The organism is Nocardioides nanhaiensis (assembly GCF_039542785.1).
GTDB classification, from domain to species: Bacteria; Actinomycetota; Actinomycetes; order Propionibacteriales; family Nocardioidaceae; genus Nocardioides; species Nocardioides nanhaiensis.
Genome location: NZ_BAABIM010000004.1, coordinates 453572 through 510679 on the forward strand (window position 1 = coordinate 453572; position 57108 = coordinate 510679).

At 74.3% G+C, this 57108-nt stretch carries 53 protein-coding genes and 2 tRNA genes (2 of these 55 only partly in view); 20 read left to right on the forward strand and 35 right to left on the reverse strand.

What is annotated here, in order from left to right; genetic code table 11:
* The 10 genes from ABD948_RS19145 to ABD948_RS19190 all read right to left on the reverse strand — a co-directional run.
* Nucleotides 1–869, reverse strand: the 5' portion of a protein-coding gene (locus ABD948_RS19145; RefSeq protein ID WP_345269383.1) for a serine/threonine-protein kinase. It extends 850 nt beyond the left edge of the window; 869 of the gene's 1719 nt are visible here — the first part of the coding sequence; the start codon lies at nt 867–869; the stop codon falls past the left edge of the window.
* Between the two features lie 119 nt (nt 870–988).
* Nucleotides 989–2434: a trigger factor gene (gene tig / locus ABD948_RS19150; protein ID WP_345269398.1), complete on the reverse strand. Its 1446-nt coding sequence runs from the start codon at nt 2432–2434 to the stop codon at nt 989–991.
* A 58-nt stretch (nt 2435–2492) separates the two neighbouring features.
* A tRNA-Pro gene (locus ABD948_RS19155) sits at nt 2493–2565 on the reverse strand.
* 34 nt (nt 2566–2599) lie between these two features.
* Nucleotides 2600–2673, reverse strand: a tRNA-Gly gene (locus ABD948_RS19160).
* 96 nt (nt 2674–2769) lie between these two features.
* Entirely contained in the window at nt 2770–3951 is a 1182-nt protein-coding gene (locus ABD948_RS19165) for a SpoIIE family protein phosphatase (protein ID WP_345269409.1), read from the reverse strand.
* A 107-nt stretch (nt 3952–4058) separates the two neighbouring features.
* On the reverse strand, nt 4059–4919 hold the full coding sequence (locus tag ABD948_RS19170) for an Fpg/Nei family DNA glycosylase (RefSeq protein ID WP_345269417.1): 861 nt from the start codon (nt 4917–4919) through the stop codon (nt 4059–4061).
* Complete coding sequence (locus tag ABD948_RS19175) at nt 4912–5415, reverse strand: ribose-5-phosphate isomerase (protein ID WP_345269423.1); 504 nt, start codon at nt 5413–5415, stop codon at nt 4912–4914. Before ABD948_RS19175 ends, ABD948_RS19170 begins: the two co-directional genes overlap by 8 nt.
* A gap of 59 nt (nt 5416–5474) precedes the next feature.
* Nucleotides 5475–6542 (reverse strand): App1 family protein phosphatidate phosphatase, encoded by a 1068-nt coding sequence (locus ABD948_RS19180; protein WP_345269434.1) that lies wholly within the window; start codon nt 6540–6542, stop codon nt 5475–5477.
* 23 nt (nt 6543–6565) lie between these two features.
* A complete protein-coding gene (locus ABD948_RS19185) occupies nt 6566–7468 on the reverse strand; it encodes an alpha/beta hydrolase (protein ID WP_345269445.1) in 903 nt (300 codons plus the stop codon).
* 11 nt (nt 7469–7479) lie between these two features.
* Complete coding sequence (locus ABD948_RS19190) at nt 7480–8049, reverse strand: LURP-one-related family protein (protein ID WP_345269453.1); 570 nt, start codon at nt 8047–8049, stop codon at nt 7480–7482.
* 94 nt (nt 8050–8143) lie between these two features.
* Between ABD948_RS19190 and ABD948_RS19195 the strand changes: the two genes are divergently transcribed.
* The 3 genes from ABD948_RS19195 to ABD948_RS19205 are packed head-to-tail and all read left to right on the forward strand — an operon-like array spanning nt 8144 to nt 10416.
* Nucleotides 8144–8335 carry a hypothetical protein gene (locus ABD948_RS19195; RefSeq protein WP_345269457.1) on the forward strand — a complete coding sequence of 64 codons (192 nt, stop codon included), beginning with the start codon at nt 8144–8146 and terminating at the stop codon, nt 8333–8335.
* Between the two features lie 24 nt (nt 8336–8359).
* Entirely contained in the window at nt 8360–8872 is a 513-nt protein-coding gene (locus ABD948_RS19200; protein WP_345269470.1) for a PH domain-containing protein, read from the forward strand.
* Nucleotides 8869–10416 (forward strand): PH domain-containing protein, encoded by a 1548-nt coding sequence (locus ABD948_RS19205; protein WP_345269505.1) that lies wholly within the window; start codon nt 8869–8871, stop codon nt 10414–10416. Before ABD948_RS19200 ends, ABD948_RS19205 begins: the two co-directional genes overlap by 4 nt.
* Here ABD948_RS19205 and ABD948_RS19210 read toward each other — a convergent pair.
* Nucleotides 10407–11876 (reverse strand): fused MFS/spermidine synthase, encoded by a 1470-nt coding sequence (locus ABD948_RS19210; protein ID WP_345269523.1) that lies wholly within the window; start codon nt 11874–11876, stop codon nt 10407–10409. The two genes, ABD948_RS19205 and ABD948_RS19210, sit on opposite strands and share 10 nt — an antisense overlap.
* A gap of 94 nt (nt 11877–11970) precedes the next feature.
* On the opposite strand from ABD948_RS19210, the gene ABD948_RS19215 reads away from it, so the two are divergent.
* Nucleotides 11971–15357: a pyruvate carboxylase gene (locus tag ABD948_RS19215; protein ID WP_345269535.1), complete on the forward strand. Its 3387-nt coding sequence runs from the start codon at nt 11971–11973 to the stop codon at nt 15355–15357.
* 13 nt (nt 15358–15370) lie between these two features.
* Here the strand turns inward: ABD948_RS19215 and ABD948_RS19220 are convergent, their stop codons facing one another.
* Complete coding sequence (locus ABD948_RS19220; RefSeq protein ID WP_345269550.1) at nt 15371–15904, reverse strand: helix-turn-helix domain-containing protein; 534 nt, start codon at nt 15902–15904, stop codon at nt 15371–15373.
* Nucleotides 15905–15967: 63 nt separating this feature from the next.
* Between ABD948_RS19220 and ABD948_RS19225 the strand changes: the two genes are divergently transcribed.
* Entirely contained in the window at nt 15968–17167 is a 1200-nt protein-coding gene (locus ABD948_RS19225; protein WP_345269560.1) for a benzoate/H(+) symporter BenE family transporter, read from the forward strand.
* On the opposite strand, the gene ABD948_RS19230 is transcribed toward ABD948_RS19225, so the two are convergent.
* Nucleotides 17149–18315 carry a SpoIID/LytB domain-containing protein gene (locus tag ABD948_RS19230; protein WP_345269578.1) on the reverse strand — a complete coding sequence of 389 codons (1167 nt, stop codon included), beginning with the start codon at nt 18313–18315 and terminating at the stop codon, nt 17149–17151. The two genes, ABD948_RS19225 and ABD948_RS19230, sit on opposite strands and share 19 nt — an antisense overlap.
* A 109-nt stretch (nt 18316–18424) precedes the next feature.
* Here ABD948_RS19230 and ABD948_RS19235 point away from each other — a divergent pair, with 109 nt between their 5' ends.
* Nucleotides 18425–20086, forward strand: a complete 1662-nt coding sequence (locus ABD948_RS19235) for a sensor histidine kinase (RefSeq protein WP_345269587.1) — start codon at nt 18425–18427, stop codon at nt 20084–20086.
* On the opposite strand, the gene ABD948_RS19240 is transcribed toward ABD948_RS19235, so the two are convergent.
* Nucleotides 20083–21465, reverse strand: a complete 1383-nt coding sequence (locus tag ABD948_RS19240; RefSeq protein ID WP_345269594.1) for an NAD(P)H-quinone dehydrogenase — start codon at nt 21463–21465, stop codon at nt 20083–20085. The two genes, ABD948_RS19235 and ABD948_RS19240, sit on opposite strands and share 4 nt — an antisense overlap.
* Nucleotides 21466–21587: 122 nt before the next feature.
* On the opposite strand from ABD948_RS19240, the gene ABD948_RS19245 reads away from it, so the two are divergent.
* Complete coding sequence (locus tag ABD948_RS19245; protein ID WP_345269606.1) at nt 21588–22175, forward strand: Uma2 family endonuclease; 588 nt, start codon at nt 21588–21590, stop codon at nt 22173–22175.
* A 1-nt stretch (nt 22176) separates the two neighbouring features.
* On the opposite strand, the gene ABD948_RS19250 is transcribed toward ABD948_RS19245, so the two are convergent.
* Nucleotides 22177–22770 (reverse strand): DJ-1/PfpI family protein, encoded by a 594-nt coding sequence (locus tag ABD948_RS19250; RefSeq protein WP_345269619.1) that lies wholly within the window; start codon nt 22768–22770, stop codon nt 22177–22179.
* A 94-nt stretch (nt 22771–22864) separates the two neighbouring features.
* Nucleotides 22865–24277, reverse strand: coding sequence for a dihydrolipoyl dehydrogenase (lpdA, locus tag ABD948_RS19255; RefSeq protein WP_345269628.1), 1413 nt, complete (start codon nt 24275–24277; stop codon nt 22865–22867).
* Nucleotides 24278–24371: 94 nt separating this feature from the next.
* Here lpdA and ABD948_RS19260 point away from each other — a divergent pair, with 94 nt between their 5' ends.
* From ABD948_RS19260 to ABD948_RS19275, 4 genes are read left to right on the forward strand one after another with little or no spacing between them, the layout of a single operon-like run.
* Entirely contained in the window at nt 24372–24824 is a 453-nt protein-coding gene (locus tag ABD948_RS19260; protein WP_345269634.1) for a gamma-glutamylcyclotransferase family protein, read from the forward strand.
* Nucleotides 24825–24870: 46 nt separating this feature from the next.
* Nucleotides 24871–25680 (forward strand): purine-nucleoside phosphorylase, encoded by an 810-nt coding sequence (locus tag ABD948_RS19265; RefSeq protein WP_345269641.1) that lies wholly within the window; start codon nt 24871–24873, stop codon nt 25678–25680.
* An 8-nt stretch (nt 25681–25688) separates the two neighbouring features.
* A complete protein-coding gene (locus ABD948_RS19270) occupies nt 25689–26357 on the forward strand; it encodes a TetR family transcriptional regulator (RefSeq protein WP_345269645.1) in 669 nt (222 codons plus the stop codon).
* 3 nt (nt 26358–26360) lie between these two features.
* Complete coding sequence (locus ABD948_RS19275; RefSeq protein WP_345269649.1) at nt 26361–26924, forward strand: TetR/AcrR family transcriptional regulator; 564 nt, start codon at nt 26361–26363, stop codon at nt 26922–26924.
* Nucleotides 26925–26947: 23 nt separating this feature from the next.
* Here the strand turns inward: ABD948_RS19275 and ABD948_RS19280 are convergent, their stop codons facing one another.
* The 6 genes from ABD948_RS19280 to ABD948_RS19305 are packed head-to-tail and all read right to left on the reverse strand — an operon-like array spanning nt 26948 to nt 33838.
* Complete coding sequence (locus tag ABD948_RS19280; protein WP_345269655.1) at nt 26948–28336, reverse strand: hypothetical protein; 1389 nt, start codon at nt 28334–28336, stop codon at nt 26948–26950.
* A 20-nt stretch (nt 28337–28356) separates the two neighbouring features.
* Nucleotides 28357–29637, reverse strand: a complete 1281-nt coding sequence (locus ABD948_RS19285) for a hypothetical protein (protein ID WP_345269659.1) — start codon at nt 29635–29637, stop codon at nt 28357–28359.
* A 25-nt stretch (nt 29638–29662) separates the two neighbouring features.
* Nucleotides 29663–30814, reverse strand: coding sequence for a hypothetical protein (locus ABD948_RS19290; RefSeq protein ID WP_345269664.1), 1152 nt, complete (start codon nt 30812–30814; stop codon nt 29663–29665).
* On the reverse strand, nt 30802–31608 hold the full coding sequence (locus ABD948_RS19295) for a heme ABC transporter ATP-binding protein (protein WP_345269669.1): 807 nt from the start codon (nt 31606–31608) through the stop codon (nt 30802–30804). The genes ABD948_RS19290 and ABD948_RS19295 overlap by 13 nt, the downstream gene beginning before the upstream one ends.
* Complete coding sequence (locus tag ABD948_RS19300) at nt 31605–32708, reverse strand: FecCD family ABC transporter permease (RefSeq protein WP_345269679.1); 1104 nt, start codon at nt 32706–32708, stop codon at nt 31605–31607. Before ABD948_RS19300 ends, ABD948_RS19295 begins: the two co-directional genes overlap by 4 nt.
* Entirely contained in the window at nt 32705–33838 is a 1134-nt protein-coding gene (locus ABD948_RS19305) for a heme/hemin ABC transporter substrate-binding protein (RefSeq protein ID WP_345269696.1), read from the reverse strand. Before ABD948_RS19305 ends, ABD948_RS19300 begins: the two co-directional genes overlap by 4 nt.
* A gap of 184 nt (nt 33839–34022) precedes the next feature.
* On the opposite strand from ABD948_RS19305, the gene ABD948_RS19310 reads away from it, so the two are divergent.
* Complete coding sequence (locus tag ABD948_RS19310) at nt 34023–34694, forward strand: biliverdin-producing heme oxygenase (RefSeq protein ID WP_345269710.1); 672 nt, start codon at nt 34023–34025, stop codon at nt 34692–34694.
* Between the two features lie 125 nt (nt 34695–34819).
* Nucleotides 34820–34966, forward strand: coding sequence for a hypothetical protein (locus ABD948_RS19315; RefSeq protein ID WP_345269714.1), 147 nt, complete (start codon nt 34820–34822; stop codon nt 34964–34966).
* Here ABD948_RS19315 and ABD948_RS19320 read toward each other — a convergent pair.
* From ABD948_RS19320 to ABD948_RS19335, 4 genes are all read right to left on the reverse strand, one after another.
* Complete coding sequence (locus tag ABD948_RS19320; RefSeq protein ID WP_345269726.1) at nt 34956–36272, reverse strand: cation:proton antiporter; 1317 nt, start codon at nt 36270–36272, stop codon at nt 34956–34958. The genes ABD948_RS19315 and ABD948_RS19320 overlap by 11 nt on opposite strands.
* Before the next feature lie 105 nt (nt 36273–36377).
* Complete coding sequence (locus ABD948_RS19325) at nt 36378–37283, reverse strand: LLM class flavin-dependent oxidoreductase (protein WP_345269743.1); 906 nt, start codon at nt 37281–37283, stop codon at nt 36378–36380.
* 46 nt (nt 37284–37329) lie between these two features.
* The gene (locus ABD948_RS19330) at nt 37330–38244 is read right to left on the reverse strand and encodes a serine hydrolase (protein ID WP_345269748.1); all 915 of its coding nucleotides are present in this window, start codon (nt 38242–38244) and stop codon (nt 37330–37332) included.
* Nucleotides 38241–39104, reverse strand: a complete 864-nt coding sequence (locus tag ABD948_RS19335; RefSeq protein WP_345269757.1) for a LysR family transcriptional regulator — start codon at nt 39102–39104, stop codon at nt 38241–38243. Before ABD948_RS19335 ends, ABD948_RS19330 begins: the two co-directional genes overlap by 4 nt.
* 93 nt (nt 39105–39197) lie before the next feature.
* On the opposite strand from ABD948_RS19335, the gene bla reads away from it, so the two are divergent.
* Nucleotides 39198–40139: a class A beta-lactamase gene (gene bla / locus ABD948_RS19340; RefSeq protein ID WP_345269768.1), complete on the forward strand. Its 942-nt coding sequence runs from the start codon at nt 39198–39200 to the stop codon at nt 40137–40139.
* 18 nt (nt 40140–40157) lie between these two features.
* On the opposite strand, the gene ABD948_RS19345 is transcribed toward bla, so the two are convergent.
* Nucleotides 40158–40910: a response regulator transcription factor gene (locus ABD948_RS19345; RefSeq protein WP_345269775.1), complete on the reverse strand. Its 753-nt coding sequence runs from the start codon at nt 40908–40910 to the stop codon at nt 40158–40160.
* Between the two features lie 73 nt (nt 40911–40983).
* On the opposite strand from ABD948_RS19345, the gene ABD948_RS19350 reads away from it, so the two are divergent.
* Genes ABD948_RS19350 through opgC form a run of 5 tightly spaced genes read left to right on the forward strand, consistent with a single transcriptional unit; the run spans nt 40984 to nt 47473 of the window.
* Nucleotides 40984–42204, forward strand: coding sequence for a PP2C family protein-serine/threonine phosphatase (locus ABD948_RS19350; protein ID WP_345269781.1), 1221 nt, complete (start codon nt 40984–40986; stop codon nt 42202–42204).
* The gene (locus ABD948_RS19355) at nt 42201–44228 is read left to right on the forward strand and encodes a glycosyltransferase (RefSeq protein ID WP_345269787.1); all 2028 of its coding nucleotides are present in this window, start codon (nt 42201–42203) and stop codon (nt 44226–44228) included. The genes ABD948_RS19350 and ABD948_RS19355 overlap by 4 nt, the downstream gene beginning before the upstream one ends.
* Nucleotides 44225–44560: an STAS domain-containing protein gene (locus tag ABD948_RS19360; protein ID WP_345269796.1), complete on the forward strand. Its 336-nt coding sequence runs from the start codon at nt 44225–44227 to the stop codon at nt 44558–44560. The genes ABD948_RS19355 and ABD948_RS19360 overlap by 4 nt, the downstream gene beginning before the upstream one ends.
* Complete coding sequence (locus tag ABD948_RS19365; RefSeq protein WP_345269808.1) at nt 44553–44990, forward strand: ATP-binding protein; 438 nt, start codon at nt 44553–44555, stop codon at nt 44988–44990. The genes ABD948_RS19360 and ABD948_RS19365 overlap by 8 nt, the downstream gene beginning before the upstream one ends.
* Nucleotides 44987–47473 carry an OpgC domain-containing protein gene (opgC, locus tag ABD948_RS19370; protein ID WP_345269821.1) on the forward strand — a complete coding sequence of 829 codons (2487 nt, stop codon included), beginning with the start codon at nt 44987–44989 and terminating at the stop codon, nt 47471–47473. Before ABD948_RS19365 ends, opgC begins: the two co-directional genes overlap by 4 nt.
* Before the next feature lie 31 nt (nt 47474–47504).
* Here opgC and ABD948_RS19375 read toward each other — a convergent pair whose 3' ends face one another.
* The 8 genes from ABD948_RS19375 to ABD948_RS19410 all read right to left on the reverse strand — a co-directional run bounded on the left by ABD948_RS19375 (nt 47505) and on the right by ABD948_RS19410 (nt 53051).
* Nucleotides 47505–48083, reverse strand: a complete 579-nt coding sequence (locus ABD948_RS19375; RefSeq protein WP_345269830.1) for a TMEM165/GDT1 family protein — start codon at nt 48081–48083, stop codon at nt 47505–47507.
* Between the two features lie 246 nt (nt 48084–48329).
* Complete coding sequence (locus ABD948_RS19380; protein WP_345269843.1) at nt 48330–48791, reverse strand: pilus assembly protein TadG-related protein; 462 nt, start codon at nt 48789–48791, stop codon at nt 48330–48332.
* The gene (locus ABD948_RS19385) at nt 48788–49234 is read right to left on the reverse strand and encodes a hypothetical protein (RefSeq protein WP_345269849.1); all 447 of its coding nucleotides are present in this window, start codon (nt 49232–49234) and stop codon (nt 48788–48790) included. Before ABD948_RS19385 ends, ABD948_RS19380 begins: the two co-directional genes overlap by 4 nt.
* Nucleotides 49231–49638, reverse strand: a complete 408-nt coding sequence (locus ABD948_RS19390) for a TadE/TadG family type IV pilus assembly protein (RefSeq protein WP_345269859.1) — start codon at nt 49636–49638, stop codon at nt 49231–49233. The genes ABD948_RS19385 and ABD948_RS19390 overlap by 4 nt, the downstream gene beginning before the upstream one ends.
* Nucleotides 49635–49865: a hypothetical protein gene (locus tag ABD948_RS19395; protein WP_345269866.1), complete on the reverse strand. Its 231-nt coding sequence runs from the start codon at nt 49863–49865 to the stop codon at nt 49635–49637. Before ABD948_RS19395 ends, ABD948_RS19390 begins: the two co-directional genes overlap by 4 nt.
* A gap of 29 nt (nt 49866–49894) precedes the next feature.
* On the reverse strand, nt 49895–50860 hold the full coding sequence (locus ABD948_RS19400) for a type II secretion system F family protein (RefSeq protein WP_345269870.1): 966 nt from the start codon (nt 50858–50860) through the stop codon (nt 49895–49897).
* The gene (locus ABD948_RS19405) at nt 50857–51726 is read right to left on the reverse strand and encodes a type II secretion system F family protein (RefSeq protein ID WP_345269886.1); all 870 of its coding nucleotides are present in this window, start codon (nt 51724–51726) and stop codon (nt 50857–50859) included. Before ABD948_RS19405 ends, ABD948_RS19400 begins: the two co-directional genes overlap by 4 nt.
* Nucleotides 51727–51728: 2 nt before the next feature.
* On the reverse strand, nt 51729–53051 hold the full coding sequence (locus ABD948_RS19410) for a TadA family conjugal transfer-associated ATPase (RefSeq protein ID WP_345269904.1): 1323 nt from the start codon (nt 53049–53051) through the stop codon (nt 51729–51731).
* Between the two features lie 261 nt (nt 53052–53312).
* Here ABD948_RS19410 and ABD948_RS19415 point away from each other — a divergent pair, with 261 nt between their 5' ends.
* Nucleotides 53313–57108, forward strand: partial view of a fibronectin type III domain-containing protein gene (locus ABD948_RS19415; protein WP_345269915.1) — the 5' portion only. Its footprint extends 470 nt past the window's final position; 3796 of the gene's 4266 nt are visible here — the first part of the coding sequence; the start codon lies at nt 53313–53315; its stop codon lies beyond the right edge, outside the window.

A 57108-nucleotide genomic window follows, 5' to 3' on the forward strand; every position in this document is an offset into this window, starting at 1 on the left:
GAGGAGCGCAGGTCGGCCAGGGCCTCGCGCACGGCCGACGCCGAGGGCCACCGCTCGGCAGGGTCCTTGGCCAGGCAGCGGTCGATGACGGCGGCGATGCGCTCGGTGCCGGGGACGGTGAGCGGCCGGTAGGGCTCGGTGCGGGTGCGGCGCAGGTAGGCCAGCGCCGAGTCGTCGTCCGGGTCGGCGCTGGCGAAGGGCGGGCGTCCGTCGAGCAGTGTGTACAGCGTCGAGCCCAGCGACCACACGTCGTCGGCGGCCGTGGGCGGGTGGCCGTCGAGCAGCTGCGGCGCGGCGTGACGGTAGGTGAAGGTCTCTGCCGAGCTGGTGTGCTCGGAGTCCACCAGTCGCGCGATGCCGAAGTCGGCGAGCACCCACGAGGTCGGCAGCACCAGCACGTTCTGCGGCTTCACGTCGCGGTGCAGCACGCCGCGCTCGTGCGCGAAGGCCAGCGCGTCGGCCAGCACCTCGCCGATCCGAGCGACCTCCTCGACCGGCAGCGGCCCGTGCGCCTTGAGCCGGTCGTGCAGCGACCCGGCCTCGGCGAAGTCCATGACGATGGCCGGCCGCCCGCTCGCGGTGGTGCCGGTGGCCAGCACGCTGACGATGTGCGGGTGCTGGCGCCCCAGGTCGACGGTGATCTCGACCTCGCGGGCGAACCGCGCGCGGCGCGCCTCGTCGTCGACCAGCAGCACCTTGACGGCGACCTCGCGGCCCAGGCCCACCTGCCGGGCCCGGTAGACCACCGAGTCCCCGCCACGGCCCACCTCGACCAGGTTCTCGTAGCCCGCGAGCTGCTCGGCCGGGGGTGCCGGGGGCGGGGGTCGCCACGCCGCGTCGGAGCCCTCCCCCGTGCCTGCCGAGACCATGCCCGCAGCCTAATCGGCCCCCACCACGCCCCAGGGCGGATCCCCCGGACGCACCGCACCCCGGGGGCGCCGTGCGGCGCCGCCCGGGGTGCGGTGGCTGGAGCTCGACCCGAGGGGGATCAGGCCTTGCTGTCCTCGGCGCCGTCCTCGGTGGTCTCGACCTCGGCCTCGTCGCCAGCCTGGTCGGCGGCCTCGTCGCCCGCCTCAGCGGACTCCTCGACCTCTGCCTCGGGCTCGCCGATGGTGCCGTCGGGCTTGAGGTTCTTCAGCTCGACGTGGTTGCCGCTGGCGTCGGTGACGGTGGCGGACTCCACGATCAGCGCGAGCGCCTTGCCCCGGCGGATCTCCTGGACCAGCTCGGGGATGTGGTTGTGCTCGAACATGTGGTTGGCGAACTCCTGCGGGTCCTGGCCGGACTGCTGGGCGCGCCGCACGATGTGCTGCTGGAGCTCGGACTGGTCGATGCCGAGCTCCTCGGCCTGGGCGATCTCGTCGAGCAGGAACTGCGCGGCGACGGCGTCGCGGACCCGCTTCTCGAGCTCGGCCTCGAACTCGTCGATCGTCTGGCCCTCCTCCTCGAGGTAGGCGTCCAGCGTGGTGCCGGCGTAGGCCAGCTGCTGCTCCATGCCCTGACGACGCGCGTTGAGCTCCTCGGTGAGCATGCTCTCGGGCAGCGGCACCTCGACCTGCTCCAGCAGGGCCTCCAGCACCGCGTCACGGGCGGCGGCGGCCTGCTCGAGGCGCTTGCCGTTGCCCAGTCGCTCGCGCAGGTCGGCCTTGAGCTCCTCGACGGTGTCGAACTCCGAGGCCTCCTGGGCGAAGTCGTCGTCGAGCTCGGGCAGCTCCTGCTCCTGCACCTGGTTGACGACGACCGCGACCTCGACCTCGGTGCCCACCAGGTCGCCACCGACGAGGCTGGTGGTGAAGGTGGCGGTCTCGCCGGCCGACAGGCCGGTGAGGGCCTCGTCGAGACCCTCGATCATGCCGCCGCGACCCACGCGGTAGGACATGCCGGTGACCTCGGCGCCGTCGACGACCTCGCCGTCCTGGGTGGCCTTGAGGTCGATGACCACGAAGTCGTCGTCCTGGGCAGCGCGCTCGACGTCCTGGAGGGTGCCGAAGCGCTCGCGCAGGGCCTGCAGCTGCTCGTCGACGTCCTCGTCGGTGACCTCGATGTCGTCGACCTGGGCGGTGAGGCCCTCGTAGGAGGGGAGCTCGATCTCGGGGCGCACGTCCACCTCGGCGGTGAACTCCAGCACCTCGTTGTCCTCGAGCTTGGTCACCTCGATCTCGGGCTGCGCGACCGGGGTGAGGTCGTTGGCCTGCAGCGCCTCGGCGTACTTGGCCGGCAGGGTCTCGTTGATCGCCTGGTCCAGCACCGCACCGCGGCCGACCTGGCGGTCGATCACCATCGGAGGCACTTTGCCGCGGCGGAAGCCGGGGACGTTGATCTGCTGGGCGATCTGCTTGTACGCCTTGTCGAGGCTCGGCTTGAGCTCCTCGAAGGGCACCTCGACGGTGAGCTTGGCCCGGGTCGGGCTCAAGGTCTCGACGGCGCTCTTCACAGGTCTGTCTCCTACTGTCGGGGTCTGTCCGGGCGGGTGCTGCTGGCCGGGCTGGCCGTCGGGGCGACAGGACTCGAACCTGCGGTCTCCTGCTCCCAAAGCAGGCGCGCTAGCCACTACGCTACGCCCCGCCAAGCGGCGCTCCACCGGCTGGTGGAGCTCACTTGGAGCGGATGACGGGAATCGAACCCGCGTAGCCAGTTTGGAAGACTGGGGCTCTACCATTGAGCTACATCCGCACTGCGCGAGCCACCTGCCGGCGGCCTCGCAGCGCCTGCCATCGTGCCACACGGCGGCGCGGCGGACCCAAACGGGCCAGCGGTGCGACCACCCGGTCAGCGCCGGTGCACGAGGACGACCGCGCGGTCGTCCTCCGGGGAGCCGAGGGCGTCGGCCAGCCGACCCGCGGCACCGGTCGTGCCGCCGCGCAGCATCGCCTCGGCAGCACCCTGCAGCGCGTCGATGCCCAGGTCGATGTCACGACGCGGCTCCTCGACCATGCCGTCGGTGTAGAGGAGCACGGCGTCGCCGGAACCCAGCCTCCCCCGGACCGGCGGGTACTCGGCCGCCTCGAGCACCCCCAGCACCGGGCCCTCGCACCGCAGCACCTGCCAGCGACCCGAGCCGCTGAGGCGGTGCAGGGCAGGCGGGTGACCGGCGGTGCGCACCTCGTAGTCGCCGGTCGCCAGGTCGAGCGAGAGGTGGACGGCGGTCGCGAAGCCCTCGTCCCAGCCCTGGCGCAGCAGGTAGTCGTTGGCCGCCGGGAGGAAGCGGTCGCTCGGCAGCGCACCGAGCAGGCCGCCGAACGCGCCGGAGAGCAGCAGCGCACGGGTGCCTGCCTGCTCCCCCTTGCCGGACACGTCGACCACGACCAGCTCGAGCCGAAGCCCGGCCTCGAGGGTGGTGGCCACCACGAAGTCGCCGGCGAACGGCGTGCCGCCGGCCGAGCGGAGCGCCGTCTGCACGTCCCACGGCTCGGGCAGGGCAGGCACCCGCCCCTGGGTCAGGATGCGGTCGCGCAGGTCGACGAACATCGACTCACCGCGCACCCCCGCGACGCCGAGCCTGGCACGGCGCAGCGCCGACACCAGCACGATCAGGCCCATCAGGAACTGCACCACGGTCGCGGCGGCGATCCGGTAGGTGACCTCGGGTTGCACGGCGATCTGCACGGTCACGCACGCCATCACGACGACGACGAACCAGGGCAGCGTGCGTGGGCCGAGCAGCAGGCTCCCGACGAGCAGGGGCACCATCAGGGCCGTGGTCGGCATCCGCTCGGTGTAGACCACCACCAGCAGCGTCAGGCCCACCGTGGCCAGCGCGAGCAGCAGCCCGGCGCGGTGCTCGCGCAGCAGGGCCCGCCGCCGGTGGCCCAGGGTGGGCCGACGCACCGGGGGCCGCGCTCCGCCACCGCGCACCCGCTGCGCCAGCGGCGCGCGCCCGGCCGGACGCGCCGGCCGGTGGCCGGGCTCCTCACGGGCGTCCAGGGGGCGGGTGGTGTGGTCGGTGGTCATGTCTCGGGTCCTCGACGGCGCCGGTCGGGCGCCAGGTGTGCGGCGGGTTGCGGCGGGGGTGGCCGGGTGTGGCGGGGACCCGGCGCGGAGATCCGGTGGGATCGGGCTCACCCTACGGCGCGCGAGCGGAAGGTGGGCTGGCAACGCGGACACCAGAACAGGTTGCGGCCCACCAGCCCTTCGGTCCGGATCGCGCGCCCGCAGACCAGGCACGGCTGCCCGGTGCGGCGGTAGACGTACACCTCTCCCCCGTGGTCGTCGCGCCGCGGCTCGCGGCCCATCGCCTCGGGGGTGTGCTCGGGGCGCACGGTGTCGATCCGGCCGGTGCGCACGCCCTCGGCCATGAGCACCGCCAGGTCCTCCCACATCTCCTGCCACCGACCCGACCGCAGGGTGCGGCCGGGGCGCAGCGGGTGCACCCGGTGGCGGAAGAGCAGCTCGGCGCGGTACACGTTCCCGATGCCGGCCACGACGCCCTGGTCCATCAGGAGCGCACCGATCGGGGCGCTGCTGCGCGAGATGCGCGCCCAGGCGCGGCGGGGGTCGGCGTCGGCGCGCAGCGGGTCGGGTCCCGCGGCCGCGACGACGGCGTCGCGCCGCTCACGGGTGACCAGCTCGCAGGTGATGGCGCCGCGCAGGTCGGCGACCGCGGCGCCGTCCGCACGCCCTCCCGCCTCGTCTCGCACCAGCCGCAGCCGCACCTGACCCACGGGGTCGGGCACCTGCGCCAGACCCGTGTGCACGTCGAAGCGGCCGATCAGCCCCAGGTGCACGTGCACGAACCGCTCGTCGGCGAGCTCGAGGAACAGCTGCTTGCCCCAGGCCTCCGCGCCCTCGAGCACCGCTCCGTCGAGCAGGGCGGCGGAGTCGGCGAAGCGCCCCTGCGGGCTGCTGACCCGCACCGGCGCACCGGCGAAGGCCTCCCGCAGGTGACCGGCCAGGCGGTGGAGGGTGTGCCCCTCAGGCACCGGGCTGCCGGGCAGAGTCCGGCAGCGGCGGCAGCTCGTGCGTGGCCTCGTAGTCGCTGAGCTGCCCGATGCGGCGCACGTGCCGCTCGTCCCCGGAGAACGGGGTGCGCAGGAAGGTCTCGACGAAGGAGGTCATCTCCTCGAGCGTGTGCATCCGGCCGCCGACCGAGACGACGGTGGCGTCGTTGTGCTGCCGGGCCAGCTCGGCGGTCTGCTGCGACCACACGAGCGCGCACCGCACCCCCGGGACCTTGTTGGCCGCCATCTGCTCGCCGTTGCCCGAGCCGCCGATCACCACGCCGAGGCTGTCGGCGCCCTCGGCCCGCTCGGCCGCGACCCCCTCGGCCGCACGCAGGCAGAAGACCGGGTAGTCGTCGAGGGCGTCGTAGACGAACGGGCCGTGGTCGACGGGCTCGTACCCGTGCTCGGCGAGCCAGCGGGCCAGGTGGTCCTTGAGCTCGAGGCCGGCGTGGTCGGAGCCGAGGTGCACGCGCATGGGCCGAAGTCTGGCAGAGGCCCGCCGGGCACCCCGGCCAGGCTCCGGTCGGGCCCGGGTCACGCTCCGGCGAGCAGCGGCAGCAGCCGCGCGGCCAGCTCGTGCCCGTCGGCGCCCCGCACCTCCGGGATCTCGGGCACCCCGGCCTCCTCGCCGGCCTCCTCGCGCGGGAGGGGCGAGCCGGAGGCCAGCACCTGCTGGCTCATCGAGAGCTCGCGCAGCGCGATCGCGCGCACGTTGCCGGGGTGGGACCGGGCGAAGTCGGCGTAGATCGTCGGGTCGTGCTGGCCGTCGTCGCCCACCAGCACCCACGCCACGTGCGGCAGGTCGCGGGCCAGGGTGCGCAGGCACTCGGCCTTGTGGTCACGCCCCGAGCGGAACCAACCGGTGTTGGTCGGCCCCCAGTCGGTGAGCAGCATCGGGCCGGACGGCAGACCCTCGCGGGCCAGGAAGCGCCGCAGGGTGGCGGCGGTGTTCCACGCGCCGGTGCTCACGTAGACCGTGGGCACCTGGGCACTGCCGTCGCCCGTGCCCGCCACGATGCCCGCGTACAGCTCGGCCATCCCCGGCACCGGACGACGAGCCTCCTCGCGCGCCACGAACGTGTGGTAGGCCGCGAGCAGGGGCCGGGGCAGCAGCGTGGTCAGCACGGTGTCGTCGATGTCGCTGACGATCCCCAGCCGCGTCTCCTCCCCCACCACGAGCAGCGGCGACTCGGCGGTGGCCTGCACGCCCCCGCCGGGCACGCTCACGCGGGCGTGGTGCCAGCCCGGCTCGAGCCCGGGGTTGGGCAGGCGCACGTCGAGGTTGCCGGAGCGGTCGGTGAGGGCCTCGTGCACCTGGCCCCCCACCTCGACGCGCACGGGGGTGGCCAGTGCCTCGGCGGTGACGAAGTTGCGCCAGCCGCGGCGTTGCAGCAGGGCGCCGTCCGAGGACGGCTCGGAGCCGGGGGCGGCCCGCAGCACCCGGGCGAGCACCCGGACGAAGCCGGCACCGCCGTAGCCCACGTGCCCGACCACGCGGTGCCCCCACCCCACGCGGGTGAGCACCACCGCGAGGCCCAGGTTCCACCCGTCCTCGACGACGCGCGCGACGTGCGGCCGCTCGGACCCGGGTTCGCTGGCCATGCCCCTCCCGCCCGCCCTCGGTCTCAGGTCCCGAGGTGGGCGTCGAGGAAGCCGCCGGTCTGCCGCATCAGCGCGTCGGCGGCCGGGAAGACCGCCAGGTGGCGCCAGAAGCCGTGGATCTGGCCGAGGTACCGGGTCGCCACCACGGGCACCCCCGCCTCGACGACGCGGGTCGCGAGGTGCTCGCCCTCGTCGCGCAGCGGGTCGTGCTCGGCGGTCGCCACCATCGTGGGCGGCAGCGTGGCCAGGCGGTCGTCGTCGACGACGAGCGGCGCCAGGTCGGGGTGGGTGAGGTCGGCCGGGGTCGCGGCGTACTGCTCCCAATACCAGGCGGCGTCACGCGGGTCGAAGCCGTCGGCCGCCGTGCGGTAGGAGTCGAAGCCCGCGGTCGGGTCCAGGAAGGGGTAGACCAGGACCAGCGCGGCGAAGCGTCCCGGGTGGCGCAGCGCCGCCACCAGGGCAAGGTTGCCGCCGGCGCTGTCGCCGTGCGCCGCGAGCGGTGCTCCGCGCAGGGCCTCCGGTACGTCCGGGCCGTCGAGCCAGCCCACCACGGTGCTGACGTCGTCCGGTGCCGCCGGGAAGCGGTGCTCCGGCGGGCGGCGGTAGTCGATGCTCAGCACCCGGCGACCGGTGCGGTTGGCCAGCGCGCGGCAGGCCGCGTCGTGCACCTCGACGTCGTGCATGACGAACCCGCCGCCGTGCGCGTGCACCACCAAACCGGGGCGGGCGCCCTGCGGCTCGTAGAGGCGCACCGGCACGCCGTCGGCGTCGTGGTCGGAGACGGCCGCGACCTGCTCGCGCGGCTCGCCCGTGGCCAGCGCTCGGGCCTGGGCCCGCGCCTGCTCGACGTCGAACGCCGGGCTGTGCACGGGGGTGTCGGCGGCGGCGCGGGCGATCGCCTCGCGCGCCTGGGGGTGCAGTGCCACGGCTCCCCGCCTCAGCGCTGCATGAGTGCGTCGAGGCCGACGGCGAGCGCCGCGGCGACGCGGAAGTCGACGCGCTGGTCGGGCACGTGCACGGTGTAGCGGTCACGCACCGAGGACTGCCGCTCGATGCTGAGCAGCGCCTGCCCCTCGGGGGTCACGAAGTCGAAGTGGATCGGCAGGAACGGGATGTCGAGGAAGCGACGCACCAGCGCCACCGCCTGGCTACGCTCCTGACCGCTGCCCTGGTAGCCCGGCCCCTCCACGTGGAAGGTCGAGCGCAGCAGCGAGGCCTTGAAGTCCTTGCGGAAGAAGCCGATCTGCTGCCCGGCCTCGTCGGTGACGTCGTAGCCGGCGTTGAGGTCCACGCGCTGGCGCGCCTTGAACGCGAACACCGCGCGGCTGCGGCTCTCGTCGGCGAAGAAAGTCACCTGCTCCTTGAACGCCATCCGCTTCTGCTGGGCCACCCCCATCGACTGACCCAGGCCGCCGTCCGCGCCCGGCGCGAAGAGCTCGTAGCGGTTCGTGGTCATCGCGAACTTCTGCTTGACGAAGAACGTGGGCAGGTGCATCTCCGCGGTCATGCGGTGAAGGGTATCCAGCGCGGGCGGTCGGCACACCGGACGCCGCGCACCGGTGGGGCGATGAGTTGCCGGGCCGAGGCCGGTCGGAACGTGCGTGATCATCGTCAGCGGACACCTGGCCGTCGACCCACCCGAGCGGGATGCCTACCTGGGCCGGGTCAACGTCCTCGAGGTCTGGGCCGGGCAGGAGCAGCTGGACCGCTTCCGCGGCAGTGGGCCCTCGCCTGACCAGCAGGCGGCGCTGCGCGAGGTCGCGGTCCGTGAGTGGGAGGTCGAGGCCCGGTGAGACGCGGCACGTAGATTCGACGGCATGTCCGCCCCCGCTCCCCCACCCGCGGCCGTGCCGGCCCTGCGCGAGCCCGCGCAGCGGGTGGACCCCCGCGCCCGGCTGATGTGGATCGTCTCGAGCGTGGTCGAGTCCGTGGTGACGCTCGGGATCATCGGCACGGTCGTGGTGCTCACGGGTGTCGTGGAGCTGCGCTGGTGGATGGTCGCCGGCGTCGTCGCGCTCGACCTGCTCTACGTGGCCGTCGTGCCCCACTGGCGCTACCTGGTGCACCGGTGGGAGGTCACCGAGACCGCGGTGCACACCCAGGTCGGCTGGTGGTCGCGCGAGCGCCGGATCGCCCCCATCTCCCGCATCCAGACCGTCGACTACGCCGAGGGCCCGGTGGAGCGGCTGTTCGGCCTGGCGTCGGTCACGGTGACGACGGCCTCGGCCGCGGGTGCGCTCAGCATCTCCGGCCTGCGCCGCGACCGCGCACGCCGGCTGGTCGACGAGCTGACGCTGCGCGCCGACGCCGTCGAGGGCGACGCCACGTGAGCCAGCCGGACCTGCTGGCTGCTCCGGACGACTGGCAACGGCTCGACCGCCGGATGATGCTGGTCTACCCGGTGCGCGAGGTGGGCCGGTTCATCGTGCCGCTGCTGGCCTTCTTCGTGGCGGGCACCGCCACCGGCCGCCCGTGGCAGTACCTGACGATCGTGGTGCCGGTGGCCCTGGGCGTGGGCCGGTACCTGACCACCCGCTACCGCGTGGCGAACGGGCGCGTGGAGCTGCGCCGCGGCCTGGTGAGCAGGCACGTGCTCTCGGCCCCGGTGGAGCGGGTGCGCTCGGTCGACCTGACGGCGAGCCCGGTGCACCGGGTGCTGGGTCTGGTCACGGTCAAGATCGGCACCGGCACGGCCTCCACCGACGGCGACGAGAAGCTGGACCTCGACGGCCTGCCCGTGGCCCAGGCGCACGCGCTGCGCGCCCAGCTGCTGCGGGTCGCCGCCCCGCCCGCGCCGCCCGGCCCGCTCGCCGAGCCCGTCCTCGGCCCCGACGGCGTCGCCCTCCCCGCTCCCGCACCGCCACCGGAGCCGGCGCCGGAGCGGGTCGCGCTGGTGTTCAGCCCGGCGTGGCTGCGCTTCGCGCCGTTCACCTCGGCCGGCATCGTCATCGCCGCGGCCCTGGTGGGCGGCGGCAGCCAGCTGCTCGGCTCCCTGGACCTGTGGGACGACCTGCACCCCGAGCAGTGGGTGGTGGCCGTCTCGCTGTGGGTCGCGGTCGTCGTGGGGCTGGTGGTGGTGGCGCTGGCCTCGGTCGTGCTCTCGGTGGTCGGCTACCTGCTCACCAACTGGGGGTTCCGGCTCAGCCACGGCGGCGGCTCCTGGCACGTGCGCCGCGGGCTGCTGACCACCCGCGAGACCAGCATCGACGACGAGCGCGTCGCCGGGGTGACCCTGCACCAGCCGCTGGGCCTGCGGTGGGCGCGCGGCAGCCGGCTGGGGGCGATCGTGACGGGCCTGCGCACCACGCAGGGCGACTCCGCCCTGGTGCCGCCGGCCCCGCGGGCCGCGGTGGAGCACGCGGCCGCGACCGTGCTCGGCACCGCCGAGCCCGTGCACGCCCCGCTGGTGCGGCACGGCGCGGCGGCCACGCGTCGTCGCTACCTGCGCGCCCTGGTGCCCGGAGGACTCCTCGTGGCCGCCGCGGTGCTGGCCCGCGCGCTGGAGCCCGGGGTGCCGTGGTGGGTCGTCGCGCTCGCGGTGGTGCTGCTCGCGCTGCTGCTGGGACTCGCCGCGGACCGCGCGCGGGGCCTGGGCCACGGCTTCCTCGCGGGTCACGTGGTCGCCCGCTCGGGCAGCCTGCTGCGTGAGCGGGAGGCGCTCGCCGCCGGCCACGTGATCGGCTGGAACCTGCGGTCCACGTACTTCCAGCGGCGTCAGGGGCTGGTGACGCTGGTGGCCACCACCGCCGGCGGCGACCAGCGGGTCGAGGTGCTCGACGTGCCCGAGCAGCTGGCGCTGGCGCTGGTCGCGCGGGCCACGCCCACGCTGTTCGCCGAGGTCGCCGAGGTCGCCGAGGTCGCCGCTCAGCCGTAGGGCGTCAGCAGCTGGTCCACGGGCGCGTAGTCGTCGGTGAGCACCTCCGCGTCGCCGACCCAGGCGTCCAGCGCATCGCCCTGGAGCACCGCCCACCCGGTGTCGCGCTCGGCGAGCGCCGCCTCCCAGGCTGCCACCTCGAGCGCATCGTCGGAGGCCAGCACCACCAGGTTGCCGCCGTCGGCGCGGTCGAGCACCGCCGGGTCGGCAGCCACCGCGACGTGCTCGAAGACCGTGCGCAGCGTGGCCACCTCGGCCCGCGCGAAGGCCAGCGGACCGTGGTCGATCAGGTTGGCGGCGTAGCGCCCTCCGGGCGCGAGCGACGCGCGGACCTCCCGCAGCGCCTCGCGCGTGGTGAGGTGCCACGGCACGCTCACGCCGCCGAACGCGTCGCCCACCACCAGGTCCAGCGAGGCGGGCTCCAGGTCGGCCAGCGCCGTCCGGCCGTCCTCCACGCGCACCTGCAGCGCCGGTGAGGTCTCCAGGCCCAGCAGCTCGCGGTCCACGCCCACCACGCCGCGGTCGATCTCCGAGACCGTGCTGGTGCTGCCCGGGCGCACCTGGGCCAGCCAGCGCGGCAGGGTCAGGCCGCCGCCGCCCACGTGGTGGGCGGCCAGCGGCGCGTCCTCGGCGCGGTCGGGGTAGCCGGTCTCGACGGCGGCCGCGAGCGCGCGCACGTAGGCGAAGTCGAGCGTGGTGGGGTCCTCGAGGTCCACGTAGGAGTGGCGGACGCCGTCGAGCACCAGCAGCCGGCCGCCCTCGCGGTCGGGATCGGGCAGCACCTCGGCGCAGTGGTAGACGGTCTCGGCGTCGCAGCCGCCGACGCCGCTGGCCACACCTGCACCCCCGCCGACGACGATCAGCGCGGCGGCCGCCGCGGGGCGCCAGACCGCCGACCACGGACCCACCAGCAGGCCGAGCAGCACCAGGCTGGCGCCCAGGCCCACCAAGATCACGCCCACCGGCACCCGCGAGATCAGCACGAAGCCGGTCACCACGGTGCCGGCGATCGCCCCGAGCGTGGAGAGGCCCGAGAGCCGGCCGACCACCTCACCGGTGCGCTCCAGGGACTCCAGCCGCAGCTTGGTGACGATCGGCGTCACGGCCGAGAGCGCCGCTCCCGGCACGAGGATCGTGACCGCGGCCACCGGCACCAGCAGGGCGCCACCCGCCACCCCGGCGGAGGCGCGGACCACGAACGGCGTCAGCGCGACGACGGCCCCCGAGACGAGGAGCAGCGGCATCAGCAGCCGCTGCGGCGGCGTGCGGTCCGCGGCCCGGCCGCCGGCCCAGGAGCCGTAGGCGATCGCGGCCAGCGCGATCCCGATGACGAGCGTGTTGGTCTCGAGCGTCAGCCCGAGGTAGGGCGCCAGCAGCCGCAGCGCCACCAGCTCGACGACGAGCACGGCCGCCGAGGACCACAGGACCAGGGCCGGGAGCAGCAGGCGCGGAGCGGGCACCCCGCCATGGTTCCAGGGCGTCCCAGGGCACCCCATCCACCCCCACGGCGGACACGACCCGCCGGTAACCGCGCGCGGCTCCTAGAGTCTGCGCATGTTCTCCAAGGTGCTCGTGGCCAACCGTGGCGAGATCGCGATCCGCGCCTTCCGCGCCGCCTACGAGGTCGGTGCGCGGACGGTGGCCGTCTTCCCGCACGAGGACCGCTGGTCCGAGCACCGGCTCAAGGCCGACGAGGCCTACGAGATCGGCGAGCGGGGTCACCCGGTGCGCGCCTACCTGGACCCGCAGGCCATCGTCGACGTCGCCGTGCGCTGCGGCGCCGACGCCGTCTACCCGGGCTACGGGTTCCTCTCGGAGAACCCCGAGCTGGCCGAGGCGTGCGCGAACGCCGGCATCACCTTCGTGGGGCCGACCGCCGAGGTGCTCACGCTGACCGGCAACAAGGCGCGCGCGATCGCTGCCGCCAAGGCCGCGGGCGTGCCCGTGCTCGCCTCCGTGGAGCCCTCCACCGACCCCGACGCGCTCGTCGAGGCGGCCTCCGAGCTGCCCTACCCGCTGTTCGTCAAGGCGGTCGCCGGCGGCGGCGGGCGCGGCATGCGCCGCGTCGACGACCCCGCCAGGCTGCGGGAGGCCGTGGAGACCTGCATGCGCGAGGCCGAAGGCGCCTTCGGCGACCCCACGGTCTTCATCGAGCAGGCGGTCGTGGACCCGCGCCACATCGAGGTGCAGATCCTGGCCGACGGCACCGGCGAGGTGATGCACCTCTTCGAGCGCGACTGCTCGGTCCAGCGACGCCACCAGAAGGTCGTCGAGATCGCGCCGGCCCCCAACCTCGACCCGGAGCTGCGCGAGCGGATGTGCGCCGACGCCGTGCGCTTCGCCCGCGAGATCGGCTATCGCAACGCCGGCACGGTCGAGTTCCTGCTCGACCCCCAGGGCAGCTACGTGTTCATCGAGATGAACCCCCGCATCCAGGTGGAGCACACGGTCACCGAGGAGATCACCGACGTCGACCTGGTGCAGAGCCAGCTGCGCATCGCCTCGGGCGAGACGCTCGCCGACCTCGGGCTCTCGCAGGAGACGGTGAGCATCCGCGGGGCCGCGCTGCAGTGCCGCATCACCACCGAGGACCCCGCCAACGGGTTCCGCCCCGACACCGGGAAGATCACCACCTACCGCTCCCCCGGCGGTCTCGGCGTGCGCGTCGACGGCGGCACCACCTACACCGGCGCCGAGGTCTCGGCGCACTTCGACTCCATGCTGGCCAAGCTGACCTGCCGCGGCCGCACCTTCGACAAGGCCGTGGAGAAGGCGCGTCGCGCCGTGGCCGAGTTCCGCATCCGCGGCGTCACGACCAACATCTCCTTCCTGCAGGCGGTGCTCGACGACCCCGACTTCGCCGCCGGGCAGATCACCACCTCGTTCATCGAGACCCACCCGCAGCTGCTGCAGTCGCGCGGGAAGGGCGACCGCGGCACCAAGCTGCTGAGCTACCTGGCCGAGGTCACCGTCAACCGGCCGCACGGCGAGGCCCCGGTGGCGATCGACCCTGCCAGCAAGCTGCCGCCGGTCGACGTCGCCGTGCCGGCACCCGACGGCTCGCGCCAGCTGCTGCTGGAGGTCGGCCCCGAGGAGTTCGCCCGGCGACTGCGGGCGCAGACCGCCGTCGCGGTCACCGACACCACCTTCCGCGACGCCCACCAGTCGCTGCTCGCCACCCGCGTGCGCACCCGCGACCTGCTCGCCGTCGCGCCGGCGGTGGCCAGGACGACGCCGCAGCTGTGGTCGCTGGAGTGCTGGGGCGGCGCCACCTACGACGTCGCCCTGCGCTTCCTCACCGAGGACCCCTGGGAGCGCCTGGCCTCGCTGCGCCAGGCGGTGCCCAACATCTGCCTGCAGATGCTGCTGCGCGGTCGCAACACCGTGGGTTACACGCCCTACCCGACTGCGGTGACCGACGCCTTCGTGGCCGAGGCCGCCCAGACCGGCATCGACGTCTTCCGCATCTTCGACGCCCTCAACGACGTGGAGCAGATGCGCCCGGCGATCGAGGCCGTGCGCGCCCACGGCGGCAGCGTCGCCGAGGTGGCGCTCTGCTACACCGGTGACCTCTCCGACCCCGGCGAGCAGCTCTACACGCTCGACTACTACCTGCGGCTGGCCGAGCGCATCGTCGAGGCGGGAGCGCACGTGCTCGCGATCAAGGACATGGCCGGTCTGCTGCGCGTGCCGGCGGCCCGCACGCTCGTCACCGCGCTGCGCGAGAACTTCGACCTGCCCGTGCACCTGCACACCCACGACACCCCCGGCGGCCAGCTGGCCACGCTGGTGGCCGCTATCGACGCGGGCGTCGACGCCGTCGACGCCGCCTGCGCCTCGATGGCGGGCACCACCTCGCAGCCGGCCCTCTCGGGCCTGGTCTCGGCCACCGACCACGGTGAGCGCCAGACCGGTCTCTCGCTGGCCGCCGTCAACGCCCTGGAGCCCTACTGGGAGGCGACCCGCCGCACCTACGCACCCTTCGAGTCCGGGCTCCCCGCGCCCACCGGGCGCGTCTACCGCCACGAGATCCCCGGCGGCCAGCTCTCCAACCTGCGCCAGCAGGCGATCGCGCTGGGCCTCGGCGAGAAGTTCGAGCAGGTCGAGGACATGTACGCCGCGGCCAACGACATCCTCGGCAACATCGTGAAGGTGACCCCCTCCTCGAAGGTGGTGGGCGACCTCGCGCTGGCGCTGGTCGGCATCGGCGCCGACCCCGCGGAGTTCGCCGAGGACCCGGCACGCTTCGACCTCCCCGACTCCGTCGTGGGCTTCCTCAACGGCGAGCTGGGCGACCCGCCGGGCGGCTGGCCCGAGCCCTTCCGCACCAAGGCGCTCGAGGGACGCACCTGGAAGAAGCCCGCGGAGTCGCTCGAGCCGGACGACGCCGAGGCGCTGCAGGGCAGCTCGGCCACCCGCCGCGCGACGCTCAACCGACTGCTCTTCCCGGGCCCCACGGCCACCTACCTGGAGGGCCGCGAGCGCTACGGCGACCTCTCCGTGCTGCCCACGCTGGACTACCTCTACGGGCTGCGCCAGGGCGAGGAGCGCGAGGTCACCCTCGAGGAGGGCAAGACGATCATCCTGGGGGTGCAGGCCATCAGCGACCCCGACGAGCGCGGCTTCCGGTCGGTCATGGCGCTGATCAACGGCCAGCTGCGCCCCATCTCGGTGCGCGACACCTCGGTGAGCTCCGAGGTCGTCAGCGCCGAGAAGGCCGACCCCGGCACGGCGGGCCACGTGGCCGCGCCGTTCCAGGGCGTCGTCACGGTGACGGTGGGCGAGGGCGACCAGGTGGCGGCCGGCGACACGCTGGCCACGATCGAGGCCATGAAGATGGAGGCCTCGATCACCGCCCCCGCCGACGGCACGGTGGAGCGCCTGGCGTTCACCGGCACGCGCGCGGTCGACGGCGGCGACCTGGTGGTCGTGCTGGGCTGACGGCGAGCAGGCCCTACCAGGGCGTGACGATGACGTCGATCGCACGCACGTCGTCGGGCCCCAGGGCGGTGTAGCGGTGCGGCACGTCGCCGGGCAGCCGGGTGGTGCCGCCGGGGCCCAGCGTCACGACCACCTCCTCGCCGGGATCGCCGTGGGCGACCTCGCAGGTGCCCTCCAGCACGACCAGCTGCTCGACCACCCAGGTCGAGTGCGGCCCGGAGCGGCGCGTGACGCCGGCCGCGACCCGGAGGAGGTAGACCTCCGAGGTGCGGCCGTCGCCGTGCTCGGTGTGCAGCAGCGTGGTCTCGACGCCGTCCCCGTCGACCCGCGCCCCCTCGCGGAAGTCCAGGAGCGCCCCGAGGGGGACGCCGAGCGGGGACGCGATGGCGTACAGGGTGGCGAGCGTGGGGTTGCGGCCCCCGTTCTCGAGCTCGGAGAGCGACCCCTTGCCGATGCCGGCGGCGTCGGCGAGCGCCGTCAGCGAGAGCCCGCGCTCCTGGCGCAGCGCTCTCACGCGCGCGCCGACGGCGAGCGATGCGTCGTCCACCCACCACCTCCGCTACCGTGCGTTCTGTTTACAGAACCCTATCGCCGAGACCGAGGACGCCCCGTGACCCAGCATGACACCGCTCCCGTGGTCGCCGGTGTCGTCGCCGCGCTGGTGGGCTTCAGCAGCTCGTTCGTGGTGGTGCTGGCCGCGCTGGTCGCGGTGGGTGCCACGCCCGACCAGGCCGCCTCGGGCGTGCTCGCGCTGTGCGTGGTGCAGGCCGTGGCGATGCTGTGGCTGGCGCTGCGGCACCGCTCCCCCATCGCCCTGGCCTGGTCGACGCCGGGCGCGGCGCTGCTGCTCTCCACGGGCACCGTCGCGGGCGGGTGGCCGGCTGCGGTGGGCGCGTTCCTGGTCACGGGAGCACTGATCGTGCTCACCGGTCTGGTGCCGGCGCTCGGCGCGCTGATCGGCCGCATCCCGCCCGCCCTGGCCCGCGCGATGCTGGCAGGGGTGGTGGCGCCGTTGTGCCTGGCCACCGTCACCGGCACCGCCGCCTCGCCGCTGCTGGTCGGGCCGGTCGTCATCGCCTGGCTCGTGATGCACCGGATCTCGCGCCGGTGGGCCTCACCGGTGGCGCTGGCCGTGGCGCTGGTCGTCGTGCTGGTGGAGGCGGGCGGGTCGCTGCGGGCCGAGCAGCTGCTCCCGGTGCTGGAGGTGACCGCCCCCGCCTGGAGCGTGCAGGCGCTGGTGGGCCTGACGCTGCCTCTCTACGTCGTCACGATGGCCTCCCAGAACGTGCCGGGCGTGGCGGTGATGGCCAGCCACGGGTGGACGGTGCCCTGGCGCGAGGCCATGACCGCGACCGGGCTGGGCACCGCCGTGGCGGCACCGTTCGGCGGGCACGCCGTCAACCTGGCGGCCATCACCGCCGCCATGACCGCCGGCCCCGACGCCGGTCCGGACCGCTCGCGGCGCTGGGTCGCGGCCGTCAGCGCGGCGATCACCTACCTGGTGCTGGCGCTGGCCACACCCGCGCTGGCCGCCCTGGTGGCCGCCGCCCCGGGCGACGTGATCCCCGCGGCGGCCGGGCTGGCGCTCGTGGGCGTGCTGGCGGCCTCGCTCTCCGGTGCGCTCGCGCAGGACGCCGACCGCGAGGCGGCCGCCGTCACCTTCCTGGTCGCGGCCTCGGGCGTCGTCGTGCTCGGGGTCGGCTCCGCGTTCTGGGCGCTGCTGGCCGGCCTGGTGGTGCGGCCGCTGCTGCGGCCGGCCTCGACCGCTGGGTCGCACCGCGGCCGGCGGGCTCAGCGCAGCGTGAAGTAGCTCGAGCGCAGGCCGAAGACCGAGCGGAACGTCTCGCCCGAGACGGTGGTGGAGGTCTGGGTGCCGGTGAGCCGGACGGCGAGCGGGCGCCCTCCCCAGCGGCCGTTGCCGTCGCGCCGGGTCACCGTGGCGCCCGTGAACGCGCCGATCGCCGGGTAGGCACGGCTGACCGCGGCGCCGTCGATGCTGGCGGTCCAGCCGCGGTAGGCGGTGTCGAAGGGGTCGGCCGCCGCACGCAGGTAGGGCTGGGAGCCCGCGACGCTCCACCCGCCGTTGCTGGCGGAGAACTGCGTGAACGCGGGCCGACCGCCGCTGAGCAGCACCTGGCCGGCGGTGGCGGCGATGGCGGCGTCGGAGGCCGGGTGCTCGGCGCTCGCGCCGCCGTAGACCTGGCACTGGGAGGTGTCGCAGATCTGGTAGTGCGCAGCCAGCGGCTGGGCGCGCTCGAAGGCGGCGTAGGTGCGGGCGGCCACCGACTGGGCACGCACCGCCTCGGGGTGCCACAGCGCCGGCACCTCCTGCGGCACCACGCCGCGCAGGTAGTCCTCGAGGCTGACGACGTTGACGGTGTCACCGCCGGCAGCGCGCAGGGCGCCCCGGTAGGAGACCCGCGTGCGCGGGGTGACGAACAGCGTGACGGGCTGCCCCTGGGCGCGGAACTCCGCGGCCCCCGGCAGCGTGCGCAGCGTGCGCCACCCGCCCTGGAGGGCCTGCACGCGGGTGCCGCCCTGCACGGGCAGCAGCCGGAAGCGGGTCGCCCGCGGCCGCACCTTGGCCACCGCCACCCGCTCGCCCCCGCGCACCGCGCTGGCCACCAGACCACGGCGCGGTGCCACGACGACGTCGCGGGTGGTGTCGGCACTGATCTGCACCAGCACCTTCCCGCGGGCCGACCCCCAGGTGGTGCCCGGGTAGTAGTGCTCGACGATCGCGCGGTGGCCCTGCCCGTCGAGCGCCCGGCTCTGGGCGCCGTGCTGCGAGAGCCCCCGGCCGTGCCCGTAGCCGTTGCCCAGCACCGAGATCGCCGGCGCTGCACGCTCGGCGCGCACCGCCGGGGCGCGGGGGCTGTCGTCGACGGCGTCGGCCGCGGCAGGAGCTGCCACCCCCGCGAGGGCGGCCACCAGCAGCAGGGATCCGAGACGTCTCACCCGGCGAGGGTACGCGGCACCGGCCCGGCGGGAGGCCGATCTGCTCGGGCCGCCCCACCGAGGGCGCTCGTGGTCCACACTGGGTGATCGCCAGCCGGGAGGAGGGCACATGGGCCACGTAGCGCCGCGGACCCGCGCCGACGACGTGGTGCGCGCCCTGACGACCTCCGGCCGCCCGGACCCGCGGCTCCCGCAGGCGGTCTTCGCCGGGTTCGTGCTCCTCGACGTCGCCCTCCGTGCCGTCGCCGGCCGCGGGGTGAGCCTGGCCGAGTGGCCGACCCTCGGCGTGCTGCTCGTCCTCGCAGCGACGGTCGCCGTGCTGACGGCCCCCTGGCCACACCTGGACCGCCGGTGGATGATCGCACTCCCCCTCGTCGACATGGCCGCGCTGGGCCTGGTGCGACTCACTCCCGAGGGCAGTGCGGCCGGCATCCTGGTGGTGCTGCCGGCGCTCTTCCTCGGGCGCCTGCTCGGGCGACCGGGTGCCGTCGTCGCCGGGGGCGCGGTGGCCCTGCTCGCTGCCTTGCCGAGCCTGCTCGTCGCGGGCGCCGACGCCCTCGCCGTCTCGCGCGCGGTCTCCATCACGGTCGTGGCCGCGTGGAGCGCGCTGGCCGTCGCGCTCGCGATGGAGCACCTGCGTGCGCAGCGCGATGCGGCCGCTCGGCACGGGGTCGAGCTCGCGGCTGCCCTGGCCGCGCTCGAGGAGCACCGGCGCGCAGCCGAGGCGATCTTCGACGCCGTCGACGTCGGCCTGGTGCTCCTCGACGCCGAGGGCCGCTTCGCGGGACGCAACCGTCGCCTCGACGAGATGCTGACCATCGCCTTCCCCGGTGGCCACTCCGGCTGGGCCGGCGAGGTCGGGGACATGTACGGCGACCAGTGCGCCGAGCGCCTGAGCCGGGAGCAGTGCCCGGCCTACCGGGCGTCGCTCGGCGAGGAGTTCGACGACGTCCGGGTGTGGATCGGCGCGGACCTCGGCACCCGCCGCGCGCTGTCGGTCTCGGCCCGGTCGCTGCGTGACCCCGGGTGCGCGCTCGAGGGTGCCGTGCTGGCCTACAAGGACGTCACCGACCTCGTGCGGGCCACGGCTGCGAAGGAGGAGTTCCTCACCCTCGTCTCCCACGAGCTGCGCACGCCGCTGACCTCCATCACGGGGCACGTCGAGATGCTGCAGGAGCACCCCGACGTGCCCGCGGTCCTGGGACACCAGCTCGCCGTCGTGGACCGCAACGCCGAGCGGCTGCTGCGGCTGATCGGCGACCTCCTGCACAGCGCGCAGATCAGCGCCGAGCGCTCGCTCCCGCTGCAGCGCGACGACGTCGACCTCGTCGACGTCGTCGGGACCGCCCTCGCCGCGGCCGCGCCCGCCGCCCGCGAGGCGGGCGTCACCCTGGAACGCGACCTGCCCCCGCACCTGCCTGCCGTGGCCGACGCGCACCGGCTGGGTCAGCTGCTCGACAACCTGCTGGCCAACGCCATCGGCTGCACGCCCCCCGGTGGGTCGGTGACGGCGCGGCTGCGACAGGAGGGCGAGCGCGCCGAGATCGAGGTCGTCGACACCGGCGTCGGCATCGAGCCCGCCGACCGCGACCGCCTCTTCACCCGCTTCTTCCGCGGCGCCGACGCCGAACGCGCGGGCCGGCCCGGGGTGGGCCTGGGGCTCAGCATCTGCCGCAGCATCGCCGAGAGCCACGGCGGGCGGATCGAGGTCGAGAGCGAGGTCGGTCGCGGCAGCACCTTCCGGGTGCGGCTGCCCCTCGGCACCGGCTAGCCCACGCGGTGCATGCGGCGCGCGGCCTCGGCGATCGACCCGCTCATCGAGGGGTAGACGGTGAAGGCCTGCGCCAGCTGGTCGGCGGTCAGCGACTCGGCGACGGCGATCGAGACCGGGTGGATCAGCTCGCTGGCGCGCGGACCCACCACCACGCCCCCGACGACGATGCCGGTGCCGGGGCGGCAGAACAGCTTCACGAAGCCGTCCCGCACGCCCTGCATCTTGGCGCGCGGGTTGCCACCCAGCGGCAGCATGACCACCTCGGCCTGCATCTCCCCGGAGTCCACGGCCTGCTGCGACCAGCCGACGGTGGCGATCTCCGGCGCGGTGAACACGTTGGAGGAGACCAGCTTCTTGTCCAGCGGCTTGACCGCGTCGCCGAGGAAGTGCCACATGGCGATGCGGCCCTGCATGGCCGCCACGGAGGCGAGCATCAGCACGCCGGTGCAGTCGCCGGCGGCGTAGACGCCGCGTGCGGAGGTGCGCGAGACCCGGTCGACGTTGACGAAGCCGCCCTCGGTGAGCACGACACCGGCCTCCTCGAGGCCGATGTCGGTGGTGTTGGGCACCGAGCCGAGCGCCAGGATGCAGTGCGAGGCCTGCACGCTGCGCCCGTCGGTGAGGGCGACCGTGACGACGTCGCCCTCGCGGGTGACCGACTGCATCCGCGACTGCGAGAGCACCGTCATGCCACGACGCTTGCTGACCTCCTCGAGCACCGCCGAGGCGTCGGCGTCCTCGCCGGGCAGCACCCGGTCGCGCGAGCTGACGAGCGTGACCGGGATGCCGAGCGCGAGGTAGGCGCTGGCGAACTCCGCGCCGGTGACGCCGGAGCCCACCACGACGAGCTCGGTGGGCACCTCGGTGAGGTCGTAGACCTGCTCCCAGGTGAGGATCCGCTCGCCGTCGGGCTGCGCGGTGGGCAGGGTGCGGGGCGCGGCGCCGGTGGCCACCAGGATCGCGTCTGCCTCGAGGGTCTGCTCCCCCACGACCACGCGCGAGGGGCCGTCGAGGCGGCCACGGCCGGTCACCACGGTGACGCCCTCGCGGTCCAGGCGGCGCGCGATGTCGTCGGACTGGTCGGCGGCCAGCCGCTTGACCCGCTCGTTGACGCGGGCCAGGTCCACCGAGAGGTGGCGGGCCGGGTCGCCCTGGTGGTCGGAGAAGTTGAGACCCAGCTCGGCGGCACCGGCCACCTCGGTCATCAGCTCGGCGGTGGCGATCAGGGTCTTGCTGGGCACGCAGTCGGTGAGCACCGCCGAGCCGCCCAGGCCGTCGGAGTCCACGACGGTGACCTCGGCCCCCAGCTGCGCGGCCACCAGCGCCGACTCGTAGCCACCGGGCCCGCCACCGAGGATCACGACCTTCTCGCTCATGGGTGCATCCTCGCAGCCTGCGCGGGCGGGCACCGAACCCGCGCCTGTGGATGAGCGAGGGCACCCTCGGCCGATCCGGGCGAGGCTGGTGGGCATGACCGAGGGGAGGCACCATGGGGACCATGACCGTGATCGAGCCGCCTGCGTTGCAGCGCGACGACGTGGTCGTGCGCGGGGGCGGCTTCACGATCGAGGACCGCGACGCGCTGCCGGCCGACGGGCGCCGTCATGAGCTGCTCGACGGGGTGCTGATCCTGTCCCCCGCACCGCGCACCCGGCACCAGGACGTCGTCGTCAACCTGGCGGTGCTGCTGAAGGAGGCCCTGCCGCCGGAGCTGAAGGTGGTGGTGGCGCCCTTCGACGTCAGGCGGGGGGCCGACACCGCGATCCAGCCCGACCTCGTGGTCGCCCGGCGCGGCGACGTCTCGCCCGAGGGGTTCACGACCCGGCCGCTGCTCGCCGTCGAGGTCGCCTCGCCGTCGACCCGCTGGATCGACCTGGGTCGCAAGCGCGACCTGCTCGCCGAGATGCGTTGCCCGCACTACTGGACCGTCGAGCCGCACGGTGACGACGACCTGCCCGAGGTGACCCTGTGGCACCTGGTCGACGGCGCCTTCGTGGAGCGGGCCGTCGTGCGCGGTCGCGAGTCGCTCGAGGTCGCGACGCCGGTGGTACTCACCCTGACGCCGGCGGACCTGCTCGACGAGTGAGTCAGCGCTGCTCGGTCCACACGTAGTCGATCTGGCGCGCCGTCGCCTCCGCCAGGTCGTGGCCGGCGAACCGCGCCACCAGGTGCAGCGCCATCGCGATGCCCGAGCTGATGCCGCCGGAGGTCACCAGCGTGCCCGCGTCGACCCAGCGGACGTCGTCGCGCACCGACGCCCCCACGTCGGCCACCAGGTCGCGCAGCAGGGGCACGTCCTCCCAGTGCGTGGTGACGGGCCGGTCGCCGAGCAGCCCGAGCCGCTGCAGGAAGAAGGCGCCGGTGCACACGCTCGCCAGCACCCTGGACCGCGGCGCCAGCTCGCGGATCGCCTCCTCGGGGCGGGCGGCCTCGACGTCGATGGCACCCGGCACCACCAGCACGTCGAGCTCGCCGACGTCCGCGACGCCCACGTGCGGGCGCACGCCCATCGCGCCGTACACCTGCACCTCGGGTTCGCCGACCACCACGACCTCGAAGGACTCGGGCTCCCCGGCCCGCGCCCGCAGCCGGTTGGCGGTGAGCAGCACCTCGTAGGGACCGATCAGGTCCATGGCGTCGCAGGTCTCGAAGGCCAGCAGGCCGACACGGGTGCGGGTCATGCGGTCAGGATCCCCGGACCCCCGCCCCGCCCACGAGGGGCGGAGCGGCCAGGCGACGTCGAGATCGCGCCAACCCGCCAGCCGAGCCGCCGGGTCAGAAGTTGATCATGTGCCCAGCGATGCCGTGCACGGCCTCCTTGACGGCCTCCGAGAGGGTCGGGTGGGCGAAGACGTTGCGCGAGACCTCGTCGGCGGTGAGGTCCCACTGCTGGGCCAGCGTCAGCGCAGGCAGCTGCTCGGTGACGTCGGGGCCGATCAGGTGCGCACCGAGGAACTCGTTGTGCTCGGCGTCGGCGACGATCTTGACGAAACCGACGGCGTCGCCGAGGCCCTGCGCCTTGCCGTTGGCCGAGAACGGGAACGTCGCGGTCTTGACGTCGTAGCCCTTCTCCTTGGCCTGCGCCTCGGAGTAGCCGAAGGAGGCGATCTGCGGCTGGCAGTAGGTGGCGCGCGGGACCATGTCGAAGTCGAACTCCATGGTCTCGGCGCCGGCGATGGTCTCGGCCGTCACGATGCCCATGGCCTCGGCCACGTGGGCCAGCATCAGCTTGCCGGTGACGTCGCCGATGGCCCAGACGTGCTCGACGTTGGTGCGGCCGCGCCCGTCGACGGCGATCGCGCCGCGCTCGGTGGTCTCGACGCCGACCTTGTCCAGGCCGTAGCCCTCCAGGCGGGGCGCGAAGCCGAACGCCGCGAGGAACTTGCCCGCCTCGAGCACCTGCTCGTCGCCGCCGTCGGCCGGGGCCACGGTGACCTTGACGCCGGAGCCGGTGTCCTCGACCTTCTTCACCGCGGTGGAGGTCATCACCTTCACGCCCAGCTTCTTGTAGTGCTTGGCGAGCTCCTTGGAGACGTCGGCGTCCTCGGTGGGGACCATCCGGTCCACGTACTCGACGATCGTGACGTCGACGCCGAAGTTCTTCATCACGTAGGCGAACTCGACGCCGATCGCACCGGAGCCGCCGATGATGATCGACTCGGGCAGGTTCTCGTCGAGGATCTGCTCCTCGTAGGTGACCACGTTCTCGCTCAGCTCGACGCCGGGCACGAGCCGCACGGTGGCGCCGGCGGCGATGATCAGGTCGCCGCAGGTGTAGGTGGTGGTGCCGCCGTCGGCGTCCTTGACCTCGACGGCCTGCTGGCCGTCCTGCTCGCCGAGCAGCGTGCCCCAGCCGTCGATCTCGGTGATCTTGTTCTTCTTCATCAGGAAGTGGACGCCCTTGACGATGCCGGCGCTGACCTGGCGCGAGCGGGCGTGGGTGGCACCGAACTTCATGGTGGCGTCGCCCTCGATGCCGAACTTCTTCTTCTCGTGCGTGAGCACGTGGGCGAGCTCGGCGTTCTTGAGCAGCGCCTTGGAGGGGATGCAGCCGACGTTGAGGCACACCCCGCCCCAGTACTTGTCCTCGATCACCGCGACCGACTTGCCGAGCTGGGCGGCGCGGATGGCGGCGACGTAGCCGCCGGGGCCGGCACCGAGGACGAGGACATCGAAGTGGCTGCTCACGCCGCCAGCCTAGGCGCGCACGGGCGGGCGCCCCAAGCCGACCGCGTACCGGTCCGTAGCCCCGTGCGGCACCACGACGTCTACCCTGCTGACCGTGACGCTCTACGCCGCCTACGGGACCAACCTGGACCCCGCCCGGATGGGTGAGCGCGCGCCGCACTCGCCGCTGCACACCACGGGCTGGCTCGAGGGGTGGCGGCTCACCTTCGGGGGTGAGGAGCACGGCTGGGACGGCTCGCTGGCCACGATCGTGCAGGACCCCTTCGAGCACGTCTTCGTCGCCGTCTACGACGTGACCCGTGAGGACGAGCAGCACCTCGACGGCTGGGAGGCCGCCGACTCGGGGCTGTACCGCAAGACCAAGGTGCGCGTCGACACCCTCAGCGGCGCCCAGGTGGTGTGGACCTACGTGCTCGACGCCTTCGAGGGCGGACTCCCCTCGGCGTCCTACCTCGGCGTGCTCGGCGACGCCGCGGAGGCCTGCGGTGCGCCGGCCGACTACGTGGCGGCGCTGCGTCGTCGCCCCTGCCGGTCCATCGGCCACTGAGGCCACTCTCCACTGGGCACTCGGGCTGGGCACTACAGTCCCCCGGGTGACCAGCGAGCAGACCCAGGACCCCTACGCCGCCGCCCGCGAGGCCGCCGAGCGGCTCGCCGAGCTGACCGGCGTCGAGCAGCACGACGTCGCCCTGGTGCTGGGCTCGGGCTGGCTGCCGGCGGTCGACGCCCTGGGCGAGGCGACCGCCGAGATCGAGACCACCCAGCTGCCCGGCTTCTCGGCCGCGGCCGTGGCCGGGCACTCGGGCAAGATCCGCTCGGTGCGCGCCGGCGACCGGCAGCTGCTGGTCTTCCTCAGCCGCACCCACTACTACGAGGGCAAGGGCGTCGCGGCCGTGGTGCACGGCGTGCGCACCGCGGCAGCGGCCGGCTGCCGCGCCATCGTGCTCACCAACGGCTGCGGTGGGCTCAAGGAGTCGTGGACGCCCGGGACCCCGGTGCTGATCAGCGACCACATCAACCTCACCGGCCGCTCCCCGATCGTGGGCGCGAACTTCGTGGACCTCACCGACCTCTACTCCTCGCGGCTGCGCGCGATGTGCCGCGAGGTGGACCCGAGCCTCGACGAGGGCGTCTACGTGCAGTTCCCCGGCCCCCACTACGAGACGCCGGCCGAGGTGCGCATGGCGGGGATCATGGGCGGCCACCTGGTGGGCATGAGCACCACCCTGGAGGCGATCGCCGCCCGCGAGGCCGGCCTGGAGGTGCTCGGCCTGAGCCTGGTCACCAACCTGGCCGCCGGCATCAGCGACCAGCCGCTCGACCACGCGGAGGTGCTCGAGGCCGGGCGCAACGCCGCGAGCCGGATGGGCGACCTGCTCTCCCGCGTCGTGCCGAGGATCTGAGGACGCCCGTGCCGTCCGTCGGGAGCCAGGCCGAGGAGACCCGTGGCCGCCTCGTGGAGGCCGCCACGCGCGAGTTCGCCCAGCACGGCATCCACGCGGCCTCGCTGCTGGAGATCACCCGCCAGGCCGGGCAGCGCAACCGTGGCGCGGTGCACTACCACTTCGGCTCCCGCGAGGGGATGCTCGCCGCGGTGCTGGAGCAGCACGTGGACCTGCTGGCGGCCCGGGAGACCGAGCTGCTGGCCCGGGCCCGGGCGCGTGAGGGCGACCTGGCCGCCGCCGTCGAGGCCTTCGTGCGCCCCTCCGTCGAGCTGGCCGAGCGCGGATGGACCGGCCGCGCCTACCTGGTGGTGCTGGCCGAGCTGGTCGAGGACGACCCCGCCGGCGTGCCGCCGGAGGTGGTGGCGGTGCTCGAGCGGATGGGCGGCTACGAGGCGGTCGGGATGCTCGAGGAGCGGATGCCGGCCATGCCGGAGGCGCTGCGCAGCGAGCGCATCTCGCTGGCGCTGGCCTTCCTGCTGCGCGCCATCGCCGACCGTGCCCGCGCCGGTGACCGGCCGACGTCGAGCCGCCCCCAGCTGCCCACGGAGCCGTTCCTGCAGAACCTGGTGACGATGGTCGCCGCCATGCTGACGGCTCCCGTGCCGGGCACCCACCCCGACGACACCGCGGGCTGACCCGTGCCGCGCATCTCCGCGGAGTCCCTGCCCGAGCACCGCTCGCAGGTGCGTGCCCGGATCTTCGAGGCACTGGCTGCTCTCATGGCCGAGCACTCCTTCGACGCCATCACGATGGCCCAGATAGCCGAGCGGGCCGGACTGGGGCGGACCGCCATCTACCACCACTTCCGCGACCCCGAGGCCGTCATCGTGGCCTTCGCGACCGACGAGACGGCCGCGTACGTGCAGGGCCTGGAGGAGGCGCTCGCCGGCTGCACGAGCGCGCGCGAGCGGTTGCGCACCTACCTGCACCGCAACCTCGAGCACGGCGAGGAGTTCCACATGGGGCTGGGGCCCTCGGTGTACGGCCTCCTCTCGGCAGGCTCCAGGCAAGCCATCCGCGAGCACGTCGTGGCGGTCGAGCAGGTGCTGCGCGGCATCCTCTCCGACGGTGTCGCCAGCGGCGAGCTGGTGGTCGAGGACCTGGACGCCACGGTCTCGCTGGTGCACGTGTGCCTGGCTCCCCGGCACCTCCCGCCCGCAGCCATCGAGGCATTCGTGCTGCGGGCGGTCGGCGCCGGGTGAACTGAGCCGGCTGGGCGAGCCGGTCAGCGGATGACGCGGAACCGCACGACGGCGCGCGCGGGCGTGGTCGTCGTCGAGCCCCGGTAGACCGCGACGACCTTGTAGGCGCCTCGGGCGAGCTTGGGCAGGCCCCACGCAGCGCTGGTGGGGCGCGCCGGGCGGGTGGCCGTGCGCACCGTGCGGTTGCCCTTCTTGAGCACCAGGCTCACCCGGCCGGTGGCGCGGGCGGCGGTGCCGCTGGTGAGGACGCGGACGGTGGCCTTGCCGGCGCGCCGGGTGGTGGGGGTGCGGGGGTTCTTGAGCACGACCCGCGAGGTCGCCTTCGCGGGCGTCGGGGGCTGCAACCGGGTGAAGTCGATGGTGACCGGCGTCTGCGTGTCCTGGGTGGTGTTGCTGTGGCGGTGCGCCTGCCAGGTGAACACGGCGTAGGACGTCGCCGGGTCGAGCTTCTCGGTGGGGGCCACGAGGGTCGAGGTCCAGGCGCCGTCGGTGAAGCGGGCGGGCGTCACCCAGTCGACGGCGGCGAACGCCGAGGTGTCCATGCTCCCGGTGTCGGGGAGCTCGCCGGCCTCGGCGAGACCCACGTAGACGCCGGCGTCACCGGGGTTGGTCGCCGGGTTGAAGCCGGTGCCGTCGACGCGCAGGGTCAGCCCGTCGCGGTGGGAGGCGGCGACCGTGGTGACCGACACCCGCGGTGCCGCGGCGGCGACCGTCCCCGCGCCGAAGGGCGAGGGCTGCTTGGTGGCGTCCGAGGCGGCGCCGCTGGCGTAGAAGTGGGCGCGCACGCCCGGTGTCAGCTGACCGAGGAACTCGGCGGTGAAGGAGCGGCCCTCGACGGGGCGGTCCTCGGGGATGCCGAGGGCGGTGGCCTCGGGGCTGCCGGCGGGCAGCACGCCGTCCCAGGCCGGCACGACGTCGGCGAGTCCGTCGGCGGCCTCCCAGTCCTCGGGCACCTCGAAGTCCACGACGGGCACCCGGGCCGGCGTCGTCTCCGCGGCCGGGGCCTGGCCGGTGGCTGCGTTCGAGGCCGAGACGACGGCGCTGATGCTGCCCTCGCCTGCGGGGCCGACGACCAGCTGCGGGTCGGCCAGCGTGACCGTGTAGAAGGCGGTGCCGGCCATCGCGAACGAGCCCGAGACCGAGCCCTGGTAGCTCATCGTCAGGCTTCCGTCGGCGCCGGCGCTGGCGACGCCGTCCGGGAAGGTCACGGCGCCGTCCTCCGACTCGGAGGCGCCGCCGCCGAGCACGTGCGTGGAGAGGTGGTCGTCGAAGCGCGGCGAGATCTCCCAGGTCAGGGCCGGGGCCTCGTCGGCGGTGGCCGTCGTGGGCACGAGGGCGAGCCCGGCGCCGGCTAGGGCGCCGGCGGCGAGCAGGGCGCGGCCGGCTGGACGGGTGGAGGTGGTGCGGGGCATGGGATGCCTTCCTGTGGTGATCATCGATGGTCCCGAGAGGGGGTGGTGCCGGCGGGTGCGGCAGGACGGCCCGCCGGCACCAGCAGCAGGGCCGCAGCCAGCAGGAGCAGCAGTGCTCCGCCCAGCCAGGGCCACGTGGGTGGGGGCGTCGCAGTCGCGGCGTCGGCCCGGGCTGCGCTCAGGCGCAGCTGGGTGGCGGGCTGGCCGGGCAGCGCCACGGGTGGGGTCGTGGCCGGCGGGCCCTGACCGGGGACGGCGGTGGGCTGGGTGGCCGGAGCCGACGACGGGGCGCCGGGGGCCGACGGTGGTGGTGGCGGTGGGCCGGAGCCGGCCGGGTCGGTCGGCGCCGGCGTCGCGGAGGGTGGCGGCGGAGCCGCGTCGGGCGCCGTGGGCTGCCCGGACGGATCGGCCGGGGTCGGTCGCGCCGGCGTCACCTCCTGGGCGGCGTCGTAGCTGACGGTCAGCGGGAGCGGCACCTTGAACGGGTCGGTGCTCGCGCCGCTGGCGTGCCAGAAGGCCGCCGTGCCCAGGTCGTCCATGTAGTCCACGAAGCTCTGCGGGAAGGCCCCGCTGCGGCCGGTGCCCTCCTGCTGCCGGACGGCGACGCCGGCGTAGGCGGGTCGGGCCCGGAAGCCGCGCACCGCCAGGTCGACGTCGGGCAGGGTCGCGACCGTGACGCGGCGTGGCGCCACGGGCGCCCAGGCGGTGGGGTCCTCGACCGAGGAGGCGTAGCCGGCGGTGGTCGCCGTCAGGGTGCCGGTGCCGCCGCGCACCGTGAGGGCCGGGTCGCTGAGGGTGAAGAACGACATCCCGGAGTAGTAGAGGACCGTGAAGGACCCCTGCCAGCTGATCTGGGCGGTGCCCGCGGCCCGGTCGACGACACCCCGGCCGCCGCTGAGCACGACGGCGTGGTTGCTGAACGTGCCTGCGGTCGGGGCGCCGAGCGGCTGCCCCTGGCTGGTGGTGGAGAGGCCGGCCCAGGTGGCCGGGCGCCAGGTCGTGCCGTCCCACTTCTGCACCGCCACGTTGCCGGCGCGCTGCCGCCAGGCCGTGCGGGCCAGGCGGGTGCCGCCCCGGCCGGGGTCGGGCACGGTGCCCGCCGAGAAGAAGTTGTAGGTGCCGGGGGCGAAGGCACGGTTGCTCGACTCGTTGTTCACGCCCCAGCGCAGCGCCGCGTCGGTGACGCGCAACGGCTCGTTGGGGGTCTCCGTGGGGGTCTCGGAGGAGCCTCCGGTGGGGGTCTCGGTGGCCGCGGCCGGCCCGCCGAGCAGGCACAGCGCCACGGCCAGCGCGCCGAGCACGGGCCGGAGGGCGCGCGCCCGCCCCTCAGCCCGCACGACGCACCTGCGCGTGTCGGCGCGAAGCGAGCCGCCGAGCCAGGGCGAGCACGAGCGCAAGCGCCCCGACGGCCAGGAACAGGAGCCCGGCGCGGGACGGCACCCGGGCCTGGTTCTGCGTGGCCGCCGCCGGTTCGCCCGTGGCAGCCGCGCTCTCGACCGCCGGCGCCGTGACGGCGAAGCTCACCGCGAGCGGCTCGGGCAGCCCGAAGAGCCGCAGCTCGCTGGTGCCGGGCCCCAGGTCGGGGGGCAGGGTCAGCACACCGGCGAGCCCGCCGTCGGCGCCCACCACGAACGGACCCGCGGCGGCCGCGCCGTCGTCGAGCACCGCGGAGACCTGCGTGCCCGGCGGCAGCCCGGTGGCCGCGAACGCCAGGGCGTTGCCGGCACTGGCCGAGGCACGGTCGACCACGAGCTCGGGAGCGACCGGCCTCGCCGGGCGAGCACCTCGCTCGCGGCGCCCGTCCCCGCGCACGGCGGCGGGGTCGGTGGACTCGGCCTGCTCCGGGCCGGTCGTGCCGCCGGCGGGCTGCTCCCCCGTGGGTGCCGGCGTCGGCGTCGCGCCGCCCCCGGTCAAGTCGGCGACCCGCACCGGCGTGAACGTCTCGTTGGTGGCGTTGCTGACGCCGTGCGCCCCGACCGTGATGACGCCGCAGGTGACCTCGCGGCAGTCGACGGTCTCCACGGCGCCGTTGCGCCCGACGGCCTGGAACAGCGCACCGGGCACGGTGATGTCGGTGCTCCAGGTGCCGTCGGCCGCGATCGTGCCGCCGTTGGCGGAGGAGGCGGTGTCGGAGCCCGGGAACGCCACGAACCTCTGGTAGCCCTGGTTCTCCCGGCTCTCGCTGTCGGGCACGTAGAGGTAGCCGCTGCCGCTGGCACCGCCCTGGCTCGGGCGCCACCGGCCGCGCACGGTGCCGAAGAAGACGTAGATGCCGCCGTGGCCACCGCGCACGGACTGGAAGCCGCTCCCCCGCACCGTCAGCGTGGTCGCGTAGGTGGGGTCGACGACGGCGTCACCGTCGGGGTTGGCGACCACGACGCCGTCCGCGGCCGAGGCGGGCGCGGTGTGCAGCAGGGCCGTCGAGAGCAGGGCCGACAGCAGCAGGGCGGCGACCGAGGAGCGGGTCAGCGGGCGCACGGAGACTCCTCCAGGGGTGCGAGACGTCGCACGGGCACGACCACCAGGCCCTGCTCGTGCTCGAGGACCGTCACGGGGTGCTCGTAGACCGCGGTCAGCAACTCGTCGGTGAGCACTGCTCTCGGCGTTCCGAGGGCGCGCACGCGGCCGCCGGCCAGCACGCAGACCCGGTCGGCGTGCGCGGCGGCCAGCGAGAGGTCGTGCAGCACGACGACGACGGCGGCCCCCGCGCGTGCCGCCTCGGCGGCCAGCCGCAGCACCTGCTCCTGGTGCCGGATGTCGAGTGCCGCGGTGGGCTCGTCGAGCAGGAGCACGGGCACCTCCTGGGCGAGCACGCGGGCGAAGGAGGTGCGCGCCTGCTCACCACCCGAGAGCGTGGGCACGCTGCGCTCCGCGAGGTGGTGCACCTCGGCACGGGCCAGCGCCTCCTCGACCGCGCGCTCGTCGTCCGCCTCGCGGTCGGTGCGGTACCAGGGAGCGCGTCCCATGGCCACCACGGCGCGCACCGAGAACCCGAACGCCAGGGTCTGGTGCTGCAGGAGCACTGCTCTCTGCTGGGCCAGCTCGCGGGCGGGCGCACCAGCCAGGGGGCTGTCCTGCAGCTCCACGTCGCCCCGGTCGAGCGCCTGGTCCCCGGCGAGCACCGCCAGCAGGGTCGACTTGCCCGCGCCGTTGGGTCCCACCAGTGCGAGCACCTCACCGGGCATGACGTCGAGGTCGACGCCGTCGAGCACCGGTGCGCCGCCGAGCCGCACGTGCACCCCGCGCGCACGCAGCACCGGCCGCGCGGTCATGCCCAGCCCCCCGCGGTGCGGCGCGCACGGCGCAGCAGCCAGAAGAAGAACGGCCCACCCACGAGCGAGGTGATCATGCCGATGGGCAGGTCGGCGTTCTGCACGGCGGTGCGAGCCCACAGGTCGGCCACCACCAGCAGCACCGCGCCGCCGAGGGCACTGGCGGGCACGAGCAGGCGGTGTCCGGGGCCGGCCACCATGCGCACCAGGTGCGGCACGACCAGGCCGACGAAGGCGATGATGCCGCTGAAGGAGACGGCCGCGGCGGTCAGCAGCGCCACCACCACGATCGAGGTCAGCCGCAGTCGCTCGACGTCGACGCCCACGTGCCGCGCGGCACGGTCACCGAGCGCGAGCAGGTCGAGGCGCCTGGCCAGCAGGAGCGCCGCCACCAGCCCGACGACGGTGAGGGGCAGCGCGACGGCCACCTCGGCCCAGCGCGACCCGTTGAGGCTGCCCAGGGTCCAGAAGACGATCTCCTCGCGAGCACTCTGGTCGCCGAGGAACAGCAGGAAGGCCAGCGCGGCGCTCGTCATCGCGTTGACCGCGATGCCCGTGAGCACGAGCGTGACCACCTCGGTGCGCCCGCCGTCGCGGGAGAGCACGTAGACGAGCACCGTGGTGACCAGGCCGCCCACGAACGCGGCGAGCGCGACCGACCAGCCACCGGCGAAGTCCCACCCGAGGACGATGACGGCGCCGGCAGCCACGGCCGCGCCGGAGGAGACACCGACGACGCCCGGCTCGGCCAGCGGGTTGCCGAAGACGCCCTGCATGAGCGCGCCCGCGGTGGCCAGTGCCGCCCCCGTGAGCGCGGCGAGTGCCACTCGTGGGAAGCGCACGTTCCAGAGCGTGCCCTCGCCGTTGGGCGCGGTGGGCATCGGTCCGAGGTCCAGGCCCAGGCGGTGCAGCACGGAGCCGAGCACCTCCTGCGGCGGCACCCAGTTCCTCCCGTAGCCGGCGGCCACCACCACCGCCACGACCAGCGCCACGGTGAGCACGCCGAGCAGACCGAGGCGTCGTCGCACCCCGCGCCGCGCGGCGGGGGCGGGCCCGCGGACCGCACCGGACGGCGCCTCGAGCGCCGGGGGCGCCGTCACGAGACCGCCTCCGGGGCGTAGACGGCGACGGCGAGGGCGTTCAGCACCGCGGCCGTCGTCGGGCCGAAGCCCAGCACCTGGGAGTCGGCCATGTCGACGAAGCGCCGCTGCTCGCCGGCCGGGGTCTCGGCGAGCGCGGGCAGCTGCTCCAGCAGCCCCTCGACACCGTCCACGGACTCCAGACCGCCGCTCATCATCAGCACCAGCTCGGGTTGGGCCGCGATGATCGCCTCGTCGGTGACCGGTCGCATGCCTCTCCAGCCGATCTCCTCGGCCACGTCGTAGAGGCCCAGCGCGTCGATGAGCGCATCGGCGCCGGAGTCCTCGCCGAAGAGGTAGTAGACGCCGGACTGGCCGCGCACGTACAGGAAGACGGTGCGCAACCGCTCGCGCTCCGTGGACGGCGCGATGGCGGCCACCTCGGCGCGGACGGCGTCGACCTCGGCCTGCACGCGATCGGCGAGGCGGCGCCCGGCCTCGGGCACGCCCAGCGCCGTGGCCACCTGGTCGGTGATCGCGTCGAGGTTGTCGAGACCGCGCTCGGAGTCGGTGACCACGACGGGGATGCCCGCGTCGCGCATCTGCAGCACGACGTCCCAGGGTCCGAGCGAGGTGTCGGTGAGGATCACCGTGGGGTCCAGCTCGAGGATCGCCTCGGCGTTGAGGTCGTGCCCGCTGTGGGTCACCAGCGGCAGCTGCTCGCTGCCGGCGAAGGTGGTGGAGACGTCGCGCCCGACCAGCGAGTCGCCCAGGCCGAGCTCGGCCACCGTGCGCGCCAGGGTCCCGTACACGTCGAGCGCCAGCACGCGGCTGGTGTCGGTGACCGTCACCCGCGTGCCCTGGGCGTCGGTGAGGGTCACCGGCAGCCGCGGCCGCGGGTCGTCCTGGACCGGGTCCGGCGCGTCGTCCCCCAGCACCGCGGTGGTGCCACCGGTCCAGGAGCGCGGGTCGGGGAGCACGTCGACGTCGGTCAGCGACGGCGCAGCGGCCGCGGGACCCGGCCGCCCGCGATCCGGACCCGAGCCGCTCACCGGGGCCAGACCGCAACCGGCGAGCGCGAGCCCCGCCAGTGCCGTCAGGGCGGCGAGCAGCGGCGGGCGGTCGCCGCGGCGGCGCACGGGGTGGGGCATGGGACTGCCTGTCCAGGAGAGGTGGAGTTAGGTTAGCCTCACTTAAGCAAGGCAAGCCTTACCTCACCAGATGTCTTGACAGGTTGTCAACATCGACCTGACACTGTGTCAGGACGCCGGTCGCCCCGTACCGGCCGTCGAGTCCCGCTCGACCTCGCCGACCCACCTGGGAGACCCTGTGACCGTGCTCGACGCCGCCCCCGCCCTGCCGCGCCTCTCCACCGCGATGCGCGAGGGCAGCCGCGCCGAGCACGAGGCCGCCGAGGGCTCGCTGTTCATGAGCGAGCTGCTGGCCGGCCGCATCTCCCCCGCCGGGTACGCCGCCTACCTGCGGCGCCTGCGGGTCGTGTACGCGGCGCTCGAGGGTGCGGTGCGTCGCCAGGCCTCCGACCCCGTGGTGGCGGCGGTGGCCGACCCGGCCCTGGAGCGGCTGGCCGCGCTCGACGCCGATCTCGCCCACTGGGCGCCCGGCACCGACCCCGCCGCGCCGCTCGACGCCGTCGACTCCCCCGCCGCGCACGCCTACGCCGACCGGATCACCGCCGCGGAGGCCTGGGGCGGGCTGCTGGCCGCTCACCACTACACCCGCTACCTGGGCGACCTCTCCGGCGGCCAGGCCATCGGGCGCCTGCTGGACCGCGAGTTCTCGCTCGACGGCGCCGGCACCGCCTTCTACGCCTTCCCGGGCATCCCGAAGCCCAAGCCCTACAAGGACGCCTACCGCGCCCGTCTCGACGCGCTGGGCCTGGGCGAGGCCGAGGTGGACCGCATCGTCGGGGAGGTCAAGGCGGCCTTCGGCCTCAACCAGGCGCTCTTCGCCGAGCTGGGCGAGCAGGTGGAGCGCCTCCGGCGCTGACCCGGCCGACCGTCCGCCTACCCTCCGACTGCGCGGCGACCAGGTGGGCACCTGTGTGGTGTCGCGCGTCACACGGGGGCGCGTCAGCCCGCGCCGCTACCGGCGCGACGAGCCTGGGAGGGCGCATGACGCAGCAGCCGTCGGAGGAGGAGATCCGCGAGATCGAGGAGGAGCGCGAGCGCCGCCTCGACCCCGCGAACCGTCCCGAGAACGCCGAGGTCGACAACACCCAGCGCGACTTCGACCCCGAGGAGGGCGAGTTCAAGAACTGACGCGCTCGGCCCGTCTCGCCGTCTGCAGGCGCGCCATCACCGGTGTCGAGGTGATGCCGTGCACCAGCACGGACGCCGTGACCGTGAAGGCGACGGTCGACCACAGCCACGCCTCCTGCGCCAGCTCCATCTCGCCCAGCGCGTAGGCCAGGTAGTAGAGCGAGCCGACCCCGCGCACCCCGAAGAACGCGACCGCCCCGCGCTCGCCGCGCGTAAGGCCACCGCTGACCTCGGGGCGCGGCGGGCGCACGGCGAGGGCGAGCCAGGCAGCAGCCGGGCGCACGAGCAGGATCAGCGCCGACCCGACGGCGACGCCCGGCCAGTCGAGCGCGCCCAGCACGCCGCGCGTGAGGGCGGCGCCCAGCACCAGCAGCACCACGAGGGTGAAGAGGCGCTCCAAGCGCTCCACCACCTCGTGCATGGACCGGTGGTACTGGTGGTGCCGCTCGAGGGACCGGACGGTCAGCGCGCAGACGAACACCGCCAGGAAGCCGTACCCGCCGGCCACCTCCGCGACGCCGTAGGCCGTCACCAGGGCGGCGATCACCAGCAGCGGCTCCCCGCGGTCGGCCACCCGCAGCGCGGCGCTGCGCGAGCGGAAGGCCAGCCGCGCGAGTCCCGCGCCGACGGCGACGCCGAGCAACACCCCGACGGCCACCTTGCCCACCAGCTCCCAGGCCAGCCAGGAGATCCCCCAGCTCGCGACCGACCCCTCGGTGCCCAGCATGATCGCGGCGTAGACGAGCGGGAAGGCCAGGCCGTCGTTCAGCCCGGCCTCGGAGGTGAGGCTGAAGCGCACCTCGTCGGACTCACCCCGCTCGTCGTCCTCGCCCTCGCCGGTCCGTGGCCCGGTCACCTGGACGTCGGAGGCGAGCACCGGGTCGGTGGGCGCCAGCGCAGCACCGAGCAGCAGCGCCGCGGCGGGAGCCAGACCGGCCCACCACCCCAGCAGCGCCACGCCGGCCACGGTCAGGGGCATCGCGACGCCGAGCAGCCGCCACGTGGGCGACCACGCGCGCCAGGCGGCGGCCCGGTCTCGGCCACGCACCAGCAGCGGGCGGTCCAGCGCCAGCCCGACACCCATCAGGGCCACGATCACCGTCACCTCGGTGACGTGCTCCACCACGGCCCGGTTCTCGATCGGGTCCAGCGGCATGCCCGCCGGCAGCGGCGCGAGGCCGATCAGCATGCCGGCGCCCACGAGCACCATCGGCGCGGAGACCGCCCAGCGGCTGAGCAGGTCGGGCAGCACCACGGCGAGCAGCAGGCCGGCACCGAACACCAGGAACACGAGGTCGGCACTCACGGCGCCTCCTCGGGGCTCGGGTCACCGGGTGCGCCAGTACCCCGCTGCGAGGAGTTCGGCGGTCCTCTGGTGGCGGCCGTCCCCGAGGCGCGCGGCCCCGCGCCGTCAGCCCGGCGAGCCGTCCGGCGCCAGACCCGGCAGCACCTCGGCCGCGACCTCCTCGAGGACGCCGGTGGAGCCGGCGTAGGGAGTGTCGTCGCGGGGCCAGTGGGTCACCAGGTCGGTGAAGCCCAGCGCGGCCACGCGGCCCACCAGCTCCTCGAAGAACCCGCGGCTCTCGAGCGCGAACCGGCCGCCCCCGCTCGACCCGAGGTGCGGCGGGGCGTCGGGGAGCACGTAGCGGTCGACGGCGTCCGGGTCGCGGCCGGCCTCGGCGAGCGCCTCCTCGAAGGTGCGCGCGGAGTCGGCGAGCCCGGTGAGCCACTCCTCCAGCGTCGGCGCGGAGTAGGGGCCGGTGGTCACCCAGGCGTCGCCGGCATGGGCGGCGAAGCGCAGCGACCGCGGCCCGTTGGCCGCGACCACCAGCGGGGTACGGGTCAGACCGGGCAGGGTGCGGGCGTCGTCGAGCGTGTAGTGCGTGCCGCTGTGGCTGACGTGGTCGCCCTCGCGCAGCAGCCGCAGCACCTGCACGAACTCCTGGAAGCGGTCCACGCGCTCGCGCAGGGCCAGGTCGCCGCCGATGACGGTGGAGTCGCGGTCGCCGCCGGTGCCGACGCCGAGCAGCAGCCGGCCGTCGGTGAGGTCCTCGAGCGCCTGCGCGTCACGGAAGAGCAGGTAGGGGTGCCGGAAGTTGGGTGCGGCCACCAGGGTGCCGAGCCCGATCCGGCTGGTCACCGCGGCGGCGGCCCCCAGCACCGGCGTCGCCGTGCGCCAGGGCGAGTCCGGCAGGCCGCCCCACACCAGGTGGTCGTAGGTCCACGCGTGCGCGAAGCCCATCTCCTCCGCGGCCCGCCACCGCGGCGCCGCCTCCGCCCAGGGCAGGTCGGTCAGGATCGTCAGCCCGATGCGCATGCCGCCACCGTAGTGCGGTCCGGTCCCCTGCCTCGGCGCCGCGGGGTCAGGCGCGGGCGCGCAGGTGGTCGACCAGCCGGCGCGCCACCGCGCCCATGGCCGCCTCGGCGCCGGGCTGGGTCATCGCCGCCACCCGCGACTCGGTGAGCACCGCGACGGCGTGCAGCTCCCCGTCCGCACCGCCCTCCTCCAGCACGCCTGCCTCGTGGCGCAGGGTCAGCAGGGTTCCGGTCTTGGAGGCCCAGGTGGCGGCGTCGGAGGCCAGGTCGGGCCAGAGCCGCTGACGGTGCACCGAGTGCTGCATCAGCCAGCGCACGCGGGCGGTGACCGCGGGGTCGAGCCCGCCGCCGTCGCGCCACACCAGCTCGAGCAGGTCGACGACGGCGCGCGCCGTCCCGGCGCTCGTGCGGCTGGTGTCGAGCTGGCGCACCCGGTGGCCGCCACCGGCCGTGGCCGCGCCGGCGGCCAGCGAGAGCGCGAGGTCCGGCTGGTCCGGCATCGCCTCCACCGGCGTGGCGGAGAGGTCGGCCACGGGGTGGCGCACCACCAGCCCCTCGATGCCCAGACCGCGCACGAACGCGGTCACCGCGGCCGGCGGCACCAGCTCGAACAGCGCGTCGGTGGCCACGTTGTCGCTCAGCGAGACCGAGAGGTAGACGACGTCGTCGAGCGCGATCCGGGCGGGGTGCCGGAACCGCGTGGCCCCGACGCCGCCCGGCAGCTCGGCCACCGTGCTGACCAGCTCGAGCGGCGCGGCGCCGTCGAGCTCGCCGCGCCGCACCCGGTCCAGCACCGCGAGCGCCAGCGGCACCTTGACCAGCGAGGCCAGCGGCACGGGCTCGTCGTCGGCCAGGCCCACCTCCTCGCCGGTGCGCAGGTCGCGTGCCAGGCACCACCCGCGCAGGCCGGCGTCGTCCAGCTCGCGGGTCAGCTCGCGCACCAGTCGCTGGGGGTCGCTCATGCCGCCCCCAGTGCCCGGCCCAGCGCCGGCCCGACGACGTCGCGCAGGCGGGCGGCGTCGTCGGGCACGGCGGCAACGAGGTCGTAGCCGCGACCCAGCTCGAGCCCGCCCACGGGCGCCCAGGCCAGCTCGTGGCGCTCGGCCTCGTGGCGCGAGGCCAGCAGCAGGTCGGTGGAGGTGAGCACCGCGGCGACGGCGGCCGCGGGCGAGGGGGCCGCAGCCACCTGGGTCGGCGCCAGGCCGGCGGCCTCGGCGGCAGCGACCAGGCGGTCGCGCACGTGCGGCACGTCGTCCTCCTCCAGCAGCCAGAGCCGCGACCGGGCACGGCCGGCGTCGCGGCGGGTGCGGCGCAGCGACGCCAGGGGGACGACGCCCCGCGGCGTGGCCGTCGCGACGCCGAGCGGCGTCCGCCAGGTGGCCTCCTCGGCGGGTCGGCACACCAGGGCCGCCTGCACGGCCCGGGTGGCCAGCAGCTCGGCACGCTCGGCCGGGGCGCCCTCGACGGCGTGCACGGCCAGGTCGTGGTCGCGGCCGGCCAGGTCGAGCGCCACCAGGTCGGCCACCGACCAGCCGCGGGGCACGGCCAGCTGCCACACCAGGGCGCGCGCGTCCTCGGCCTCGAGGTCGAGCCGGTCGGCGGTGGCCACCAGGTGGCGCGCGGTGGCCAGCACCCGCTGCCCGAGCACGGTGGGCGTGGGGCGGCCGCGGCGGTCGAGCAGCAGCCCGCCGAGCTGCTGCTCGAGCGCCGCCACCCGCCGGCTGGCCACGGACTGGGCGATGCCCAGCCGGGCCGCGCCGGCGGTGAAGCTGCCGCGCTCGGCCACGCTCACGAACGCCCGGCAGGCGGCGACGAGGTCCATGCCCGGCAGTATGCCAAGCCGTCATGCCGAGACTGCATGGATGTGCCGTTTCCGGTCTTCGACAGCATGGCGACGTGCCAGCAGGGTGGGGCCATGACCTCTCGGACAGCCACCCTGACCGCCTCCCTCGCCCTCCTGCTCGGTACCTCCGGCGCCGCGTGCGCCGAGCAGCAGCGGACCTCCACGACGCCCTCGCCCGCGCCGGCCCCCGGGACGAGCGCCCCGCCGTCTCCGCCCGCCCGGGTCGACGTCGCCGCGCGGCTCGCTGCGCTCGAGAGCGAGCGCGACGCCCGCGTCGGCGTCTACGCCCTCGACACCGGCACGGGACGCGAGCTGGCCTACCGGGCCGACGAGCGCTTCGCCTACGCCTCGACCATCAAGGCGCTGGCCGCCGGAGCAGTGCTCTCGGACCTCTCGACCGCCGAGCTGTCGCAGCGGCTGCGGTGGACCGAGGCCGACCTGGTGGAGTACTCCCCCGTCACCGAGCTGCACGTGGAGGACGGACTGACGGTGCGGCAGGTCATCGACGCCGCCATCACGGTCAGCGACAACACCGCCGGCAACCTGCTGTTCGACCTGGTCGGGGGCCCCGCCGCGCTCGACGCCGCGCTGGTCGACGACGTCGGCGACGCCACCACCGAGGTGGTGCGCCGCGAGCCCGAGCTGAACACCGCAGTGCCGGGCGACCCCCGCGACACCACCACGCCGCAGGCGCTGGCCACGGCCCTCGGCGACTACGTGCTCGGTGACGTGCTGCCCCGGCCGGACCGCCGGCTGCTGGAGAACACCATGCGACGCACCGAGACCGGCGACGCACTGATCCGCGCCGGGGTGCCACGCAGCTGGCGTGTGGGCGACAAGACCGGCTCGGCCGCCTACGGCACCCGCAACGACGTCGCGGTGCTGCGCCCGCCGGGCCGGGCGCCGATCCTGCTGGCAGTGCTCACCACCCACGACTCCCCCGGGGCGGCCACCGACGACGCACTGGTCGCGGCGGCCACCCGGATCGCCGTCAGGGCGCTGCAGGCCGGGTGAGGTCGCGCTGGGTCGCGGTCAGGAGGCGACGTCGAAGACGTAGCCGGACCCGGCGACGGTGCGGATCCACTCCCGCGACCCGGTGCCCGCCGCCTTGCGCAGCTTGCGGCGGGCGCCGGCCACGTGCAGGTCGACGACGTAGTCGGACTCGACGAACTGCGTGTTCCAGACCTGACGGGCCAGCTCCCCGCGCTCCCAGACCCGTCCGGGCTCGCTGGCGAGGACGGCGACGACGTCGACCTCGGCCGGCGTCAGCGGGACCACGTGGCCGTCGAGCAGGACGACGCGGCCGGTGGGGACGATCACCAGGCCCCCGCCGGGCTCGAGCGGCACGGCCTGGGCCGCGGGAGCCGCGGCGACCGTCGCCGCCGACGCCGTGCTCTGGCGAGGCCGCCGCAGCAGCGCCTTGACGCGGGCGCGCAGCTCGCGCGGCGAGAACGGCTTCACCAGGTAGTCGTCGGCACCGATCTCGAGCCCTGCGAGCCGGTCGGACTCCTGGTCGCGTCCGGTCACCATGACGACGTAGACGTCGCTGAAGGTGCGCAGCTCGCGGCACACCTCGGTGCCGTCGGTGTCGGGCAGCGAGAGGTCGAGGGTCACCAGGTCGGGCTCCTCGCGCCGGACGGCCTCGATCGCCTCCCGACCGGTCGTCGCCGTCGAGACGGCGAGCCCCTCGTCGGCCAGTACGAGCTCGATCAACGCCCGCAGGTCGGGATCGTCGTCGACCACCAGCACCCGCTTCGTCTCCGCACCCTCCCCGGAACCCTCCATGCAGCGAGGTTATCGACATCCGTCACCCCCCGGTGGGTGACGGGACCCGGATGCCTTTGGCAGTATCGGTCCGGTGGATTCGGGTCCCCCCCTCGACCGCGTGCGTCAGCGTGCCGTCGAAGCCCTCGATCTGGCCTCCGCGCAGCGGCGCGAGCGGCTCGACCGGGTCACGCGCACGGCCGTGCGCCTGGTCGGCGCCGACTGGGCGGCGGTGACGGTCCTCGACGGCGACGTCGTGCGGCTCCCGTCGACCGCGTGCGCCCCCGCCGGAACCCCCGACCAGGCCCCGGCGGAGGAGACGTTCTGCCAGACCACGGTGCGCGGCGAGGACCTGCTGGCCGTCGAGGACGCAGCCGCCGACACGCGCTTCGACGGGCTGCAGCTGGTCACCTCCGGCGCGGTGCGGGCCTACGCCGGGGTGCCCCTGCGCGACGCGGCCCACAACGTGGTGGGGGTGCTGTGCGTCTTCGACCAGCGGCCCCGTGCCTTCACCGACGAGGACCGGGCGGCGCTGCTCGACCTGCGGCACTGGGCCGAGAGCGAGCTGACCTCCGCCAGCGAGATGGCGGCCGCACGCCGGGTGCAGACCTCGATGCTGCCCAGCACGGGCGTCCTGGCCGCCGGCTGGGACATCGGCGGGATGTGCCTGCCCAGCGCCGCCGTGGGCGGGGACTTCTTCGACCACGAGGTGCTCCACGACACCGCCGACCTCGTCCTCGGCGACGTCATGGGCAAGGGCACCGGCGCGGCGCTGCTCGGCGCGAGCGTGCGCTCGGCCGTGCGGGGCGCCCGGCGCGCGGTGGTGGCCGGCGTCGACCTCGGCGTCAGCACCACCCAGATCGCCCGCGCGATGGCCGAGGACCTCGAGCGTGCGCAGTCGTTCGTCACGCTCATGCAGGCGGTGATCGACCTCGAGGACGGCAGCACCCGGGTGGTGGACGTCGGGCTCGGCCTGGGTCTCGTCGTCCGGTCGGCCGGCGGCGTCGAGCGCCTCGGCGGCACCGGACTGCCGATGGGCGTGCTGGCCGACGACCACTGGGAGGAGCGCGAGACGGAGCTCGGAGCCGGCGACCGGCTCGTGCTGGTCAGCGACGGCGTCCTCGACGTGCTCGACGAGCCGGGGCGCAGCGACTGGTGGGTCGAGGTGGGGCAGTGGGTGCGACGCGCCGACGACGTCGACGCGCTGATCGACCACGTGCGCGGCCGGGTGGCGCGCGGCGTGCCGACCGACGACGTCACGGTGCTCGCCGCCTTCCGCGGCGGGCCCGGCCCGGCCGACCAGGGCGCCGCATGAGGCGTTCCCCCCAGCCCCTGACGCCGCGGCGCCGGGCCCTGATCCGCGTCGTCGTCACCGTGACCGCGCTGCTGGGGATCAACTACGTGGCCTGGCGCTGGCTGTTCTCCGTGAACTGGGACGCCTGGTGGATCGGCCTCCCGCTGGTGCTCGCCGAGACCTACAGCCTGGTCGACTCGCTGCTCTACGGCCTCACGGCGTGGCGGCTGCGCGACCGCGAGCCGCCTCCCCCGCCGCCGCGCGACCTGACTGTCGACGTGTTCATCACGACCTACAACGAGCCCCTCGACCTGGTGATGACGACCGCGCGCGCGGCCCTCGCCATCGAGTACCCGCACCGCACCTGGGTGCTCGACGACGGCAACCGAGCCGAGCTGCGCGAGCTGGCCGAGGCCGAGGGGATCGGCGTCATCACGCGCTCCCCTGACTGGGTCGGCATGCCGCGGCACGCCAAGGCGGGCAACCTGAACAACGCGCTGCTCGCCACCGACGGCGAGTTCCTCCTCATCCTCGACGCCGACCAGATCCCCGCGCCGCAGATCCTCGACCGCACGCTGGGCTACTTCCTCGACGAGCAGGTCGCGCTCGTGCAGACCCCGCAGTACTTCACCAACGTCCCCGAGTCCGACCCGCTCGGCAGCCAGGCGCCGCTGTTCTACGGTCCGATCCAGCAGGGCAAGGACGGGTGGAACGCCGCCTTCTTCTGCGGGTCCAACGCGATCATCCGCCGCGAGGCGCTGATGCAGCTGGGCCTGACCCGCTACGCCCGCGAGGTGCAGGAGGGCGTGCGCAAGGCGCTGCGCACCTCCCGGACGGTGATCCGGGAGGCCCGCGCCGCGCTCGGCCCCGGCGAGGAGTCGGTGCGCGCCGCCCTCGACGCCGTCGAGCACGACGTCAAGCGTGCCCGCCGCGACCTCGACCGCGGGCAGGCGCTCTTCGACGTCACCTACCGCTTCCAGCGCCGCATCGACGACGTGCACCGCACGCTGGTGCAGGCCGACCTCACCGCCCTCCAGGCCGACCTCGACGTCATCGCGCAGATCGAGGCGCTCGCCGACGACCCGGCCGAGACCCTGGCCGTGGTCGGCACCGACACGCTGGACCGGATGGCGCACCGGCAGTGGTCGCCGCTGGGCGCGGTCGAGACCGTGCGGGCGCTCATCGACGCCGTCGACGTCGGCCGCGCCGGCGAGGCGCAGCCGATCATGCCGCTGGCGACGATCTCGGTGACCGAGGACATGGCCACGTGCATGCGTCTGCACGGGCTGGGCTGGCGGTCGGTGTACCACGACGAGGTGCTGGCCTACGGGCTCGCGCCCGAGGACCTGGAGACGATGCTGACCCAGCGGCTGCGCTGGGCGCAGGGCACCGTCCAGGTGATGCTCCGCGAGAACCCGGTCGTGCAGCGGGGTCTCGACCTGCCGCAGCGGCTGATGTACCTCGCCACCATGTGGAGCTACCTCTCGGGCTTCACCGCCGTCGTCTACCTCGCCGCACCCGTGATCTACCTGATGATCGGGGTGCTGCCGGTGCAGGCGCTGAGCACCGACTTCTTCATCCGGCTGGTGCCGTTCCTGGTGCTCAACCAGGTGCTGTTCTGGCTCGTCGCCGGCGGGCGCCCGACCTGGCGCGGCCAGCAGTACTCGCTGGCGCTGTTCCCCACCTGGATCAAGTCCGTCACCTCGGCGGCCGGCAACGTCTTCCTCAAGCGCGACCTGGACTTCGCCGTCACGCCGAAGACCGCGCGCGAGGACTCCGCAGACCGCTGGGACCTGGTCCGCCCGCAGCTCGTGGCGATGGGGCTGCTCGTCGCGGCCATCGTCGTCGGCGCCGTCCGACTCGCCGTCGGCCAGGCCAGCTGGGGCGGCTCGCTGCTCAACATGTTCTGGGTGCTGTTCTCGCTCGCCGTGCTCTCGATCGTCCCTCGCGCCGTGCGCTACCGCGGCCCCGGCGCCGAGACCGCCACCCTCCCCGACCACCTCACCACCCCCCTCCCCTCCCCCCGTCAGGAAGGCCGCACATGATCGAGCTCGACGTCTCCACCGACCCCCGCGGCGTCGGCGTCATCGCCCCGCGCGGCCGGCTCACGATGGTGAGCGCCAAGCAGCTGCGGGAGGCCATCGACGGCCTCGTCACGGCCGGCACGGCCAGGATCGTGGTCGACCTGGCGGGCACCACCTTCCTCGACTCCTCCGGGCTGGGGGCGCTCATCGCCGGGGTGAAGACGACCCGGCAGGCGGGGGGCGACCTGCGGATCGCGCGCCCCACCGAGGCGGTGACCACCGTCCTGAAGCTCACCAACCTCGACCGGGTCCTGCGTCCGCGGGAGTCGGTCGAGGACGCGTTCGATGTCTGAGGGCGACGCGGGCGGCGCGTCGGGCGCGATCCGCCTGACCATCCCGGCCGAGCCCGCGTCGCTCGACGTCGTCCAGGACGCGCTGGCACGGCTGTGGGAGCAGCAGGGGGTGGACCCCGTGCTGGCGATGCGCTTCGAGACCGGCCTGGTCGAGATCACCGCCAACGTCATCGAGCACTCCTTCGACGCCGACCAACCCGGCCGGGAGTTCACGCTCGTCGTCGACGTGGGCGCCGACGCGCTGCGTGCCGAGCTGCGCGACAACGGCGTGCCCGCGGCGGTGGACCTGAGCGAGGTGACGCTCCCCGGGGACGACGCGGAGTCGGGTCGCGGCCTGGCGATGGCGCTGGCCACCTTGGACGAGCTGACCCACGAGCACCGCGAGGGGCTCAACGTCTGGCGACTCGCGTGCCGGCGGACCGACGGGTGACCCGCCGCCTGCTGGCGGTCCTGGTCGGCCTGGTCGGCCTGCTCGCGCTGGCGGCGCCGCTGGTACCGGCAGCAGCCGCCGACGACGACTCCACGGTCCCCCCACCGCCGGCCGGCGAGCCGTGGTTCGGGCCAGGCCTCGACTGGACGACCGACACCGCGACCGCCTACGCCGACCGCCTCGGCGAGGCGCCCTCGCTGTACGCGCAGCGCGTGCACTACCCGCTGGAGGGCGAGGACGTCGGGTTCCTGCGCCAGTTCGTGGAGCAGGCGACGTCGCAGGGCGCGGCCGCGGTGGTCTCGCTCGAGCCGCAGGTGGCCCTCGCGGACCTCGACGCCGCCGACGCCCGCAGGTTGCGCGAGGTGCTCGCCGACCTCGAGCGGGAGCGCGACGCGGTGGTGCTGCTGCGCTTCGCCCCCGAGATGAACGGTTCCTGGGTGACCTGGGGCCAGCAGCCGGAGCAGTACGTGCGCGCGTTCCGCGAGGTCGCCGAGGTCGTGCACGACGGCACCGAGCGGGTCGCCACCGTCTGGTCGCCGGCCTACGGCGCGGGCTACCCGTTCGGCGAGGCCTTCGGTGAGGTGGACGCCGCGGGTCCGCGGGCCGCCGACCTGGACCTCGCCGACCCCTACGGCCCGTACTGGCCCGGCGGTGCGGCCGTCGACTGGGTGGGGCTCTCGCTCTACCGCTTCGGCGACGACGCCGCGTCGAGCGACGACCCCGCGTTCGGTGACAACACGCTGCCGGAGCCGGGTGAGCTCGAGGCACGCCTGGACGAGACGCTGGGCTACGGCGACGACGCCCCGCGGTCGTCGTTCTACGAGCGCTTCGCCGAGCGCCGGGACCTCCCGATGCTGGTCGAGACCGGCGCGCTGTTCAACACCGAGGCCGACGCCGGCCCGGGCGAGCTGGCCATCAAGCAGGCCTGGTGGCGCCAGGTGTTCGCCGCGGTCGAGGAGCGGCCGGCGATCCGGGCGATCAGCTGGCTCGAGCTGACCCGCTCCGAGGCGGAGGCCGACGACGACCTGGTGCGCTGGAGCGTCACCGAGCCCGACGGCGTCGCCGACGCGTTCCGGGCCGACCTCGAGGCGGCGCCGCTCGACCTCGACCCGGTGAGCCGCGTCATCGACCAGGAGTCCTCCGCGGAGGCGACCGCGCAGGGGCGCGACGTCGCCCCCGGCCGCCCCGCCGGCGACGTCGGCGCCGAGATGGGCTGGCTCGTGCTGTGCGTGGTGCTCCTCGGCGTCCTGTACCTGCTCGCCGGGGTGGTCGGCCGGGTGCGACCTCAGTGGCGCTACGAGCCGCAGGGGTCGCGCGACGACCGGCTCGACCTGTTCCGCGGCTGGATCATCATCGCCGTCGTCGTGACCCACATCGAGGTGGGCGGCGCCTGGTCCTACGTGACCCTCAACGCGGTCGGCGCCATCACCGGCGCGGAGATGTTCGTGCTGCTCTCGGGACTCGTGCTGGGCATGGTCTACGCCCCGACGGTGCGGCGACTCGGCGAGTGGGGCGCCGCCGTCACCGCCTGGCGGCGGGCCCGCAAGCTGTACGTGACCGCGCTGGTGGTGGTGCTCCTCGTCCCGCTCCTCGGGCTCGTGCCGGGCGTGACGAGCGAGGCGGTCACCACCTTCACCGACCGCGGCACCGGCGAGAACGGCACCGAGGTCGCCGGCCAGGTCTACGACCTCTACCCCAACCTCGCGCGGCTGCTGGACTACCCGCCGCCCTGGTACGCCGTCCGCCAGCTGCTGCTGCTCGAGATCGGCCCGTGGGTCTTCAACATCATGGGCCTCTTCGTGGTGCTCAGCCTGCTCGTGCCGCTCGCCATGTGGCTGATCCGCCGCGGCGCGTGGTGGCTGCTGCTCGCCGGCTCCTGGACGGCCTACGCGGTCGGGGCCACGACGGGCTGGCACCCGTTGCCCTCGCAGTTCGAGTACGTCTTCCCGCTGCTGCTGTGGCAGCTGCCCTTCCTGCACGGCCTGGTGATCGGGCACTACCGCCAGCGGATCGTCCGCGCGCTCACCACCCGCACCGGCGTGCTCGCCGTCGGCGTCGTCGTCGTGGGCTACGCGACGTTCCTGGGCTGGCTGTGGATCGCGCACCGCACCGGGATCGACCCGCTGGTCGTGCCGCCGGAGACCTACGGCTGGCTCTACGACAACGCCTACACCCGGGTCTTCCTGCGCCCGGGACGCCTGCTGGACCTCGCCGTGCTGCTGGTGGTGGCCTACGCCGTGCTCACCACCTGCTGGAAGCCGGTGGACCGGCTGGTCGGCTGGTTCTGGACACCGCTGGGGTCCAACAGCCTCTACGTGTTCGTCGTCCACGTCTTCTTCGTCGTCGCGGTCGCCAGCCTGGCCGCGCTGCCCTGGCTGCCGGTGGAGGACTTCTGGGTGGGCACGCTCGTGCACACCGTCGTGGTGCTCGCCATCTGGGCGATGGTGCGGCGCCGGGTGCTCTTCAAGGTCATCCCCCGCTGAGCACCCGTCGCCGCGTCGCGGCCACGTCGCGTCAGACGTTCATCAGCCCCTCGACCAACAGGATCACGCCGAAGACCACGAACGCCGCGGCCGCGCCGTACTTGATCGCCTTCTCGGGCAGCTGCTTGCCCAGCAGGGCACCCACGGCGATGGCGAGCGCGTCGGCGGCCACCATGCCCACGGTGCTGCCGATCCAGGTGCCGAACCAGCCCTCGCGGGTGGCCAGGGTGATGGTGGCGAGCATCGTCTTGTCGCCCAGCTCGGCGAGGAAGAAGGCGATGCCGACGGCGAGGATGGCCGCGCCCTGGCTCTTGCGAGCCTTCTCGGCCTCCTCCTCGGTGAGCTCGTCGCCGCGCAGGGTCCACGCCGCGAAGGCCAGGAACGCGACTCCGGCGACGATCGCGATCGCGCCCTGGTAGTCGGCGAACGTGTCGCCCACCCAGTAGCCGATGCCTACCGAGGCCAGGTGGACGATCGCGGTGGCGACGGTGATGCCGATGATCACGTCGCGGGCCCGATAGCGGGCGGCGAACGTCATCGCCATCAGCTGCGACTTGTCGCCCAGCTCGGCCACGAAGATCACGGCCGTGCTGATCAGGAAGGCTTCCATGGTGTGTGTCCTCTCAGGCCCGGCCGGAGGACTCTCCGGGCCTGGCTGCTCCCGGGGACGTGCCTTCGACCAGGCACGTCTGCGTGTTGCTTGCACAGGTGCATCCGGTCGAAAGTCTCGTCCGCCCTGGGGGCCCGCTGCACCGGGCCCGAGGGCCAGTGTGTCGACGCAGCGATTGGGGACTACTCCCTTTCAGCCGACGACCTTAGCCCATGGGCCGGGACGGCGCCGCATTCGGGTCGGGGCTCACCCCTGGTCCGGGTCCGGGTCGACGACGGCGCCGCCTGTGGCCACGATGCGCGGCGAGCTCGGCGCGCCGGGCACGGTGAGCGGCAGGTCGACCGGGGAGGACACCCGCACCTCGAGCCGCTCGCTGCCCTGAGCGAGGCTGACCTGGACCTGCAGGCCGGGGAACCGCTGCCGCGCACCGACCCGCTGCAGGTACTCCTCGACCGCGGCGCGCGCCTGCGCGGGGGCGAGGTCGAGTCGGGAGTCGGTGACGCCGTCGGTGTACAGGGCGCGGCTCGCGACTCCCCCGTCGGCGCCGTACAGCGCGGCGCCGTCCGCCAGGGTGTCGAGCTGCTGGCGGTGCAGGTAGGCGGCCGAGACGTCGACGACCGTCGCGACCAGCAGCAGCACCACGAACGCGAACCCGATGATCATCGGCGTCACCGTGCCGCGCTCGTCGGCTCGACCACGCTCGATCACTGGACCTCCTGGAACTGACCGATCGGCACGGTGTGCGAGGCGTCCAGCGCCACGCCCGGCGGGGGCCCGCCGAGCAGGTCGGGCACCAGCGGCAGGTCCACCCGCGAGTCGACCCGCACCGTGATGACGGCGCCGCCGCTGTGGCAGCTGCTGCCCGGCGTCCGGCAGCTGACCCGCACCTGCAGTGGCACGTCGTCGGGCAGGCCCTGGTCGAGCAGCACCTGCCGCGCCGCCGCGCGGGCCCGCTGCTCCCCCTGACCGTCGTCGGGTGCCAGCGCGTAGGCGCGGGCCGCGGCCCGGGCGGCGCCGCTGACGCCGAAGGCGCCACGCTGCACCTCGAAGACGGTGAGCACGATCCACAGCAGCGGCACGAGCAGGAGCAACCCCAGCCAGACGAACTCCACGATCGCGGTGCCGGCCTCGTCGCGCGCCCGGGTGTTCACGGCTGCTCCTCCACCGCGCGCCCGGTCACCTCCACCGGCACCGCCGGTCCCAGCAGACCCAGCGCCGGCACCTCCGCGCGCACCGTCACCGCGACCCCGGGGGCGCCGCCGACCGAGGTCGGACGCGCGACCACCTCGCGCGCGAAGCGGTCGGCCAGGGCACCCGAGATCTGCTCGCGGGTGGTGGCGACGCCGTCGGCCGGACCGGCGTCCACCGTGGCCGCCACACGAGCACCCTCGGAGGCGGCCGAGGCCAGCGTGTTGCGTACCAGCAGCACGAGACCGACCTGGACGATGCCCAGCACCAGCGGCACCAGCAGGGTCAGCACGAGCACGAAGTCGACGACGGCCGACCCCCGGTCGTCGCGGTACCGCCGTCGTCGGCGGTGTCGGGGCAGGGTCACCCGACCGAGCGGAGCGCCTGCCGCAGCATCCGCTGCAGCTCGTCGCCCGCGATCGCCCCGATCGCCGTCACCAGCCCGACCGACATCACCGCGACGAACACCCAGCCGGGCACGTCACCCCGCTCGTCGCGTCGCCGGCGCACACGAGCGATCGAACCGAGCAGGGCCGGCAGCGACACCAGCACCCAGCGCAGCGCCACCTCGTGCAGGCGGAGGATCATCGTCATCATCACTGTTCCTTTCCGAGAGCCGACCACTAGCCGGTGGTCAGCGACAGGCCCACGAAGCCGGGCCAGAAGACGAAGAGCACGGTCACGGGGAGGACCAGGAAGACGACCGGGACCATCATCAGGACCTCGCGACGCGCGGCGACCTCGATCAGCTCGCGGCGACCGGCCTCGCGCACGTCGCCGGCCTGCGCGTGCAGCACGTCGGCAAGCGGGGTGCCCCGCTCGATGGCGACCGCGATCCCCTGTGCGAAGCGCGCGACCAGCGGCAAGCCGGTGGCCGCCGCCATCCGGTCGAAGGCCGCGCCGACGGGCTCGCCGGTCCGGATCTCGGCCAGGACGCGCGCCAGGTCGCGCGAGAGCTCGCCCCCGCTGCTGCGCACCACCCGGTCGAGCGCAGCCACCGGGCTCTCGCCCGCGGCGACGGCGAGTGCGAGCAGCTCGGCGACCGCGGGGAACTCCATCGAGATCCGGCGCTCGCGGTCGCGCACGCGGCGGGTCAGCTGCTGGTCTCGCCAGATCACGCCCAGCGCGAACGCGGTGAGACAGAGCAGCAGCCACAGGGCCGGCGACCCCGCGGCCGTCAGCGACCGGAGCACGCCGAGCGCGGCGGTGAGCGCAAAGGCCGCCAGGCCCCACAGCACCTGCTCGACCCGGAACTCGGCGACGGCGCGCGGGTCGGCGGCGCGGTCCAACCGGCGCTGCACCGAGGCGGCGCCGCCCAGCACCTGCTCCACCCCGGCGGCGAGGCGGTCGAGGACCGGCTCCACGACGGCGCCGAGCGCACCCGGCAACATCCCGGCCGAGGCGCCGGACCTCGCCGTCGAGGGGAGCCTCAGGCCGGGCGCGCGCCCCACAGGCGGCAGGTCCCGCACGTAGGGCAGCACGCGCACGAGCAGCTGCGGGCGCCGGATCGCCTGCACCCGGGCCACCACCAGGAGCACCCCGATGCCTGCGAGCGCGCCGAGGACGGCCCCCCACGCCCCGGGTGTCACGAGCGCACCCCGGCGAACACCCGCTTCTCGGTCGGCAGCCGCCCCAGGCGCATCATCAGGCGGTACGCGCCGAGACAGGCCGCAGCGCCGATCAGCAGGATCACCACACCCGTGACGGACCGGTAACGGCCGATCACGTCCTGCCGACCGCTCATGAGAAGGAGAACCACCCACGGCGCTGCGACGGCGAGACGAGCCCCGTTGACCGCCCAGGCCTGCCGTGACTCCAGCTCCGAGCGGGTACGCAGGTCGTCGCGCAGGTAGCCCGAGAGGTTGCGCAGCAGGCGTCCCAGGTCGCCCCCACCCACCTCGCGCGCGACGCGGAGTCCTTCCACCACCCGGTCCCCGGTCGGATCTGCCAGGCGGTCCTTGAGTCGGTCCAGGCAGTCGGAGAAGCGGCCCGTCGCCTGGTAGTCGAGTGCGAACGCTTCGAAGGAGGCGCGCAGCGGTGCAGGGCCCCGCACGGCCAGGCCTGCCAGCGCATCGGGGAGGGAGAGCCCCGCTCTCACCGCCGAGGCGAGGTTGTCCACGGCCTCGGGCCACACCTCCGCCAGCTCACGGCGACGCCGTCGAGCCCTTCCCTGCATCACCCCCACCGGCAGGTAGCCGGCCATCGCGCCCATCACGAGCGCGATGGGCGGCGTCTGCGTGAGGACCAGCACCACCAAACCGGCGCCGACCCCGCTGGCGGCACAGAGCCCGAGGAACCCGGTCGGCGTCACCCCCGGGGAGCCGGCGGTCGCCAGCAGACGGACCAACCGGCCGTCCCGCGGTTGCCCCGTGGCCGCCGCGTGCCGCGGCAGGGCGAACGCGGACCAGATCAGCATCAACCCGATGCCGACTCCGAGCCCGACGACTGCGCCCATGCTCAGCTCCCCCGGACCAGCAGCCCGTGCACGTCGATGCCCGCTCGCTCGAAGAGCTCGAGGCGCGGCGGCATCCCATGCCCGCGGCGCAGGTCGGTGCTGGACGAGGACGAGCCGGGTTCGGCACGCCGGGTGAAGATCGTCTCGGTCTCGATCACGTCGTTCTCCACCCGGCCCGGCACCCCGACGACCTCGTTGACCCGCCGCACTCCGTGCGCATCCACGCCCAGGTGCACCACGAGGTCGACGGCCGAGGCCACCGTGGGGACGACGAAGCGGCTGGAGATGTTCTCACCCGCCAGCAGGGGCAGGGTGCAGACCTTGGTGAGCGCCTCGCGGGCCGAGTTGGCGTGCAGGGTGCACATGCCCGGCAGCCCGGAGTTCAGGGCGAGGAGCAGGTCCAGGCACTCCTCGGCCCGCACCTCACCCACGATCACCCGGTTGGGGCGCATGCGCAGCGCCTCCTTGACCAGGTGGCGCAGCCGCACCTCTCCGGTGCCCTCGAGCCCGGCCTGCCGCGTCTGCAGCGGAACCCAGTCAGGGTGGGGGAAACGGAGCTCCCACACCTCCTCCGCGCTGACCACCCGCTCACCGCCCGGGATCGCGGCCGCCAGGCAGTTCAGCATCGTGGTCTTCCCCGCCTGCGTCGCTCCGGCCACCAGGATGTTGAGACCGGCCCGCACGGACGCCTCGAGGAAGGTCGCCGCCCGCTGCGTCAGGCTCCCGAGCTCGACCAGGTCGGAGAGCCGCGCCGCGCGCAGCACGAACTTGCGGATGTTGACGGCACTGAAGCCGCGGCTGATGCCCTCGAGCACCACGTGCAGCCGGTGTCCCTCGGGCAGCATGGCGTCCACGAAGGGGTGGGAGAGATCGATGCGCCGACCACTGCTCTTCAGCATCCGCTCGACCAGCTCGGTGACCTGCGCCTGGGTGAGCACCAGGTTGGTCAGCTCGTGACGCCCGTGCCGCGCCACGAACACCCGGCTCGGGTCGTTGATCCAGATCTCCTCCACGCTCGGGTCGTCCAGCAACGGCTGCAGCGGCCCGAAGCCCGACACCCGGGCGACCAGCTCGCCCACCACCCGGTCCACGTCGCCGACCGGCGCCACCTGGCCGGTCAGGCTGCGCTCGTCGTGCTCGCGCACGACGCCCTCGGCGATCCGGCGCACCGTGGCGGCGTCGCGCTGCGGGTCGACTCCCTCGCGCCGCACGATCGCGCGCACCGACTCGTCCAGCAGGTCGACCAGCGCCGATCCCTGGCCGGGCAGGTGCGCACCCGGCGGCATCAGCGGCCGCGGGCGCGTGGGTAGGGGCGTCATCCCCATGCGGTGAACCTCTCCCGAGATCGAGGTGAACCAGATGAACTCGTCGAAAATACGGAGTTGGTGCTCGGCCGGTCCAGTGCGTGGACGCAGCCTGTGGACAACTTTCGTCACGTCTCGTCTCATGCGCCCCTGCGTTCACCGCAGTCACACCGACGGCCGGCGCACACGGCACTCCGTGGCGCGCAGCGCGGCTTCGTCACTTCGTACTGCCGATTGTCCGGTTCCGCTCCGCAGCGGTGACGCGCTACCTAGTCTTCGGTCGTGAGAAGCACAGCAACGTCGCGTTCCTCGGCACTGAGCCTGCTCCTGGCCGCCGGCCTATCCCTCTCGGCTCTTGGATCGGCGCCTGCGGCGATCGGTCTGGAGCCGTCGTCCGAGGCCTCGCCCCGGGTCACCGCCGAGGCTGTCGAGCCGTTGCTCGACAAGCCGATGCGCGGCCGGGCAGCGGTCGCCGAGCTCGGCGACCAGCTCGCGGTCGCGGCCGCGCGCAACGACCTGCGACCTGCCGAGCTCCGCACGCTGCTGCGCACCGACTCCGCGGTCTGGGTCGACCGGCAGGGCGCGATCTTCTACGTCGACCCCGGGCACGCCGACCACGAAGGCCACGCCGCCACGGGTGCGACGGGCGCCCGGACGCCGCAGGCGGCAGCGGCGCCGCTGGCCGAGACGTTCCAGCTGCACAGCAACCCGACGGCCAGCCTCACGATCCTGCTGGACTTCGACGGGTCCTACGTCGGCGGGACCGCGTGGAACAGCCAGACAGGCGTCACCCCGGGCACGCATCCCGCCTGGGACCCGGCCGGCAACGGCGCCACCTTCAGCGACAGCGAGAAGCAGCTGGTGCAGGAGGTGTGGGCGATGGTGGCCGAGGACTACGCGCCCTTCGACGTCGACGTCACCACCGAGGACACCGGCCCCGCCGCCATCGAGCGGTCCGACAGCGGCGACACGGTCTACGGCACCCGCGTGCTCGTCACCCCGAGCGAAGACCCGTTCGCGAAGATCTGCAACCGCGAGTGCGGCGGCGTCGCGTACCTGAGCGTCTTCGACCAGGTCGGCTCCGGCTTCCAGCCCGCCTGGGTCTTCCCGCAGGCGCTGGGCGACGACAGCAAGAACATCGCCGAGGCGGCCAGCCACGAGGCAGGCCACAACCTGGGTCTCGACCACGACGGCACCGCGACCACCGGCTACTACACCGGGCACGGCATCTGGGCGCCCATCATGGGAGTCGGCTACGACCGGCCCCTCGTGCAGTGGAGCGCCGGGTCCTACTCGGGCGCCAACAACCCTCAGGACGACCTGGGCATCCTGAGCGGCTACCTGGGGGCGCGGCCGGACGAGGCCACCGGCTCCGTCGCGACGCCGGCGTCGCTGCCCCTCGGCGACGCCGTCATCGGCACGCCGGGCGACGTCGACACCTTCGTGCTCGGCGCGTGCGCGGCGAACGCGGTCGTGCAGGTACAGCCCTCCGCGCTGGCTCCCAACCTCGACGTCCGCGCCACCCTGGTCGACGCCGACGGGGTCGAGCGCGCCTCCGCGGCGCCGGTGTCGGGTCCCGGCAGCCGCGCGACCGCCAGCGGCCTGGGCGCGAGCCTGACCGTGCCGAGCGGTGACGGCTGGGTGCTCACGGTCGAGGGCGTGGGCCAGGGCTCGTGGAGCGGCGGCGGTTACGACGACTACGGCAGTCTCGGTGCCTACACCGTCAGCGCCCCCGGCTGCGACGGTGCGCTCGCCGAGGGGGTGCCGGGCGAACCCGACCAGGTCGTGGGCAGCGCCGCCGGCACCGACAGCCTCACCCTCACCTGGGCGCCCCCGGCCAGCCAGGGGGACGGCCCGGTCACCGGCTACATCGTGAGCCGCTCTGGGTCCGCCACCACCGAGCGCGTCGGCGCCGACGCGCGCAGCCACACCTTCACGGGCCTCACCCCCGGCACGACCTACGAGCTCTCTGTCCGCGCTGTCAACGCCACGGGATCCGGACGCACCACGTCCGTCACTGTCCGGACAGCCGACCCCGTCCCGGAGGCTCCGAGCGCCCCCCAAGACCTCCTGGGTCAGTACAACGCGAGCACCGGCGAGATCGAGGTGTACTGGACCGAGCCCGCGACGACGGGGACGGCACCCATCCTCGGCTACGACATCTACTTCGACGGCGGCTACGTCACGCGGATGCCCGCCACCAGCCGCGGTGTCGCGCTGAGCATGACGGGCGGCTTCGCCGAGGGCGAGTACGTGGTCGGGGTCGCAGCCGCCAGCTCGGCCGGCGTCTCGCCGGTCTCGACCGTCCCGGTGACCGTGGCCCTCCCCGACCAGCCGGCCAACGACGACGTCGCCGACGCTGCGCTGCTGTCGGGTCCGAGCGGCTCGACCCCGGGCGACAACACCTACGCCACCCGGGAGGCCACCGACCCCGCGCCGCCGACCTCCTACACCGCCGGCGGCTACTCGGTGTGGTTCTCCTGGACGCCCGAGCAGGACGGCCGCGTCGACATGCGCACCTTCGGAGGCGCCGCCGATCGCGACACGACGCTCGCGGCCTACACCGGCCAGCCAGGCAGCCTGACCCAGGTCGCGGGTGCCGACGACACGTTCGGCGCGCACGCCGGCATCTCCTTCGACGCCGCGGCGGGCACGCGTTACCTGGTGGCCGTGGACGGGTTCGCGTTCCCCGGGGGGAGCGGACCCTTCTCCCTGGCCTGGTCGCAAGCCGTCCTGCAGGCCCCCTCGGCGCCCACCCAGGTCTCGGCGCAGCCCGGCGACTCCCAGGCGATCGTGTCCTGGGCGGCTGCCGGCGCCAACGGCTCCACCGTCACCGGCTACAGGGTGACGAGCTCGCCGGGAGGAGTCACCAGGAGCGTGGCAGGTGATACCACCACCGCGATCGTGGGCGGACTGACCAACGGCACGCCCTACACCTTCACCGTCGTCGCCACGAACGCGATCGGCGACTCCGTCGCGTCCCTGCCCTCCGCCCCCGTCACCCCGCAGCCGCAGGACACCGCGGGTCCGGTGGTCTCCGACTTCGACTTCACCCCGAAGACCGTCGACATCACCACCGGCCAGAAGCAGGTCACCGTCTCAGTGCGGCTCACCGACACCACCGGCGCGGAGGCACCGGTCATGATCGTCGGCTCCGACACCACCAGCCAGACCCTCGGCTTCGGCCAGATGACCCGCACCTCCGGCACCGCCCAGGACGGCGTCTACCAACGCACCGTCACCATCCCCACCACCGCCGCTCCCGGCGCCTGGTCCGTCCGGCTCTACCCCGTCTCCGACACCCTCGGCAACGACGGCCCCGGCTTCCAGGACCACCCCACCAAGCTGACCGTCACGAACACGCCGCAGGACACCGAGGCGCCCGTGGTCTCCGACTTCGACTTCACCCCGAAGACCGTCGACATCACCACCGGCCAGAAGCAGGTCACCGTCTCAGTGCGGCTCACCGACGCCACCGGCGCGGAGGCACCGGTGATGATCGTCGGCTCCGACACCACCAGCCAGACCCTCGGCTTCGGCCAGATGACCCGCACCTCCGGCACCGCCCAGGACGGCGTCTACCTACGCACCGTCACCATCCCCACCACCGCTGCACCCGGCAGCTGGTCCGTCCTCCTCTACCCCGTCTCCGACACCCTCGGCAACGACAGCCCCGGCTTCCAGACCCACCCCACCAAGCTCACCGTCACCAACACGCCCGCGACGGCGCCGGACGCGCCCGCCCGACCGGACGTCTCCTTGGACGACCGCACCGCCACCATCACCTGGCAGCCACCCGCCGACAACGGGTCTCCCATCACCGGCTACACCATCACCGGCACCAACGACGCCGGCACGCAGACGGTCGACGCCGACACAACCCAGGCCGTCTTCACCGGCCTGATCCGCGGGCAGACCTACACCTTCACCGTGGTCGCCACCAACGCCGTCGGTAACTCCGCGCCCTCCCCGGCCACCGACCCCGTCACCCCGGCCACGCCGCCGTCGGCACCCACCGACGTCTCCGCCATCGCGGGCGATCGTTCCGCAGCCGTCATGTGGACGGCCAGCACCAGCT

Bases quoted from the DNA above. Each gene is read 5' to 3' on its own strand.
- ABD948_RS19405 (WP_345269886.1), bottom strand. From the start codon at position 51,726: ATGGGCGCAGTCGTCGGGCTCGGAGTCGGCATCGGGTTGATGCTGATC.
- ABD948_RS19245 (WP_345269606.1), top strand. From the start codon at position 21,588: ATGACCGTGATCGAGCCGCCTGCGTTGCAGCGCGACGACGTGGTCGTG.
- ABD948_RS19335 (WP_345269757.1), bottom strand. From the start codon at position 39,104: ATGGACCTCGTCGCCGCCTGCCGGGCGTTCGTGAGCGTGGCCGAGCGC.
- ABD948_RS19215 (WP_345269535.1), top strand. From the start codon at position 11,971: ATGTTCTCCAAGGTGCTCGTGGCCAACCGTGGCGAGATCGCGATCCGC.
- ABD948_RS19175 (WP_345269423.1), bottom strand. From the start codon at position 5,415: ATGCGCGTGCACCTCGGCTCCGACCACGCCGGCCTCGAGCTCAAGGAC.
- ABD948_RS19180 (WP_345269434.1), bottom strand. From the start codon at position 6,542: ATGGCCAGCGAACCCGGGTCCGAGCGGCCGCACGTCGCGCGCGTCGTC.
- bla (WP_345269768.1), top strand. From the start codon at position 39,198: ATGACCTCTCGGACAGCCACCCTGACCGCCTCCCTCGCCCTCCTGCTC.
- ABD948_RS19345 (WP_345269775.1), bottom strand. From the start codon at position 40,910: ATGGAGGGTTCCGGGGAGGGTGCGGAGACGAAGCGGGTGCTGGTGGTC.
- ABD948_RS19355 (WP_345269787.1), top strand. From the start codon at position 42,201: ATGAGGCGTTCCCCCCAGCCCCTGACGCCGCGGCGCCGGGCCCTGATC.
- ABD948_RS19235 (WP_345269587.1), top strand. From the start codon at position 18,425: ATGGGCCACGTAGCGCCGCGGACCCGCGCCGACGACGTGGTGCGCGCC.
- ABD948_RS19295 (WP_345269669.1), bottom strand. From the start codon at position 31,608: ATGACCGCGCGGCCGGTGCTGCGTGCGCGCGGGGTGCACGTGCGGCTC.
- ABD948_RS19395 (WP_345269866.1), bottom strand. From the start codon at position 49,865: ATGACGATGATCCTCCGCCTGCACGAGGTGGCGCTGCGCTGGGTGCTG.
- ABD948_RS19200 (WP_345269470.1), top strand. From the start codon at position 8,360: ATGTCCGCCCCCGCTCCCCCACCCGCGGCCGTGCCGGCCCTGCGCGAG.
- ABD948_RS19250 (WP_345269619.1), bottom strand. From the start codon at position 22,770: ATGACCCGCACCCGTGTCGGCCTGCTGGCCTTCGAGACCTGCGACGCC.
- ABD948_RS19190 (WP_345269453.1), bottom strand. From the start codon at position 8,049: ATGACCGCGGAGATGCACCTGCCCACGTTCTTCGTCAAGCAGAAGTTC.
- ABD948_RS19360 (WP_345269796.1), top strand. From the start codon at position 44,225: ATGATCGAGCTCGACGTCTCCACCGACCCCCGCGGCGTCGGCGTCATC.
- ABD948_RS19280 (WP_345269655.1), bottom strand. From the start codon at position 28,336: ATGCCCCGCACCACCTCCACCCGTCCAGCCGGCCGCGCCCTGCTCGCC.
- ABD948_RS19365 (WP_345269808.1), top strand. From the start codon at position 44,553: ATGTCTGAGGGCGACGCGGGCGGCGCGTCGGGCGCGATCCGCCTGACC.
- ABD948_RS19325 (WP_345269743.1), bottom strand. From the start codon at position 37,283: ATGCGCATCGGGCTGACGATCCTGACCGACCTGCCCTGGGCGGAGGCG.
- ABD948_RS19240 (WP_345269594.1), bottom strand. From the start codon at position 21,465: ATGAGCGAGAAGGTCGTGATCCTCGGTGGCGGGCCCGGTGGCTACGAG.
- ABD948_RS19330 (WP_345269748.1), bottom strand. From the start codon at position 38,244: ATGAGCGACCCCCAGCGACTGGTGCGCGAGCTGACCCGCGAGCTGGAC.
- ABD948_RS19375 (WP_345269830.1), bottom strand. From the start codon at position 48,083: ATGGAAGCCTTCCTGATCAGCACGGCCGTGATCTTCGTGGCCGAGCTG.
- ABD948_RS19305 (WP_345269696.1), bottom strand. From the start codon at position 33,838: ATGCCCCACCCCGTGCGCCGCCGCGGCGACCGCCCGCCGCTGCTCGCC.
- ABD948_RS19315 (WP_345269714.1), top strand. From the start codon at position 34,820: ATGACGCAGCAGCCGTCGGAGGAGGAGATCCGCGAGATCGAGGAGGAG.
- ABD948_RS19410 (WP_345269904.1), bottom strand. From the start codon at position 53,051: ATGGGGATGACGCCCCTACCCACGCGCCCGCGGCCGCTGATGCCGCCG.
- ABD948_RS19165 (WP_345269409.1), bottom strand. From the start codon at position 3,951: ATGACCACCGACCACACCACCCGCCCCCTGGACGCCCGTGAGGAGCCC.